The sequence below is a fragment of the Paraburkholderia sp. BCC1885 genome, assembly GCF_900996235.1.
In the GTDB taxonomy this organism is placed as follows: domain Bacteria; phylum Pseudomonadota; class Gammaproteobacteria; order Burkholderiales; family Burkholderiaceae; genus Paraburkholderia.
Genome location: NZ_CAAJGM010000219.1, coordinates 114,572 through 172,242 on the forward strand (window position 1 = coordinate 114,572; position 57,671 = coordinate 172,242).

The following is a 57,671-nucleotide window of genomic DNA, read 5'->3' on the forward strand; positions in this document are numbered from 1 at the left end:
CAGTCCTTGATCGACTCGGAAATCGCGCCAATATCGCTCTGCTGCATGATCAGCGATTCATAGCCCATCAGCCCGAAGCTCGGCGTGTAGGCGTTGCGCAGATCCGCGCCTTCGAGCAGCTTGCCCGCATTGAAACGGCCGTGCGGATCGACGCGCTGCTTGTACTTGCGGAATTCGCCAATCTCATCTTCCGTCAGGAATTCGAGTTTGGTAATGCCGATGCCGTGCTCGCCCGAAATCACACCGTCGAGCGAGCGCGCCAGCTTCATGATGCGCGCGACCGCCGTGTGGGCGTCCTGCAGCATCTCGTAGTTGTCGGAGTTGACGGGGATGTTCGTATGAACATTGCCGTCGCCCGCATGCATGTGCAGCGCCACGAACACGCGGCCGCGCAGCACCTGCTTGTGGATGGCCTGGGCTTCTTCGAGGATCGGCTTGAATTCGCCGCCGCTGAAAATCTGCCGCAATTCGGCGCGCACTTCCTGCTTCCACGACACCCGCACCGTGCGGTCCTGCGTCACGTCGAAGACCGTCACGCCAGGCTGCCCATCGACGCGGTCCGCGAACTTCTCCGCGAGTCCTTCGTAGCCGAGCTGAACCATATAGTGCTGCGCCTCGCGCAACGACAGGTCGAGCTTGTCGCGCAGGAATTCCCAGCGCGCGCGCACGCCCTTGAGCAGATCGAGCGCGTGCTGCACACGGTCTTCCAGCAGTTCGGCGCTGGGGATTTCGTTGGCGTCGTCGCTCTTGCCCAGCGGCAGCTTGCCGCCCTTGAAGAACGCTTCGAGCGCGTCGAGCAGTTGCAGCTTGTTCTTGATCGACAGTTCGATGTTGATGCGCTCGATGCCGTCGGTGTACTCGCCCATGCGGTTGAGCGGAATCACCACGTCTTCGTTGATCTTGAACGCGTTGGTGTGCTTCGCAATGGCGGCCGTGCGACTGCGGTCGAGCCAGAAGCGCTTGCGCGCCTCGGCGCTCACCGCGACGAAGCCTTCGCCGCTCTTGCCGTTGGCCATGCGCACGACTTCCGAGGTGGCTTGCGCCACCGCATCCGCATCGTTACCGACGATATCGCCGATCAGCACCATCTTCGGAAACGCGTTGCGCTTGCTCTTGGTCGCATAACCGACCGCGCGCAGATAGCGCTCGTCGAGATGTTCGAGGCCGGCGAGAATCGCCCCGCCCTGCTTCGACGTCTCGAACAGGTAGTCCTTGATTTCGACGATGCTCGGAATCGCGTCGCGCGCCTGGCCGAAGAATTCGAGGCAGACGGTGCGCGTATGGGCGGGCATCTTGTGCAGCACCCAGCGCGCCGACGTGATCAGACCGTCGCAGCCTTCCTTCTGGATGCCCGGCAGGCCGGCGAGGAATTTATCCGTGACGTCCTTGCCGAGGCCTTCCTTGCGGAACACGCGGCCCTTGATGTCGAGCGCTTCGGTGCGCAGCAGCTTTTCGCCGGGCGCGAATTCGCCGTCGAACCACTTCAGTTCGAAACGGGCCACCTCGATGTCATGGATCTTGCCCATGTTGTGGTCAAGCCGCGTGACTTCGAGCCAGTTGCCTTCCGGATCGACCATGCGCCACCAGGCGAGATTATCCAGCGCCGTGCCCCACAGCACGGCCTTCTTGCCGCCTGCGTTCATGGCGACATTGCCGCCGATGCAGGAAGCGTCGAGCGAGGTCGGATCCACCGCAAACACGAAACCCGCCTGCTCGGCAGCTTCCGTTACGCGACGCGTGACGACGCCCGCGCCCGAGAAAATGGTCGCGACCTTGTTCGGCACACCCGGCAGGTCGGTCATTTCGACCGCGCCGAGCTGTTCGAGCTTTTCGGTGTTGATGACGGCCGAGAACGGCGTGAGCGGCACCGCGCCGCCCGTATAACCCGTGCCGCCGCCACGCGGAATCACCGTCAGACCGAGTTCGAAGCAGGCCTTGATCATGCCGGCGATCTCGGCTTCGGTGTCCGGCGTCAGCACGACGAACGGATATTCGACGCGCCAGTCGGTGGCGTCGGTCACATGCGACACGCGCGACAGACCGTCGAACTTGATGTTGTCTTTCTGCGTGACGCGACCCAGCACCTTTGTAGCGCGACGGCGCAGTTCAGCGGTTTTGTCGAATTCGTTGGCGAAGTCGTCCACAGCGCGGCGCGCGGCCACCACCAGCGTCTCGACGCGGGCGGCGCGATCGACGCCGGCCTCGTCGCCGTGCGCGGTCAGGTCGGCGCGACGGCGTTTCTCAATCTCCGACAGACGATGATGCAGCGCCTCGATCAGCAGCGCGCGGCGCTTCGGATTGTCGAGCAGGTCGTCCTGCAGGTAAGGATTGCGGCGCACCACCCAGATGTCGCCGAGCACTTCGTACAGCATGCGTGCCGAGCGGCCGGTGCGGCGTTCGGCGCGCAATTCGGCCAAGGCATTCCACGCGTCGTTGCCCAGCAGGCGGATCACGATCTCGCGGTCGGAAAACGAGGTGTAGTTATAGGGAATTTCGCGCAGGCGCGCTTCAGGGTCGGCGGCCACCGCGACGGCGGCTCCGTGCGGGTCGAATACTTGAGGTGCGTTCATGTTTGGACGACTCGGTAGGTCAGTTAAGCGCGCTCACTAATCGACGAAGTTGCGTGACGATGAAGAGGCGCTGGCTGACGGTGCGCGTGGGGCGCAATTCTGGAAATCTTCTAGTGGGGCGAAGCACCTGCCGGCGGACAATCCACGCCGGCCGCTTCGCGGCGCTCAGATGCAGCTACACGATCGTGCGCAACACACGTGCCGCTGCGCCGCGGGGCGAGACTCACGCGGTGTGGGCATCAAATGGGCGATCTGAGGCTGCCAGTGCATCTTCCGATCCTTGTTCCAAAATCGGATTCTACCGCATGATCTGTGCACGCGTTGACGCCGGGAACGCCTCAAAACAGGCCTTTGTCGAGGCGAACGGCGAAAGATGTTTCATCTGGTGAGTCCAGAATTCTTCGACCGGCCGGTCGGGCGGGGCCCGTTACACACGCTGGCCGAACGGTAGAGTCCAGCGAGCGGGGCGTTGGCGCTATCATTGTCCTTTCCCGTCTCACATAGCGCACCGCGCCACCCGCATGGCTTCCCACGACTATTTGAAGAAAACCCTGACCGCGCGCGTCTACGACGTGGCCCGCGAGACCGAGCTCGAGCATGCGCCGAATCTGTCGGCACGGCTGCGCAATCCGATTTACCTGAAGCGCGAGGACAACCAGCCGGTGTTCTCGTTCAAGGTGCGTGGCGCGTACAACAAGATGGCGCATATTCCCGCCGAGGCGCTGCAACGCGGCGTGATTACGGCCTCGGCGGGCAATCACGCGCAGGGCGTGGCGCTGTCGGCCGCGCGCATGGGCGTGAAGGCGATCATCGTGGTGCCGGTGACGACGCCGCAGGTGAAAGTCGACGCGGTGCGCGCGCACGGCGGCCCGACGGTGCAGGTCGTGCAATCAGGCGAATCGTATAGCGACGCCTATGCGCACGCCCTCAAGCTGCAGGAAGAGCACAACCTGACCTTCGTGCATCCGTTCGACGATCCCTACGTGATTGCCGGCCAGGGCACGGTCGCCATGGAAATTCTGAGCCAGCATCAGGGGCCGATTCACGCGATCTTCGTGCCGATCGGCGGTGGCGGCCTCGCCGCCGGAGTTGCCGCTTACGTCAAGGCGGTGCGTCCGGAGATCAAGGTGATCGGGGTGCAGACCGACGATTCCTGCGCGATGGCGCAGTCCCTGAAGGCGGGCGAACGGGTCACGCTGAACGAAGTGGGCCTCTTCTCCGACGGCACGGCCGTCAAGCTGGTGGGCGAGGAAACCTTCCGCCTGTGCCGCGAATATCTCGACGACGTGCTGATCGTCAACACCGACGCCCTGTGCGCGGCGATCAAGGACGTGTTCCAGGACACCCGCAGCGTGCTGGAGCCGGCGGGCTCGCTGGCGGTGGCGGGCGCCAAGCAGTACGCCGAACGCGAGGGCATCGAGAACCAGACGCTGATCGCGGTCACCTCCGGCGCCAACATGAATTTCGACCGCATGCGTTTCGTGGCCGAGCGCGCCGAAGTGGGCGAATCGCGCGAGGCGGTGTTCGCGGTGACCATCCCCGAGGAGCGCGGCAGTTTCAAACGCTTTTGCGAACTGGTCGGCACTCGCAGCGTCACCGAGTTCAACTACCGGATCGCGGATGCGAACTCCGCGCATATCTTCGTGGGCGTGCAGATCCGCAATCGCAACGAATCGGCTGAAATTGCGGGGATTTTCGAGGCGCACGGCTTTGCCACCGTGGATCTGACCGGCGACGAACTCTCCAAGCAGCACATCCGTTACATGGTGGGCGGCCGCTCGCCGCTCGCGCGCGACGAACGCCTGTTTCGCTTCGAATTCCCGGAACGGCCGGGCGCGCTGATGAAGTTTTTGTCGTCGATGGCGCCAAACTGGAATATCAGCCTGTTCCATTACCGGAACCAGGGCGCGGATTACAGCTCGATCCTCGTGGGCATCCAGGTGCCCAGCACGGAGAACGACTCGTTCGTCCGCTTCCTTGCCACGCTCGGCTATCCGCATTGGGAAGAGACGGTGAACCCCGTGTACCGGCTGTTCCTCGCCTAAGCCCGCGGGACGCGCAGCCATGGCATTGACGCTTCAGGACAAACTGGTGGTGGCGATTTCGTCGCGCGCGCTGTTCGACTTCGAGGAAGAGAACCGCGTCTACGAGGAAGGCGACCTGCACGGCTACGAAATGCTGCAGCGCGAGCGTCTCGGTGTGCCCGCCAAACCCGGCGTGGCGTTTCCGCTGATTCGCAAGCTGCTGGCGCTGAACGCGGGCGCGCATCGTGTCGAAGTGGTGATCTTGTCGCGCAGCGATCCGATCAGCGGACTGCGCGCGTTCCATTCGTGCCGCGAGCACGGCCTCGCCATCGAGCGCGGCGTGTTCACGCGCGGACGTGCGCCGTTCGGCTATCTGAAGCCGCTGAATGCGTCGCTGTTTTTGTCGGCCAATCAGGAAGACGTGCGCGACGCGTTGTCCGCCGGCTTCCCGGCTGCACGCGTGTTGCCGGAATCGGCGAAAATGGCGAGTAAATATCCGGACGAGATCCGCATTGCTTTCGACGGCGACGCCGTGCTGTTCTCCGACGAAGCCGAACAGGTATTTCAGAAGGACGGATTGAAGGCTTTTGTGGGCCATGAAATCCACAACAAGGATCTGCCGCTGGCCGACGGCCCGCTCAAGCCGTTGCTGGAGGCGCTGCACCGGTTGCAGAACGCGGCGGACCAGGCCGCGCCAATGCACATTCGCACGGCACTGGTGACAGCGCGTTCGGCGCCGGCACACGAACGCGCGATCCGCACCTTGATGGCGTGGAACATCGAAATCGACGAAGCGATGTTCCTCGGTGGGCTCGACAAGAGCGCGTTTTTGCGCGAGTTCGAGCCGGACTTTTTCTTCGACGATCAAATTGGCCACTGCGAATCGGCCCGCGTCGTGACGGCGACGGGGCACGTGCTGAGTGGCATCGTGAACGCATCATGACACCTGAACAATCCCCGCTTGGCAAACCTGCCGCCTACACCGAACAGTACGACGCGACGCTGCTCTTCCCGATCGCGCGCAAGGCCGCGCGCGAGGCGATCGGCATTGGCGCGCAGTTGCCGTTTTTCGGCACGGACATCTGGAATGCTTACGAACTGTCCTGGCTGAACACGCGCGGCAAACCGCAAATCGCCGTAGCGACGTTTTACGTGCCGGCGGATGCGCCGAATATCGTCGAATCGAAGTCGTTCAAGCTGTATCTCGGGTCGTTTGCGCAGACTGCTTTTGAGTCTTTTGAGGCAGTGCGCGACACGATCAAAAAGGACGTTTCGGCGGCCTGCGGCGCTACGGTTTCAGTACATCTGACCGGACCGATGGATTTCGGCAAACTGGCGCTCGAGGAATTCGAAGGGACATCTTTGGACCGGCTCGATCTGGATACGGATGTTTATCATCCGGATTCGTCGTTGCTCAAGGCGGCGCTTGAGGAGTCTCCGGTTGAGGAAACGGTGTTTTCCAATCTGCTTAAATCGAATTGTCCGGTGACCGGACAGCCGGATTGGGGCAGCGTGCAGATTCACTACGTTGGGCCGCAGATCGATCATGCGGGGTTGTTGCGATATATCGTTTCTTATCGCAATCACACGGGGTTTCATGAGCAGTGCGTCGAGCGCATTTTTGTTGATATTTTGCGGGTTTGCAAGCCTCTCAAGCTGGCTGTTTATGCGCGTTATACGCGGCGCGGCGGACTGGATATCAATCCATTCCGGACGAATTTTAATTTGCCTATGCCGGATAATTTGAGGACTGCTCGGCAATAAGGGGGTTGTTTTTGGGTTTGTGTTTGCCTTGCGGCGGGGTTGGTGGTTGTTCTGGCTTTTGTTGGCCTTTCCTTGCAGTCTTAGTGGTCTATTAGCGATGCCCCTGTGCGGGGCGGCACTTACTTTCTTTGCCGCCGCAAAGAAAGTAAGCAAAGAAAGCGGGCTTTCAACCGCTAGCTTGTAGGTGTCCACCACTTACGCGATCCCGAAGTGGTCCGAGACGAGACCGCCCCTCGCATTTCCATCGTTTGTGACAAAGGACTCATCCACCCCACTCCGCACTGCGTGCGTCGCGGAGGGGGATGCTTGGGACGGCGGTGGGCGGTGGGCGGTGGACGGTGGGTTAGGCGCGCTATTGGGCAACCAGGACAGACTTCCCCAAAAACCTTAGTTATCCTTTAGAACGGATAGTAGGCGTTGTGCCTTCCGGCGGAGCGCGCAGCGCAACGCTGGAGCGGATGAGCCCTGTGTCATTAGGAGGTGGCTGTGCGAGAGAACACCTCGTCTTGGGCCGTTCCCGGTTGCAGACCGGGATGGCTCACTACGGGCTAGCGGTGTGAGCCCGCTTTCTTTGCTTACTTTCTTTGCGGCGGCAAAGAAAGTAAGTGCCGCCCCGCACAGGGGCATCGCTAATAGACCACTAACACGGCAAGGAAAGGCCAACAAAACCAGAACAACCACCAAAGCGCCGCGCAAGGCAAAAACCCCCAAAAAAACCTCACCCGACAGGCGCCTTATAAGCCACACAATCAACCTCAACCTTACAATCAATCACCATGCTAGAAACCACACACGCCCGCGCCGGCGGATTCTCGCCAAAATATTCCCGAAACACCTTGTTGAACGAAGCAAAATCCCGCGGATCATCGAGCCAAACTCCACACCGAACCACATGCTCGGCGCCATAGCCAGCCTCTTTGAGAATAGCGAACACATTCTGAATCGCCTTATGCGACTGCGCGACGATGCCGCCGTCGATTACTTCGCCATTCTCCATCGGCGTCTGTCCGGACACGAACAGCCAGCCATCCGCTTCAACCGCACGCGCGAACGGCATATGTTGTCCGCCAGTCCCTTTACCGCCTTCCACACCATATCGCTTCATCGCAAACACTCCTTATAAAATCCAGCGGCACGCAAAATCAAGGAACAACAGCGCATCGCCTTCAATAAATAAAAACTCAAAACCCGCCCTGCGCATCCACCTTCGAAGCCGCGCCTCGCGCCACGAAATGTCCTGCCCGCTCGCCGGTAAGTTGCCCATCCCGATACGACAACACACCGTTCACCCACACCGCGTCAATCCCGTCCGCCTGCTGCTGGGGCTTCTCAAATGTCGCCGCATCTCGCACGCGCGCCGGGTCGAACAGCACCAGATCCGCGTGATAGCCGACGCGCACTTCGCCGCGCTGCGTCAAGCCGAAGCGCCGCGCCGACAGGCTCGTCATCTTGCGCACCGCGTCCTCCAGCGGCAGCAAGCCCGCGTCGCGTGCGTAATGCCCCAGCACGCGCGGAAACGCGCCCCACAGACGCGGATGCGGCAACGGGTCGCCCGGCAAGCCGTCGGAGCCCACCATCGACGCCGGATGCGACAGGATGCGCCGCACGTCGTCCTCCGACATGTTATGATACACCGCGCCCGCCGGCTGCAGGCGCTTGCCGGCCTCCTGCTGCGTCACGCCCCACTCGGCGGCAATTTCCTTGACCAGCTTGCCGGCCATTTCCGGATGCGGCTCCGACCATGTAATCGTGATGTCAATGTCGCCCGTCACCTGCTTCACATCGAGCGTCGACGAACTGCGGTTATACGGATAGCAGTCGCAGCCGACCGGTTGCATGCGCCGCGCGCCGTCCAGCGACTTCAGCACCTCGGCGCTGCGTCCCCAGTTCGACGGCCCCGCGCACTTCAGATGCGAAATCACCACCGGCACCCGCGCGTGACGGCCGACCCGGTACGCCTCGTCCATCGCGTCGAGAATCGCGTCAAACTCGGTGCGCATGTGCGTCGTGTAGAGCGCGCCGGCTGCAGCCAGCGGTTCCGCAAGCGCCATGACCTCTTCCGTCGGCGCGGCAAACGCGGAACCATAGGCGAGACCCGAACTCAGTCCCAGTGCGCCGAGTTGCAGCGCCTCTTCGAGCTGCGCGCGCATGCCTTCGATTTCCTGCGCGCTCGCCGCGCGGTCGAGCCGGTCCATGTGATTGTTGCGCAGCGCCGTATGGCCGATCAGCGCACCGACGTTCACCGCCGGGCGCGCCGCGTTCACCGCGTCCACGTAGGCGGCGAAGGTCGGATAGCTGAACGCGTCGCGCTCGCCGAGCAGGTTCATCGGGTCCGGCGGATCGCCCTTCAACACCACCGGCGACGCACTGATGCCGCAGTTGCCGACGATCACCGTCGTCACCCCCTGGCTGATCTTCGGCAGCATCTGCGGCGCGCGGATCACGTGGGTGTCGTCGTGCGTGTGGACGTCGATAAAGCCCGGCGCCAGCGCCCGCCCGTTCGCCTCGATGATCTCCTCGGCCAGCCAGTTCGACAGATTGCCGATCGCCACGATCTTGCCGTCGCGCACGGCCACGTCGCGTTCGACCGGTGGCGCGCCTGTCCCGTCGTACAGTTGCGCGTCGATGATCAGCGTATCCGCGGCTTCGGGATGCGAATGCATGGGTCAGTCTCCTAGCGGTTGTCGGTCGCCGCCGCCACGGTGCGCATCCAGCGCGTGTTTCATGCGGCGCAGCAATTCGCGGCTCTCGTCGCCCTGGCTGACGGCCAGTTCGGTGACGAGAACGTCGAGCGCCATCATCATCGCGTAACGGGATGACGACGGCTTGTAAATGAAGTCGGTTTCGAAGGCGACGATCGGGATGACCCAATCGGCCAGCTTCGCCAGCGGCGACGCCGGCGCGGTGAGCGTGATCAGCGTCGCGCCGTAGCTGCGCGCGATGCGGCAGTTCTCCACCATCTCCGGCACCCGTCCGGTGGCCGACAACGCAATCACGACACATTCGCGCGATACCGTGCTTGCCACCATCCGTTGCAGCAAGCCGTCCTGATAGGTCGCGACCGGCCGGCCGAGGCGCACGAGGCGAAAGCGCATCTCGTCGGCGAGCGCGGTCGAACCGCCGCCCATGCCGAACACGTAGATCATGCGCGCCTCGCGCAGCGCCGCCGCAGCCTCGGCAAGCGGCGCCTGGCGCAGCAACTGGTGGTTATGGGTGAGCGCGGTCTGCACTTCGTCGAACACGCGGGTGGCGATCGGCTCGGGCGTATCGGGCGCGGCGCCGCTTGGCAGGAAGCGCTGTCCCACCGCCGCCGCTTGCGCGAGGCGCAGTTTCAGCTCGCGCACATCGCGGCAGCCCACGGCCTTGGCAAAACGCGTGACTGTGGCGACGCTGACGCCGGCCTGCTGCGCCAGCGCGCCGATGCTCGCGCGCGACGCGCCGGTCAGGTCGTCGAGAATCAGCGCGGCCACTTTGCGCTCGGCCGAGCGCAACTCCCGCGCGCATTCGGCAATGCGTGCGACGATGTCGAAACTGAGCGGCTCAGCGCTAGAGTTCATAAAGGACCGGAAAGATCGAGGGACCGTCGCAGCGCACGAAACGCCGCGCGCGGCAGTTTGGTACCAGGCAGCCGCGCCGTCGTGGTACTAAATAACATTTCAGGAAACATGCTACTTTCTGTAACATGTGAAAGTCAACTTCGCTGCAATTTATCTGGACGATGGAGCAGGGTTAGATGAAAGTTACAAACTATCAAGGCGCGACAATTGATCCTTATAGCAAGGGCTTGGGCATGGTTCCGGGCACCAGCATCCAGTTAATGGACGCGGGTCGTCTCGAGTGGAATCTGCTCAATGAGGACGTCAGCCTGCCGGCCGCCGTGCTCTACGCGGAGCGCATCGAACACAACCTCAAGTGGATGCAGGCGTTCGTCGCGCAATACGACGTCAAGCTCGCGCCGCACGGCAAGACCACCATGGCGCCGCAACTGTTTCGCCGCCAGCTCGAAACCGGCGCGTGGGGCATCACGCTCGCCACCGCGCACCAGGTGCGGGCGGCGTATCACGGCGGCGTGTCGCGCATCCTGATGGCCAATCAGCTGGTCGGCCGCCGCAACATGCTGATGATCGCCGAACTGCTGAGCGATCCCGAGTTCGAGTTCTTCTGCCTCGTGGATTCAGTGGACGGCGTCGAGCAACTCGGCAAATTTTTCGCGTCGGTGCGCAAGTCGCTGAACGTGCTGCTCGAAATCGGCGTGCCCGGCGGACGCACCGGCGTGCGCGACGACGCGCAGCGCAATGCGGTACTGGAGGCGATCGCCCGCTACCCGGATTCGCTGAAGCTCGCCGGTGTTGAACTGTACGAAGGCGTGCTGAAGGAAGAACACGAGGTGCGCGCGTTTCTGCAAAGCACCGTCGCCATCACCCGCAGCCTGGTCGATGAAGGACGTTTCGCGCGCACGCCGGCCATTTTGTCCGGCGCCGGTTCGGCCTGGTACGACGTGGTGGCGGAAGAATTCGTCAAGGCGTCGCAGGACGGCAAGGTGGAAATCGTGCTGCGGCCGGGCTGCTATCTGACGCACGACGTCGGCGTGTATCGTAAGGCGCAGACGGATATTTTCGCGCGCAATCCGGTGGCGAAGAAGATGGGCGAAGGCTTGCTGCCGGCGCTGCAACTATGGGCGTATGTGCAATCGATCCCCGAGCCGGACCGGGCCATCATCGGACTGGGCAAGCGCGATTCCGCCTTCGATGCCGGCATGCCGGAACCGGCGCGCCACTATCGTCCGGGCACGCAGGCGCCGCGCGAAATCGCCGCCAGCGAAGGTTGGGAGATTTTCGGCATGATGGATCAGCACGCCTATCTGCGGATTCCCGCAGGCGCGGATCTGAAAGTTGGCGACATGATTGCCTTCGACATCTCGCACCCTTGCTTGACGTTCGATAAGTGGCGTCAGTTGCTGGTGGTCGATTCGTCGTATGAGGTCACGGAAGTGATCGAGACTTTCTTCTGAAGCAGAAACGAAAAAGCGGCGGCCGCAGTCAAGGCCGCCGCTTCGCTTCGCCGCTTCGTTTTGTCGCTTCATTTCGCCGCTTCGTTTTTAAGCATCAACCCGCCGTCTGCCCCGCCGCGGCCACTTCCCCAATCCGCACTTCGAGCATGCCCAACGCGTTCGACAGCGCGGCCAGCGCGTCGTCCGGCAGCCCTGCCATCGTGTCGTGCAGAAAGGCATTGCGGCGCGGCATGCTCGCTTCCGTCGCGGCAATGCCCGCCTCCGTCAGGCGCACGTTGGTCACGCGGTTATCGCGCTCGTCCATGCTGCGCGAAATCCAGCCCAGCACTTCGAGCGCCTTCAATTGCCGCGTCAAGGCGCCGGGGTCGATCCGCAGACGTTCCACCAGCCGCTTCTGCGACGACTCGCCGCCCTGCTCGTGCAAGGCCAGCATCACGCGCCAGCGCGGCATGGGATGCCCGACCTGCGCCTCGAACGCCGACATGAACGCCCGGTAGGTGCGGCCGAATTGATGAACGATGGCGACGCGGTCCTGATCTTCCATGGTGTGCCGTTGATGCAGGTGTTCGAAATCAATCTGCGTGGATGACCGGTTCGACCTGACGCCGGATCTTGATGGGAGGCACGCGGCGGCTTTGCCAGACCGACACGACGGCGATCACCGCCGCCAGCGCGAGACCCAGATGGATGGCCGCGACCAGCGCCTCGCGCGCCGATTCGAGCAGCATCGCGCCGTTGTGGCCAGCCTGCGCCAACTGTCCGAGCAAGCTCGCCTGGGCATCGCGATTGATGAGGATCTGCGGGTCGCCGAGATCCGGGAACCAGTGCGTCGCCTGATCTCGCTCGAGCGCGCTGCGCACGCCGCTCGCGTACATATGCGTGACCAGCGTGCCGGTCAGCGCCGTGCCGATCATACCGCCGATCATCCGCAGCGACTGCAACAGCGCCGTCGCGATACCCAGATGCTCGCGGCCCGCGGTCTGCTGCGCGAAGATCGTCAGATTCGGCATGACGAAGCCGAGACCCAGGCCGCCCAGCACCATGAACGACATCAGCAGCCATTGCGGCATGGCGCGCGTGGCCACGACCACACCGAGGCACGACAACGCCACCAGCGCGAAACCGACATACAGCATCAGATTCGGATTGGGCACGCGCGAAACGATCCGCCCATTGGCGATACTGCCGATCGTAATGAATACGACCAGCGGCGTGATCACCAGGCCCGCTTCTTTCGGCGACATGCCGAAGCCGCCCTGGAACAGCAGCGGCGCGTAGAACAGCAGCGAAAACATGGTGAAGCCGCCGAGCACGGCGAGCGTGAACAACGCGGCGAGGCTGCGATTGCGGAACATGTCGACCGGCAGAATGGCCGTCGGGCAACGTTTCTCCCATTTCCACAGCGAGTAGGCCGAGGCCACGCTCGCCACCAGCAAAGCCACGGCCGTCAATGTCACGCCATGCTTGGGCAGCATTTCCACAAACAGTTGCAGCGAACCGAGCGAAATCGCGATCAGCAAGGCGCCGGGCCAGTCGAGCCGCATCTTGCCTTCGTGCTCGACGTGCCGCAAATGAGGCAGAAAGCGCCAGACGAAAAACAGCGACAGCAGGCCGACCGGCAGATTCACATAGAACACCGAGCGCCAGCCGTAGTACTGCGTGAGGAAACCGCCCAGCGACGGCCCGACCGCGTTGGCGATGCCGAACGCGGAACTCATCAGCACCTGCCAGCGCAGACGCACGACGGAATCGGGGAACAGATCGGGAATGCAGGCAAACGCGGTGCCGACCAGCATGCCGCCGCCGATCCCCTGCAGGCCACGCGCCAGCACGAGAAACAACATGCTGTTGGCCATGCCGCACAGCACCGATGCCGCCGTGAACACGATGATCGAGGCGATCACGAATGGCTTGCGCCCGTAGTAATCGCCGAGGCGGCCGAAAATCGGCACGGTGATGACGGAGGTCAGCAGATAGGATGTGGCGACCCACGCGTAAAGCTCGAAGCCTTTCAGCTCCGCGACGATAGTGGGCAGCGCGGTGCCGACGACTGTCTGGTCGAGCGCGACCAGCATGGTGACGAACGAGACGCCGAGCATCGCCATCAGCGACTCGCGGAATGGTAAAACTTGCCCACTCGAATGGTGAGCGGCGGTGTGGACGGCCATTTTTTGATTGCGCAACAGTTGACGCGTCAAAGAATTGGGAATGATACCATGTTATGACGCTCTAGACTGCGAGGGGCGGCGCACATTCCGGTTTGCCGTCAAACAGTTACCCCAAGAAATCCGATGCGCCAGGGAGGCCCATGGAGTCCACTTCGCTCGCCGAACAGAGCTTGTCCAATGAAGATCTGATTGCGCTGCGTCGCGCGAAACACGAGCTGGAAAGCCCGGCGCTGGCGATGAAACTCGCCAGCATCGTCGGCGCGCCGCTCGAAAAACTGCTGTCGCGCATGCCGGCCATCGCCAACGAAAAAGTGAACGACGCCACCCAGCTCGCGTTGCGCAAGTGCCTGCAGATCGCGCTGCGCACGCTCGGGCGGCAAGATGCCGGCGCCGCGCCGCTGCTCGTGCCCGACAAGCCGAGCAACCTGCTGCACAAATTCGCGGTGGCGACCACCGGCGCGGCGGGCGGCGCCTTCGGTCTGTTCGCGCTGCCGGTCGAGTTGCCGGTTACCACCACGCTGATGTTCCGCTCGATCTGCGACATCGCGCGCAGCGAGGGCGAGGACCTGTCGTCGATCGACACGCAACTGCAATGTCTGACGGTGCTGGGGATGGGCGGCACCTCGAAGGCCGATGACGACGCCGACTACGGCTACTTCATCATGCGCGGCGCGCTGGCGCAGGCGGTCTCGAAGGCAACCTCGGAAATCGCCACCAAAGGTTTTTCCGCGCACGGTTCGGCCGCGCTGCTGCGGCTGCTCAACACAATCGCGTCGCGCTTTTCCGTGCAAGTGAGCGAACAGATCGCGGCCAAGTCGATTCCGGCGATCGGCGCGGTGCTCGGCGCGATGGTCAACACAGTTTTCATGGACCACTTCCAGCTCGTCGCCCACGGCCACTTCACGGTGCGCCGGCTCGAGCGTCAATACGGAACGGAACTCGTCAAGGCCGCCTATCAGACCATCGACATCGCGCTCGACGGCTGAGCGCTGCGCGGCCCGGTCATTTCGCGCACGAAAGCCGCAGCGCCGTCGAGCGCCCGCCTGGCTTCGGGGATGAACGGCGTGAAGATCTGCCAGACGTGCGGCATATTCGGCCAGACCTGCAACTCGACCCATACGCCCGCGGTGCGCGCCGTCTCGGCCACCCGCCGCGAATCGTCGAGCAGCACTTCGGTGCTGCCGGCCTGAATGAACAGCGGCGGCAAGCCGTGCAGGTCCGCGTAGACCGGCGAGGCATACGGATGCGTGGCAGGTGTATCGCCCAGATAGAGCCTGGCCGCCCGGCCGATGGCGCGGCCGCTGAACATCGGATCGGCGCCGTCGTTGATACGGATCGACGCGCCGCTCGCGCCCAGATCGGTCCACGGAGAAAACAGCACGGCGCCCGCCGGCAACAAATCGCCGGCATCGCGCAGCGCGACGAGGGTGGCGAGCGCCAGCCCGCCGCCCGCCGAATCGCCTGCAAGCACGATCGATTGCGGCGGTGTGCCGTCCGCAAGCAGCTTGCGATAGGCCGCGAGCGCGTCGTCGAGTGCAGCGGGAAAGGGGGCTTCGGGCGCCAGCCGGTAATCGAGCGAAAAGGTGCTCGCACGCGCACGCGTCGCCAGACCAAACACGAGCGAACGATGCGACTGCGGCGAACAGAAGTAATAACCGCCGCCGTGAAAATACAGGATGGTGGGCGTGCCGTCGCCGGTCCCGGGCGGCTCCAGCCATTCGCCGCGCAGCGTCTCAGCCGCGCCGTACTGTTCCCGCAGACGCCAGCCACTCGGCACCTTGGGTGACCACGCGCGCTTCGCCGTCAGGGCGCGCGCCGCTTCGACATTGATCTCGGTCTTTTGCGTAGCCGGTCGAAACTGCCGGCGCAGATACCAGCATGCAAGCGCACTTTGCCAACTCATCGGCACGCACCTTTTAGTTAGACGGCAGCACCTGGCCGCGAATCTCCCCCATCGGGTTCTGCACGGTGTGGATGTTGAAATACCACTGCCCTGCCATCAGGTCGATCACCTGTTGTTCCGTCAACGTTGCGGAGCCCTTGATCGGGCTGGCGAGCGCGCTCTTTTCAATGGGAATCTGCACCTTCGCGTTTTGCCCGACCGGCGCGGGACCGTGGAAGTGCGCAGCCGCAGCCGCACTCGACAGACCTTCATACGTGACGGTCCACTGCAACGCCTTGGTCGACGTATCGAAGGTGGCGTTTAGCATGCCATGCGCGTGACTCACACGCGGCGGCACTTCACTCGATGGCTCCAGGTCCGCCTTGAGCGCCACCGTGTCCGCGAAGGCGATCCCCGCCGCCAGCGCCCACAACATGACACCCAGACTCAGTTTCCGAGTTGCAAGCATGTTTTTCTCCGGACTTGCTGCACCGCCGCACCCATGGATAGGCCGCGTGCGGAGCCATCACATGTTAGTGTAAATCGCTCGCAGACGTTCGGCTCAATGGAGCGGATAGGTCGCTTGTCCGGTCATGCCAATAAAAAAGGCACCGCGAACGGTGCCTTCATCAAGCTGCGGGGCCGATGCTTCGCTTAGAAGCGGTGACGGATACCCGTGCTCACCACGACCTGGCTGCGACCGGCCGACGGTGCGTCGGTACCGAACACTTGCGTGCTGAGCGCGTCACCCTTCGCGCCGACATGCGCAACGCCTTCAGCATAGATATCCGTGCGACGCGACAGCGCGTAGTCGGCCTGCAGGCCGAACTGATTCCAGTGGCTCGAGGCTTTCGACGCTTCCGGTGTGCGCAGAAGCGCCTGGGTGTACGTGTAAGCCGCGCCGAGCGAGAACGCCGGCGTCAGGTTGTAGCGCGCATTGACTTCGTAGTTGCTATAGCGCAGCGAGCCGTCGCCAATCGCAAACTGGTAGCGGCTTTGCGTATACACCGCGCCGACCACGGCAGGACCGAACGCGAAGCTGCCGCCGGCGCCGAAGGTACGCTGTTTCTGCGTGCCGCCGACGGAGCTGAAATCAGGCGCGCCGTCCTGGATGGCGCCGTTCGCGCTGCGGTCGAGGCCTTGCGCCTGCAGATAACCGGCACCCAGCTTCAGGCCGCCGTTTTCATAGCCTGCGCCGACGCTGTATGCGCGGTCGTTGGCGAAGCCGCCGGCCTGATTCGAGAAGCCGTACAGGCCGCTGAACGACAGGCCGCTGTAGTTCGCACTCTGAAACTTCACAGAGTTGTTGATGCGAATGGAGTCGTTCGCGTTGTCGTTGTCGCCAGGATGCGCGAAGTACGTGCCGCCCCAGCTGCCCGTTGCCGTCAGCGGGCCCAGATAGTCGACCACGGAGTCGTACTGACGGCCCAGCGTCAGCGTGCCATACGGGCTGGACAGACCAGCAAACGCCTGGCGGTTGAACATGCGTCCGTCTGCATCGGACTTGCCGTTGCCCAGATCGAAACCGCTTTCGAGCGTGAAGACCGCTGCGAGACCGCCGCCCAGATCTTCCTTGCCGCGCAGGCCCCAACGGCTACCGTCAACGTTACCGCTCTTCATTGCATAAAGCGGCTTTTGGCCCGAGCCGGTCACTTCATGGTTCACATAGGTAAAGCCGGCATCGACGATGCCATACAGCGTGACACTGCTTTGTGCGTAAGCCGCACTCGCGAAGCTCGCGGTCACTGCCGCAAGAATCAACGTCTTCTTCATGTTGCTCCCAAAATACCGTGTGATTGAGTCAGCGGACTCGTTCGATTAACCGCGCGACAGCAGTCCAGGCGCGGCGATCTCGGCGTCCCGGTTTTCACCGGATACCGCTTTGATCTGCACCGCGAAGTGTAGGTGCGTGACTTTCGAGACGACCGCGTGATTCACACAAAAGAGTTTTTGAATTATTCAAAAAAAGCCAGCCGATCTGGCTGCGAGCCTTGATCTTCAAGGCCTGTTTTCTATCTTGTTTTTATAGTTAGCTTTACTTATCTATTTAAAGCGTTGCCCACCCGCCACAGCGCCGAGATAGAACTATCCCAGGAAGGATTCGGACCCGTCCCATGCCTGCCCACGCCAACACTCCTTAACATGCAACATTCAGGTATTTTCAGTGCCATGGCCGTTTCACGCCGCGTGCGGCGACGGCCCCTTACCGTTTGAATCGAATTGACGATGAACCATTTGCAGGCCATGCGCGTCTTTCTGAAAGTCGCGGAAAATGGTTCGTTTGGACGTGCAGCAGCAAGTCTCGAGTTATCCAACGCCGTGGTGACGCGCTATGTCGCGTTGCTGGAGACGCATCTCAACACGCGCCTCGTCAATCGCACCACGCGCAGCGTGTCGTTGACCGAAGCCGGCCTCGCCTATGCAGAAGGTTGCAGACAGACGCTGGAGCAACTCGATGCGATGGAATCGAGCATTTCGCAAACCGCCACCGACCCCGCAGGAACACTGAAGCTCGTGGCTGTGGCGTCGTTCTCGCTATTCGGTCTCACGCCTTTGTTGCAGCAGTATCGCGCGCGTCATCCCAAGGTGAAGCTGGCGGTGACGCTTCTGCACCGGCCGGTCGACCTGATCGAGGAAGGGTTCGACGTTGGCATCGTGGGGCCGGGACAGGTCACGGGCGGTACGTTGATCAAACGCTCGCTGTTCACGGTCAGTGCGATCGCGGTCGCTTCACGCGCGTACATCGGCACGCATGGCATGCCGGCGACCCCAGCGAGTCTCGCCAGGCACACGTTCCTCGCCCCTTCCGCTAACCAGTCCATTTCCGACTGGATTTTCGTCACCGAAGACGGCCGCGAGGAGACGGTGAGTCTTGAGCCCGCGTATTCGGTCAACAATGCCGTGATGCTGCGCCAGGCCGCCCTCGCCGACATGGGCATCACGATCCTGCCGGAAAACCATGTCGCGGAGGACCTGTTGGAGGGAACGCTCGTGCAGGTGTTGAGCGGCTATCGGATCAAAGGGGCCGACAAGGAGGTGTCGCTCGTCTATCCCGGGCGTCGCCATGTGTCGGCCAAAACCCGTTCGTTTGTCGATTTCACAGTCGACTATTTTCGGGCAGCAGGCGTGCAGCCACTTTCACCAGCATTTCAAAATACATAATTGCGCGATTTGACGAGAATCTGGCCGTTTTGGAGCGCTATGCTTTCTTCAGCGAGAAGTGACTCCTTCATCGAAGGATGTCTCCAATCTTCAACGCGGCTTCGGCCGCGTTTTTTTTCGCCCGCTTAGCTTAGGCCAGCAACGCGGCCTGCTCTTCGATCCCATCGAGCATCGCATGGCACTTCCTGACGAGCGTGAGGCCGTCCGCACGGAGCGCGTCGGGCGTCTTGCGGGTCATGCCGGTGCGGTATTGCTCCAGCGCGGCAAGCAGCGGTGGATACTGCAACACCCCCGCCGCGCCGGCTACCCGGTGATGCCATTCGCGCAATTGCGCGACATTCGCGTCATCGAGCAAGGGCGGCAGCGCGCGGACGTCGTCCCGCACCGACGTCACGAACGAATCCAGCAAAGCCTTCACTGTCGATTCGCTGCCCCATAACTGCGTCATGTGGCCCAGATCTACCGGCACGAAGGGCTCGACGGCCACGTCCTGGCCATGCGCTTCCGGGGCAGGCAACGCGCCGGCCGCTTCGGCCGACGCCAGCGTGGCTTGACGCGCGCCGTCCGCGCCGAACCAGCGGCTCAGATGTTCGCGCAGCGTCGCCAGACGCGTCGGCTTGATGAGGCAATCGTCCATGCCGGCGTCTCGGCATTGCTTCAGATCCTCCGGCGCCGTGTTGGCGGTGATGCCGAGGATCGGCAAACGCTGGGCGCCATCTGGCCGGACCGCTTCGATTTCACGCACGCGACGCGCCAGTTCATAGCCGGACAGATTCGGCATATGACAATCGGTAATCAGGCATCCGTAGCTTGTCTGCTGCATCGCGGCAAGCGCCTCCACGCCGTCATTGACGACGTCGCAGGCGAAGCCGAGCAGCGTCAGTTGATGACGGATCAGCTCCTGATTGACCGGATGGTCCTCCGCCACCAGAATCAGGCGGCCGCTGGCAATGGCGCGCTCCCGGTCCGGCGGCGCCGAGCCCGCGTCGGCCAGACCGCGTGGCCGTGGCGCCGGGGTCGACAAGCCCGTCAACGCCGCCGCGCACGCAGCGCCGAGCCCGCGCCACGAAATGGGATTGATGCTCACGCGCACGGTGTTATCGAGAATGCGGTAACCGGTCGGCTTGGGCTTCTCCGTCAGGCAGACGACGCGCACGCCGAGACGTGCGGCGTCCGGCACCTCGATACCTTCGCTCACGAAAATCAGATCCGCGCCGGCCAGCACAGCCGGCTCGCGCAGCTCAGCGGCCGCCACCGTGCGCAACTCGATACCGAGCGCGTCGCCAAAATGCACCAGCGCCTGCGCGACGCGCGCATCGTCAACCGCGACGACACCCCGTTTGCCGCGCAGACCGCCCACCTTGTAGCGTCGCGCCTCGATGGGCATGACGAGCCGCACCGTCATGCGGGTTCCGACGCCAGGCACGCTCTGCAACTCCAGCGCGCCGTCCATCAGGGCGATCAGCTTGCGGCAGATGGTCAGGCCCAGCCCGGTACCGCCAAAGCGCCGCGTGGTCGACGATTCGGCCTGCACGAACGGCTCGAACAGGCGCGCCTGCACGTCGGGCGCAATACCGATGCCCGTATCCTCGACCGTCATCTCGAGCGTCTGCGCCGCATCCGTCTGTTCTGTGACGGCAACCCGCACGTCGACCTCGCCCGCCAGAGTGAACTTGATGGCGTTGCCTAGCAGGTTGAAAAGAATCTGCCGCAGCCGCACGCTGTCGCCGCGCAGGCTCGCCGCGACCTCGGGCGCAATGTCCACGCGTACTTTCAGGCCCTTTTCGTGGGCGCGCCCGGCAAGCAGGCCAACGGCGTTATCGACCAGCTCGCGCATGTCGATCGGCTCGGCTTCGATGGTGAGGCGCCCGGCTTCGATCTTCGAGTAGTCGAGCAGGTCGTCCAGAATCTGTAGCAAGGCCCCCGCGGACTCGTGGATCATGCCGAGCATTTCGCCCTGATCGGCGCTAAGACGGGTGCGTTCCAGCACTTCGACGAGCCCCAGCACGCCGTTCATCGGAGTGCGGATTTCGTGGCTCATCATCGCAAGGAAGTCGTCCTTGCCGCGCGAGGCGGCCTCGGCGAGATCGCGGGCGCGTGCCAGTTCCTCGGCGCGCGCGTGTTCGACGCTGGCATCCACCCAGTAATCGCTCCAGACGACGCTGCCGGCCGCTTCACGGCGGGGCACCAGTTCTGCCCGCACCCATCTGATACCGTCCGCCGCATTGGCGCGAAACTCCATGTGAATCGGCGTCTCCGTGCGCGCGGACCGCTCGAGTTCGGCCAGCACGCGGCGGCGGTCTTGTTCCCAGACGCGCGAAAAGTCGATCTTGCCGGGCTCCGCCAGCACGCCCATGTCGCTGCCTAACAGATGCTGCGTATCGCCACCGATATAGGGAAACGAATACTGGCCATGCGCGTCGCGCCGCAACTGGAACACGACCGCCGGCAGCGACCGCGTGACGTCGAACAGACGCCGCTCATTCTCACGAGCGAGCATCTCCGCACGCCGGAAGTCGGTGATGTCGACCATCGTGCCCAACACGCATGAAGGCTTGCCGTCGACGCCGTAGCAGACGCGCGTCCAGAACAGGCCACGCCGCAGCCGGCCGGCGGCATCCATAAATTCGAGTTCGAGCTGGGTGCGCTCGCCGGTTTTCAGCATCTCGCGCGTCGCGCGTTCGAGCTCGCCGGTGTTGGTCGCACCCCATGCCTGGACCTGTTCGCCGGTCAGCCCCAGCACGTCGTCGCGCCGCAAGCCCGAACTCTCTTCGTATGCGCGATTGATGGCGATGTACCGCCCTTCCAGATCCTTCGCGATTAGCGGGTACGGCACCATCTCCATCATGGTCTGCTGAAAATTCAGTTGCGCGGCCAGTTCCCGTTCGGTCTGCTTGCGCCGCCGCACCTCGCGCTGCAGCAGCAAATAGGCGCGCAGCGTGACGGCCAGCACCACGGCAATACCGATCAGCAACGGCAGCAAACGCACCGCCGTCACGCTCCAGACGCCGTGCTCATTGGCGTTCCCCGCCACCCACTTTTGGCGGATGCGCTGCTTCTCGGCGAGCGGCATGGCCAGGAGCGCGCGATCGATCAATCCGGCGAGCGGCGCCAGATCGGGACGCATGGCAAAGCCGAGCGAGTCGGACTCGCCCACCGTGCCAAGGATCTTCAACTCGCCCGCATAGTGCTGCTTCAGTTCGAGATCGACGGCGGCCACGTTGCCGACGAGTACGTCCGCCTCGCCGTGCGCGACCCGGTCGAGCGCTTCGCCGAGGCTCGGCGCGACGCTCACGTTTGCTGCCGGTATGTGGTATGCGGACAGCGGGACGGACCCCGCAATATGCGCCGACATCACGATGCGGCGTGCGGCGAAATCACTCAGACTGCGCGCCGCGGGTTCGTTTTCGCGCACCACGATCACGAGCGGGTAGCTTTCATAAGCGCGGCTTAGCGTGGCATTTTTCAACCGCTGGTCATTACGCGCAGTGGTGGCCAGCATGGCGAGATCGCCGCGCTGGAAGGCGCTGATCGTCTCGCTCCAGTTGGCGAGCGGCGCCCGGGTGAAGCGGATGCCGAGCACACGGCTCAGATAGTCGAGATAGTCGGCGGCGATGCCGCCTGGACGCCCCGCCTCGTCGAGGTAGCTGAACGGCGCCCAGTCGTTGTCGAAACCCACGCTAAGCGGCGGCAGCGAATGCAGCCACGCCTGCTCGGCGGGACTGAGCACGAGCCGCTTCGTGGCGACGACGGAGGGCAGGTCGAAGCTCTCGCCGAGCCAGCGCGAACGAATCGCCGACTCGTCGGCCGGCGCCAGCGTCGCAAGCGCGCGATCGAGTTGGTCGCGCAGGGCAATGCGGTCCCGCGCGACGGCGAAGCGCAGCTCGCTGGGCCTCGCGCTATCCTCGAACGCAATGCGCAAACCATGCGCCGCCTCGTTCGACAGCGCGTATTGAATGGCGGGCGTGAAGCCGAGATAGGCGTCCGCGCCGCCCTGTGCGACGGCCTGCAACGCTGAACCGGTATCGGCGAAGGTAATGATCTGCGCGCGTGGGTAGCGTTCGCGCAACGAACGTTCAAGCGCGAAACCCGTTTCGATCGCGAGGCGGGCGTTCGCCAGTTGCGCCGGGTCTTTGATGACCGTGTCGCCGGCCTTCACGACAACCGACGTGGACGCCCTGAAATACGGAGCAGTGAAGCTGAGGCTGTGCTCGCGCTCGGGAGTCCGGGCGACGCTCATCAGCAGGTCGACCTTGCCGGCGGCCATGGCCGCAAGAAGCCGCGGCATGTCGGGATAGACGGCGGGCTCGATCACCACCGACGGCCCGACGAGCGCGCGCAGGTAGTCGGCGCTCAGGCCGCTCAGGCGAGCGTCTTCGACCTTCTCGAAAGGCGGCCAGCCGCCCGCGAGCGTACCGACGACGAGTTTCGCCGGCACACCTGGGCTCGCCGCTGACGCGGCGGCATCCGCCGGCGCCGGCGTCAGGGCGAAAACGGATGAACCGACGAGCAACGCGAGCAGAACGATAACGCCCTGCGCAAAGCGCCGCGCGACGTCACGCAGGTTCCGGATGGCTGGAGTTTTCATGATTGGTACGCAAATCATGTCGGGATGGCGCTCAGGCGGCCTCGCCCTGTATTTCCACCGCGTTATCACGGTCGCGGCTTGTGCCGCGCTTGCCCCACACGAACGCGAATAGAACGCCCGCGGCGATACCGCCGGCCATCGGCGCTGCCCAGAACAGCCAGAGCTGGTCGAGCGCCCAGTCGCCGACGAACAGCGCCGGCCCCGTGGAACGCGCCGGATTGACCGCGCCATTGGTGACCGGCAGAGCAACCAGATAGATCAGCGCGAGGCAAGCGCCCTTGACCATCGGCGCGACCGCGCGCGAGACACCCTTGCGCGACATCAGCAGATACATCGTCACGAGGGCGAAGGACATCACCACTTCAATCGCCAGTGCCGAGTGGAGTTGATAGTCGGACGGCGAGTGGTCGCCAAAACCGTTCGCACCGAATTCGCTCGCGGCGAGGTCGAAGCCCGGGCGCCCGCTCGCCACGTAGGCGAGTAGCGCAGCGCCTGCAACCGCGCCGACGATTTGTGCGGCGATATACGGCACGAGGTCGCGAATCGGGAAGCGGTTGGCGACGGCAAAGCCGACCGTCACCACCGGGTTGAAATGGGCGCCGGACGAACGCTCAAGTGCATAGGTCGCCGTAGCGAGCGCAAGCCCGAAAGCAAGCGCCACTTCCAGCACGCCATAGCCTGGCGCCGGAGCCGCGCCATTTAGCACGAGGCTGCCGCAGCCCGCAAAAACGAGCCATGCCGTACCCGCTCCTTCGACCATCAGTCGCTTACTCAAGCTCATCGTTACGCCCTCTCACTGTCTGAGTCACACACGGTGAAAAGGCGCGCACGATGCGCCAGCCGCATGCCATTCAGAAGTATGGGACGGCGATTCGCCCCCACTAATCAGACGATTCCTAAATCCGAGATGCCGCCCGACAAGTTGGCGTCAGTTCCCTCACAACCACTCAGGTCAAGCCAAGTTGCTGCGCGTATTTGATCAATTCGGTATCCGAATCGAGCCCGAGTTTGCGCATTGCGCTGCGTCTTTGCGTGCTGATGGTTTTGCTACTGCGCTCAAGCTGCACGGCAATGTCGCCAATGGACAAACCTTGGACATAGAGGCAGAACACTTCCCATTCCCTGGCGCTCAGAACGCCGGCAAGAGGGAGTGGAAAAGAGCCCAGTTCATCGAACGCCGATTGCACGCTGGATGAGAGATAACGACGCCCTTCGACAGCCGCCTTAACTGCATCCGGCAGCGCATCGACGCAGTCGCGCTTGTCGACAATGGCCGACACGCCCAAATGCAACAGGCCCGAAAGTGTCGGCGGATGACAGATCATGGTGAGAATCACGACGCGCGGATGCGGCGGATGCCGAAGGATCCGCCGCAATATCGGCGTCGCGTTCTGGAGGCCGTCCGCATCGGGCATGCCGATATCGGATACGACGACTTCGCAAGGGCAGGTATCGACGAGTTCGGCCAGCGTTTGCACGTCGCACGCCTCGCCCACAATCGACAGGGACGGCTCGCGTTCCAGCAGATGCCGAACACCAAGACGTATGCTGCTATGGTCGTCCGCCACAATGACTCGGGTTATCGGGTTCATGTTCTTGTTGTGGTGCTCACCGGTGTTCCCTGCACCCACCGTGCCTCCCCGGGAACTGCCAGTCGTATTTTCTGACCGCCGCGCCGGCTCGCCGGACACGACGCCCTACCGGATCAGGGCCGCCACTGCGGCGCGTCATCCGGCAGCAAGCCGTGTTCGGCGGCAAATTTGAACAACTCGCTGTCGCTATTCAAAGCCAGCTTGCGCATGGCTTTGCATTTCTGTGCGCTGACCGTCTTGACGCTGCGGCCAAGGCGCCTGGCAATTTCAGTCACGCCGATGCCCGATGCGTATTGCCTGAGGACGTTCATTTCGCGCGGCGACAATAGCTCGCGCACGAATTCGAGCCGGCGCGCCACGGTTGCTTCGACGATCGATGCCCGCACCGTCGGCCCGACATACCGCTCATGCGCGAGCGCCGTCACGATCGCCACCGGAATCAGGTCGATCCTGTCGCGCTTGCTCATCACCGCCTCGACCCCAAGCGAAATCAGGCGCTCCAATACTTCCGGCTTGGTCTCCATGGTCAGCACCACCAACGGCACGTTCGGGCAGCATTTGCGGAATTCCCTGAGCGTGCCGAAGGCGTCGCCATCGAGATTGCCCGGCATGTGCAGGTCGATCACGGCGAGGTCGCACGCACCCCGCCCGGCCTCGGCCAGCAATTCGGTTGAATCGCTCGCCCGACCCACGATCTGGATGTTGGGAAAAGCCATCAGCAGATTTTCGATCGCCAGCAGGACAAGCGGATGGTCGTCCGCAATGATCGCCCGGATAGGCGTGCTGGCGTCAGCGCATTCATTCATTGTTGAGCCCACTTCTATATTGGATTCGTGCTGCTTTTTGCAGAGCACCTAGCCTATCTGTGAGCATCAAACATTTGCCGTAGTACAAATATAAGATTGCTCCGAAATAATCCACCGGGCACCGCCTTTGGATGAGAGTTACTTCGGCATTCGCCTCACTTGCCAGGAGGCTCCGTGGGCTCTGACATAGGCAAATAAACCGGGATCATTGGTGACGCCGAGCTTGGTCATCGCAAAGCGCTTTTGACGGCTGACCGTGCGGATGTCACGTCCAAGCGTGCTGGCGATTTCAGTTATCGAGCGGCCCTGTGCGAACAATCCGATGACCTCGGACTCTCGCGCCGACAGACCCCGTATCCGAAGCGGCTCGTGCGGCTTGCGGCTGAGTCTGGTCAAACTCTGCAGGATCGATTGGCTGATATAGGCGCGTCCGGCGCTTGCCGCACGGATTGCGGTGACCAGCTCGGACATGGGCTCGGTTTTGTTGAGCATCCCAAGGACGCCATCCACGATGACCGAACGCAGGATCGCAATATTCGTCAGGCTGGTGAGCACGACGATGTGCAGCGCCGGCCAGTCACGGCGAAGTCGGCGGATCAGCGGCAAGCCGTCTTCCGCCGGGCCGGTCTTGCTCGGCATGGTCAGATCGGTGACGAGCACGTCGCAGGGAACGCTTTGCAACAGCTCGATCAATGCGCCAGGACTTTTCGCCTCACCCACAATCATGATGTCGCGGTATGCCGACAGCGCGGAGCGGATTCCGAGCAGTACGAATGGATGGTCGTCTGCCAGAATGACTCTGGAGTTCTCCATGTTTATCTCTCATTTTTGTTTGTATATGCGCTTTAATTGTTCCGACGGTGCGCCGTGAGACGTGGCGCAAGCCCGGCCAGGCTCGCGGTACGTCTCACAGTCTCGAAACAACGCGACAGGTATCTCCATATGATCATTTTCTTTAAAAAGACAAAATCGGAGCTTTCCGAAATAGTCGTTTAAATTTGCATATTTTTTTGACCATAAGGAATGCCGAATTTATATGTGGGAATATCGGAAGTACGAGACCGGCGTGGCGCGCGCCTGATGCTGTCGGGCGTCGGCCTGCCAGAACTCCCTGCGGGGCAATTTCAGTTCTGGCTTGGGCATGCCGGTGAAGGCGGTCGCGAGCGCGCAAACGTCGGCCACCGCCGCCCGCCTTTGGTGCAATTGTTCAGTCGCGCTGCATAGCACATGCAAACGGCAATGCAACGTCCATTTTGCGACGCAGCGATGGCTGCCGTGAAAACTTGAAAAGGCGGGTTTGAAAGCGCACAGGATGCCGCCTATGATTAACCGGTGTCGCGGGAAATGGTCTGTTCTCCCGCGGCGGATGTCGCCGAATACCCAAAATCGTGAACATTCGGTCGCAACATTTTGCAATCCGCATCATATTGGCGCATCCGTTCCGTTTTCTGGGTTTCGCTGTCGCGTTTTAAAGCAGGTTTGAAGGGCCGTCATGCTGCGCCGTTTGCATGCATGAGAAATATGCGTCATCAACGCGTTGTCCCCGACGAGGCTTGGCGTGCATCGAAGAACTATCGGATCCTCCATTCTGTTTGTGCTTGGCAGCGCGTGGGCCTGCGCGAGCCTCGCGGCCACCGGCGACGCCGCCGCGCCCATGCCCTCGGCCATGGATGAGCGGGTGCGGGCCTGCACGTCCTGTCACGGCGCGCAGGGCCAGGGGCGCGACAACGACTACTTCCCGCGCATCGCCGGCAAGCCCGCCGACTACCTGTTCAACCAGTTGATCTCGTTTCGTGACGGCGGACGCACGTACCCGCCGATGGGCTATCTGATCGCGTTCCTGCCCGACGACTATCTGCGCAAGATCAGCCAGTACTTCGCGGCTCTGCAGCCGCCCTATCCGAACGCCGACAGCGGCAGCGTGCCGCCCGCCGTACTCAGCTACGGCGAAAAGCTCGTCACGCACGGCGACCCCACGCGCCAGTTGCCCGCCTGCGCGGCCTGCCACGGCGCCCGGCTGACCGGGACGCAGCCCGGCATTCCGGGCCTGCTCGGCCTGCACGCCAGCTACATCGCCGGCCAGATGGGGACCTGGCGCTCCGGGACCCGTCACGCGGTCGCGCCGGACTGCATGCACTCGATCGCCGTCAAGCTGACCGACAAGGACATCACGGCGGTGTCGAGCTGGCTCGCACGCCAGCCGCGCCCCGACGATCCACGGCCGGCGCCCGACAGTCATGCTGCGTTGCCATTGGCATGCGGGAGTCAACCGCAATGAGGCCGATCCTGTTTCGCGTGGTGCACCTGTTCGCGCTCATATTTGCGCTGACCGTCGCGCCCAGCTCGTCAATGCTATCGGCGTTCGCCGCGGACGCAGTCGCCGCTGCCGGAGCAGGCGCCGACACCCGCCCCGACATCGTCAAGCGCGGCGAATACCTCGCCCGCGCCGGCGACTGCATTGCCTGCCACACCGCGCCGCGCGGCAAGATGTTCGGCGGCGGCCTCGCCATGGACACGCCGTTCGGCACGCTCTACTCGCCCAATATCAGTCCGGACGCGCAATATGGCATCGGCGCATGGAGTCCGGACGCGTTCTTCCACATGATGCGCACCGGCATCACCCCGGACGGCAAGCTGCTTTATCCCGCCATGCCGATCGCGCAATACACCAAGGTCACGCGCGAGGATTCCGACGCCATCTTCGCCTACCTGCAGTCCGTGCCGCCGGTGCGCGAACCGAGCCATCCGCAGCAGCTGAAATTCCCCTTCAACCAGCGCAAGCTGCTGCTCGGCTGGCGCACGCTGTATTTTCGCGAAGGCGAATACAAGCCCGATCCGACGCGCTCGGTCGAATGGAATCGCGGCGCGTACCTTGTGGAAGGGCTCGGCCACTGCACGCTCTGCCACACGAAGATCAATCTGCTTGGCGGCTCGTCGCAGCGCGACCAGTTCGCCGGCGGTCTGATCCCGGTGCAGAACTGGTACGCGCCCTCGCTCACCTCCGACAAGGACGGCGGTCTCGGCGACTGGAGCGTGAAGGACATCGTCGACCTGCTGCAGGCCGGCATCTCCGATCGCGGCGCTGTCTACGGACCGATGGCCGAGGTCACATATCACAGCCTGCAGTACATGACCGACGACGACATCAAGGCCATGGCCGCCTATCTGAAGACACTGCCGGACCGCGACCCCGGCCGCAAGGCGGGACCGTCGGCGCCGACCAACACGCGGATCTTCCAGCTCGGCAGCCAGATCTACGCGGACAAATGCGCGCTGTGTCACGGCCAGAACGGCGAAGGGCACGTGCAGCATTACCCGCCGCTCGCGCACAACCAGTCGATTGAAATGAACTCGGCGGTCAATCCGATTCGCATCGTGCTGAACGGCGGCTTCCCGCCCGGCACGCAACGCAATGCCGAACCCTATGGCATGCCGCCGTTCGGCCAGGAACTGAACGACACCGACGCGGCCGCCGTGGTGACCTATATCCGCACGGCGTGGGGCAATCATGGCGCGCCGGTGACGGATCGCGAGGTGAACGAACTGCGCAAGGCGCCGCTGCATTGAGCCATGCGCGCGGCAGCGAGGCAGCGCCCTGGCCACGCGCGCGAGTGAACCGATCCACACGATGTTGCGGAGATCCTGCAGATGGACGACAAAGACTACCCGAGCGCCGCGCCGCCCACCGATGACGAGGTGGAACGCGTGGTGGCCGCCGGCCCGCACGGCGCGATCGCCGTGGCCGGCATCGCCACGCTGATCGTAATGGCGATCTGGGCCGGCTTCTATCTCTTTGTCTTCCTGCCACGCGGAGTCGTGCACTGATCATGGCGACACCCACTCCTGACCACTCTGGCGGCGGCCACTCGGTCGCCCTGCGCGCCGAACGGCGCTGGGCGATCTTCGCCTCGGCGCTGATCCTGCTGATGATGGTGATCATCGTGTTTTCGGGCCTGCACTGGGCCATGATGCCGCCGTCGCGCGTCGAGACCGTCGATCCGACGCGCCTGCAGTTATCCGGCGAATTCGTCGAAGACAACCTGGGCTCGGCGGTCGAAGCGGACGGCTCGGTGGTGGTGCGCTTCATCGCGCAGCAGTATTCGTTCACGCCGCAATGCCTGCTGGTTCCGGCCGGCACACCCATCACTTTTCGCACCACCAGCGCGGACGTCGTGCATGGCCTGCTGGTCACCGACACCAACATCAACACGATGGTCGTACCCGGCTATATCTCGACGCTGGCGACGAGCTTCGATCATCCGGGCGACCACCTGATGCCCTGCCACGAGTTCTGCGGCTTCGGCCATCAGACCATGTGGGCGCACGTGAAGGTAATCGACAAGGCCACGTTCTTCGAGCAGGCACGACAATCAAGGAGACTGAGCTGTGTTTCTCGCTAAGCGACTCGTTCTCGCGCATTTCTGGCTCGCCTTCATTGCGTTTTTGCTGGCGCTCTTTCTCGGCTCGTGGCAGATGCTGGTGCGAAGTCCGCTTCTGCCGTGGGTGGGCGACCCCGAGCTCTATTACCGCTCCGTCACCGCGCACGGCACGGTGATGGCCTACGTGCTGCCGACCCTCGTCGCGATGGGCTTCGGCTACGCAATCGTCGAACTCGCGCTGCGCCAGCCGCTGGTCGGACTCAGATGGGCGTGGGCTGCGTTCTTCGTTCTGGCGGTCGGCGCGGTGGTGGCGATGGTGCCGGTGTCGATGGGCCGGGCCTCGGTGCTGTTCACCTTCTATCCGCCGATGATCGGGAGTCCGTTGTATTACTTGGGCGTGGTGCTGGTGGTAGTGGGCTCATGGATCTGGGTCGCGCTGATGCACGTGAACCTGCGTGTCTGGAAGCGCGCCAATCCGGACCAGCCCGTGCCGCTCGCGATGTTCGCCAATGTGGCGGGCGCCTACCTGTGGGCGTGGACGGCGATCGGCGCGGCGCTGGAAATCCTGCTGCAGATTTTGCCGGTTGCGTTTGGCTGGAAGACCACCATCGATGCCGGCCTCTCGCGCGTGCTGTTCTCGTGGACCCTGCACGCCATCGTCTACTTCTGGCTGATTCCGGCGTATATCGCTTACTACACGATCGTGCCGGGCGCGATAGGCGGGCGTCTCTATAGCGATTCGATGGCGCGGGTGTCGTTCATCCTGTTTCTGATTTTCGCCATGCCGATCGGCATTCACCATCTGTTTGCCGATCCGCAGGTCGGCGCGGGCTTCAAGTTCCTGCACGCGGTCTTCACCGGCATGGTGACGGTGCCGACGCTGCTCACGGTGTTCACGATCTGCGCTTCGGTGGAAATCGCCGGACGCCTGCGCGGCGGCACCGGCGCGTTCGGCTGGCTCACCGCGCTGCCGTGGCGCAATCCGATGATGCTGGTGCTGGCGTTTTCGTTCGTCATGCTGGGGCTCGGCGGCGCGGGCGGCCTCATCAACATGAGCTATCAGATGAATTCCACGATCCACAACACGCAGTGGGTCACCGGCCATTTCCATCTGATTTTCGGCGGCGCGGTCGTCATCATGTACTTCGCCATCGCCTATGAACTCTGGCCGCAACTGACCGGACGCGCGCTCTGTTCCATGGCTCTTGTGCGCACCCAGTTGTGGCTGTGGTTTGTCGGCATGATGGTGGTGACGCTGCCGTGGCACTACGTGGGCCTGCTCGGCGCGCCGCGCCGGATGGCCTATTACGACTACAGCGCGCCCGGCCTCCAGGAGCAGGCCATCTGGGTGGCGATGTCGGCGCTTGGCGGCTTCGTGCTGGTGATCTCCGGCGTGCTGTTCATCTACATTCTGGCGAAGTCGCAATTCGGGCCGCTTGCGCAGCCTCGAGAATTCCGCTTCAGTCTCGCCACTCATCCGGTGGATCGCCTACCTGCCGCATTGAACAGCTTCGGGCTGTGGGTCTCGCTGATGGTCGCACTCACCGTCGTCAACTACAGCGTGCCGATCCTGCAGTTGCTGCGGCTGCAGCAAACCTCCGTGCCCGCGGTCGTCGTCGGAGCCCAGCGATGAACCAGGAACGCGTCTTCAGCCTGCGCAACCCATGGTTCGTGAGGAGCGTGGGCGGCACGCTCGCGCTGGTGGTGATATCGATTCTGGTCGGCTTCATCTGGCTGCCGTCGGCCAATGGCGATTTCAGCGGACGCGGCCTGTGGGCCACCATCTGCAGCGCGGCCGGGACACCGTCGAGCTGGTACGGCGGCGGCGCGAACGTCGCGGGCCCGGCGCCGAGCGACGTGGTCGTGCTGCCGCCGCAGCATGTGAGCGCCGATGCGGCAGCCATCGGCCGCGGCGCGACCCTCGCCACGCAGAACTGTTCGATGTGCCACGGCGTGCTCGGCACCGTGCAGGTGACGGCGCCGGCGCTGGCCGGTCAATATGCGGATGTGATCTACAAGGAATTGCGCGACTATCAGAGCGGGCTGCGCGCCAACGCCGTCATGCAGCCGATCATCCACAACCGCAGCGACGAAGACCTGCACGATCTGGCCGCGTACTACGCCTCGCTGCAGCGCGCGGCGCCGGCAGAGCCGGCTGCCGCCAGCACGGAACAGGATGCCAATGCGGTGAAGCTGGCGATGCAGGGCGACCCGATCCGCAACATCGCACCGTGCGCCGCGTGTCATGGCCAGCTCGACCGCAAGGGCGCGGCGCCGTGGCTTGGCGGTCAGTCGTCGGTGTATCTGGCTGCGCAAATGCAGCGCTTCGCCAGCGCCGAGCGCCACAACGACATCAACGAGCAAATGCGCAACGTGGCGCGGCACCTGACGCCGCAGGAGATCGACGGTCTCGCGAAATACTACGCGGCGCAGCCTTAACAACGAGAACGTTCAGACAGCTCTTCAGGACGCCGGTCAGGCCGCAACCGGCTCGACGCGCCGCGCCCCCGCGCGCGGATTGCCCGCCGGCCGCACCGCCCGCTGCGCCGCCGACGCATCGGTGCGGAACACCGCGACAGCGGCCGTCAGACGGCGCGCCTGATCTTCCAGCGAGCCGGCCGCAGCCGCCGCCTGTTCGACCAGCGCCGCGTTTTGCTGCGTGACTTCGTCCATCTGCGCGACGGCCAGGTTCACCTGATCGATGCCGCTGCTCTGCTCCGTCGCGGCAGCCGCAATCTCGCCCATGATGGCGCTGACGCGCGCAATGGCGTTGACGATCTCCGTCATCGTCGCACCGGACCGTTCGACCAGTTGCGCGCCGGTCTGCACGCGCGAATTCGAGTCGTCGATCAGCGTCTTGATCTCCTTGGCGGCGGCCGCGCTACGCTGCGCAAGCGAGCGCACTTCGCTCGCCACCACGGCAAAGCCGCGGCCCTGCTCGCCCGCGCGGGCCGCTTCGACCGCAGCATTGAGCGCGAGAATATTGGTCTGGAACGCGATGCCTTCGATCACCCCGACGATGTCCGCGATCCGCCGCGAGTCGTCGACCATGTGATTCATCGTGCCTACCACCTGCTGGGTCAGCTCACCGCCCTGCGCCGCAAGGCTCGAGGCGCCTTGCGCGAGCGAACTCGCCTGCTTTGCGTTCTCGGCGGTCTGCTTGACGGTAGAGGTGAGCTCTTCGATGCTGGCCGCGGTCTCTTCGAGCGAGGCGGCCTGCTCTTCGGTACGTTGCGACAGATCGGTATTGCCGGCGGCGATCTCGCTGACGCCCGTGTCGATCGATTCGGTACCCTGACGAACCGCGTTGACCGTCGTGATCAGAGAATCCTGCATTTTGCGCAGCGCGGTGGCAAGCTTGCCCATTTCGTTATTGCTCGTCACGTCGACATGGCCGGTCAGGTCGCCATTCGCGATGCGTTCGAACTGCCCGATGGTCGCATCCACCGGATGCACGATCGCCCGCACCAGCACCATGCGGCCAAGCCACGAGAACACCAGCGCCAGCACCATGCCCACCGCCACCGCCACGCTGATCGCGTAGAACCGGTCCTGCGCATCCTGATAGCGTTGCGCGCCATGGCTCATTTGCAGTTGCTCGAGCGTCAGCATGGCTTTTTCGTAGGCGCTATAAAGGGCGGGAAGTTTGTGCGCCTGCAGTTGCTGGAAGCCTGGCTTGTCGCCGGATTTCAACGCGGCCATCGCCGGCTCGACGCCTTCGTGCAGGAAGGTGTCGCGCTTGTCCTGCATGTCCTTGATGAGGCGCTGTTCTTCGTTGTCCGAACCAGCGCGGCTCATATAGTGGGCAAGGCGGTCGTTCGAGATCTTCAGATACTGGTCGAAGCGTTGCAGAACCGCGGCGGCGCCATCCTGATCGTTGAGGTCGACGAGCGACGCGTAAGTGGCAAGCGCGAGACGCAGGCGCAGCAACTGGCCGGCGCTGCCTTCGAGATCGGCGACCGCCGGCGTATCCACGGTGTACATCTGCTGTAGCGAGTCGTTACCGGCTCGCAACGAGAGCAGGCCGGCCGCCGCCCCGATCAGCAAGACGATGCCGAAGAAGGCGATCATCAGGGTTAGACAGGCGCGGATCGACAGCTTGTTCAACATGGGCAAGTCTCCATTGGGGCGGCTTGACCGGCGATCAGCGAGAAGGTCCGGTCAGGCATGCTGCGCCCAAGCCCTTTGGCCAGGTCCGCAACTTTGATTAAAATTTAAGCGAACGCCACACTGAATGGTCAACGGCCGATTTGCAAAAAACTTTATGGTTTGATCAGACAAATCGCCTTACATTGTTTTGCCGCAGACAACGTAAATGCGAATAAATTGGAGACCGGCCTCCTGCGGAGTCGCGCACCATGTACGAGATTGGATCGGCCTTGCTGGTGTTCGCACTGCTTTTGATTGGCACTGCGACGGGTGTGCTGGTCAAACCGTTGCTGCCTGAAGAACACAAGGCTCACGAAACGGTTCAGCTCATTCAGTTAGTGATCGGCATGCTCGTCACCTTCGCGGCCCTCGTGCTGGGGCTGATGACGGCGTCCGCCAAGTCCGGCTTCGACACGGTTGGCAACGACTTTCGCACCTATTCCGCCGACCTGATCCAGCTCAATGCCACCTTGCGCCAATACGGCGCGAATGCCGACGAAGTGCGTCAGTTGCTGCGCGCTTACACGGCGGCGGCGATTGCCAGCACCTGGCCCGGCGAGCCGCACCCCGGTGGCGACTACTATCCGCGCGACCTGCCGCCGGAGAACCACGCGGACAAACTGGAAGACAGCCGGCTCGGCGACATGCTCAATCTGGCCGGCGAGAAACTACGGCGGCTATCCGCGCCGGATACTTTTCACCAGCGGCTGCTGGATCAGGGCATGCAGCAATTCGAAACTGTCGTGGAGGCGCGCTGGAAGCTGATAGAAGAAGCGCACAGCACGATCTCCCAGCCGTTCTTCAAGACGCTGACGTTCTGGCTCTTCATCATCTTTCTGAGCTTCGGGCTGATCGCGCCGCGCAATGCGCTGGCGCTGGTGACGATCACGCTCGGGGCCTTGTCCATTGCCTCGGCCGTGTACGTGATCGTCGATCTGGATACGCCGTTCACCGGGCCGATCGTTATTTCGAGTCAGCCGATGCGCGATGCATTAGACCATCTGAACCGTTAAGCGCGCGCCGCCATCTTTTCGCGCGCCCAGGTCACCGCCGCACGCGCCGGCGCGATGCCGGTCGCCTTCACGCGCTCCGCGAGTTCGAAGACGCGCGGACCGATCTGCGCGACTTCCGCGAGCACCGCCTGCTCTTCGCCCGAGCCTTCGTATTCGCGCACGCAACTGATGATGCCGCCCGCGTTCACAAGAAAATCCGGCGCATAGAAAATGCCGCGCTGATGCAGGACGTCGCCTTCGGCCAGCGACAGCAACTGGTTGTTTGCGCCGCCCGCCACCACCTTGAAGCGGCACTGCGCCGCCACCGATTCCGTGATCGAGCCGCCCAGCGCGCACGGCGCAAAGACGTCGGCTTCGACGCCGGTGATCTCGCTGGTCGCCACCACGCGCGCATTGAAGCGCGCCTGCGCGAGCGCGGTTTTGGCGGCGTCGATGTCCGATACGATCAGTTGCGCACCCGCCTGATGCAGACGCTCGCTGAGATCCCAGCCAACCGAGCCAAGCCCCTGCACCGCGACCGACACGCCGTCGAGCGACTTACGTCCCAGCGCCGCTTCCACGGCGGCCAGCAGGCCGACGAATACGCCATAGGCCGTGCGTGGCGAAGGATTGCCGCCGTACACATCGTTGGCGCGCGGAATGCCGCTCACGTAGCCGGTTTCGCTTTGCACGGCGCGCATATCGTCGGCGGTCGTGCCGACGTCTTCAGCCGTGATGTAAATGCCTTCCAGCGACTGCACCAGCCGGCCGAACGCCTTGAACAGCGCGGCGCGGTCAGAGACGTCCGGGCGGCGCAGGATCACCGCCTTGCCGCCGCCGAACGGCAGGTCGGCGAGCGCGTTCTTGAATGCCATGCCTTGCGACAAACGCAGGGCGTCGTTATACGCCTCGTGGTCGGAGGCGTATTGCCAGAAGCGGCAGCCGCCGAACGCGGGGCCGCGCGCCGTGCTGTAGACGGCAACAATGGCCTGCAGGCCGGAAGCGGCGTCGGTGGCAAGCACGATGCGCTCGTGAGCGGGTTCGCCATGCAGCCCGAAAAGCGTGCCGGCGGCGGTGGTCGTCAGTCGGTCCATCAGTATTCCTTCCTTGTGGGCGGAGAGTTCAGCATCCGCGCGAAGCCATGGCCTCGCGCCTCGCCGCATGCGGGCCGGATCGCGGCCGCATGCGGAGTACGGGCGGGGCGTGCGGATTGCGGATTCGCGATGCCCCGGTCGCAAGAGTTTAGGCGGCCAATTCCGGGAATTTCTTCTGTTTATCTGGCATCATGCCAAGCGCAGCAGAAGCAATGACCATCAAATCTCACAATCGAAGACAATTCGTCTCCCCGCATGCCGTGCGCGGGGCGAGTCCATTGGAGGACGACATGAAGCTCGACGCCATCGACCAGCGAATCCTGCGCGAACTGCGCAGCGATGGCCGCCTGTCGAACGCGAAGCTGGCCGAACGCGTCGGCCTGTCGGCGACGCCTTGCTGGAACCGCGTGCGCGCGCTCGAAGAGGCCGGCGTGATCGAAGGCTATGCGGCGCTGCTCAACCAGAAAGCGCTCGGCCTGCCCGACACCGTGATCATCGAAGTGACGCTCGACAAGCACGACGAGCGCACGCTGGAGCGCTTCGGCGAGGCGCTCGCGGATCTGCCGGAAGTGGTCGAGGCGTTTCTCGTCTCGGGCGAGTACGACTATCTGATCAAGGTGGCGGTGGCGGGCACCGAAGGCTACGAGTCGTTCCTGCGCCGCAAGCTGTACCGGCTGCCGGGCTTTCAGAACAGCCGCTCGATCTTCGCGCTGCGTTGCCTGAAACGCTCTATTTCGGTTGAGCCCTGAATGTCCGAAGGCGCGCTGAAAGGTCCCAGGCACGCGGCTGCAACGGTTGCACCCGGACGCGCTAGACCATCGGCTCTAGTTTTGATGTTTCCAAAAACGCGAACAGTTTCGGCGTGTTATAAGCGCGATACCTTTTCGACCACGCGGCTTTCGATGCCCGCTGAATACGGTCGACGCGTCCCCTTGAACCTCTTCTTCCTAAACAGGCCATGAAACTGTCGCATTCCTTCACCGCGGTGCTCTCGGCGCTCTCGCTCACTTTTGCCGGCATCGCGTCGGCGGTCACGGTGCCGCCCGGCACGTCTCTCGCCGCCAGGCAGGAATTCACGCGGCAGGTGCCGACCGAAGTCGAATCGCTCGACCCCGCGCACATCGAATCGTGGACCGGCAACACCATCGGCCTCGATCTGTTCGAAGGGCTTACGCGCATCGGCCCGTCGGGCGCGGTGGTGCCGGGCGTCGCGCTGTCGTGGACGCGCACCGCACCCGACACCTGGCTGTTCAAGCTGCGTCACGATGCGAAGTGGAGCAACGGCGAGCCGGTAACGGCCGCCGACTTCATCTACTCGTGGCAACGCGTGCTCGATCCGAAGACGGGCTCGAAATACACGATCCTCGTGGAATTCGTGAAGAACGCGAAGGCGATTCTCGCGGGCAAGGCGCCGCTCACGTCGCTCGGCGCGCGGGCGATCGATCCGTATACGCTGGAGGTGAAGACCGAAGTGCCGGCCGCCTTCTTTCCCGAACTGACCGCCATGCCGACCATGGCGCCGGTGAACAAGGCGGTGGTGGCGAAATCCGGCGACAGCTGGACGCGTCCGGGCAACCTGGTGAGCAATGGCCCCTACATGCTGACCGTCTGGGAGCCGAACAACCGCATCGTGCTGGTCAAGAATCCGAAGTACTGGAACGCGCCGCAAGTGGTGATCACCCAGGTCACCTACGTGCCGGTGGAAAGCGACGAAACGGCCATGCGCATGTATCAGTCCGGCCAGATCGACTACACCTACTCGATCCCCTCGGGCATCTATGCCCAGGTGAGCAGGCAGTTCGGCAAGGAATTGCAGACCGGCGTGCAGATCGCCACCTACTTTTATAGCCTGAACGACACCGACCCAGCCTTCCGCGACCCGCGCGTGCGCCAGGCGCTCTCCATGGTGATCGACCGCGACCTGCTCACCTCGAAGCTCGCGCAAGCCGGCGAGCTGCCGATGTACGGCCTGATCTCCAAAGGCACCAAGGGCGCCGCCGTCTACACACCCGACTGGGCAAGCTGGCCGATGAACAAGCGGGTCGACTACGCGCGCGACCTGATGAAAGCAGCCGGTTATTCGGATGCGAAGCCGCTCACCTTCACGCTGACCTACAACACCAACGACCTGCACAAGAAGGTGGCGCTCTTCACCACCGCCCAATGGCGCACCAAGCTCGGCGTGAACGTGAAGCTGGAAAACGTCGAATACAAGGTGCTGCTGAGCGAGCGTCATGCCGGCAAGATCCAGGCATCGCGCGACGGCTGGTTCGTCGACTATAACGACGCCATGTCGTACTTCGACCAGTTGCGCTGCGGCAGCCTGCAGAACGATCAGCAGTTCTGCGACCCGAAGGTCGACGCGCTGGTCAACCAGGCCAACGCGCAACTCGACGACGCGAAACGCACCGCCCTGCTCACCCAGGCGCATGATCTGGCGATGAGCGAAACGCCCCTCATCCCCATGTTCCAATATTCGGCCGACCGGCTCGTGAAGCCCTATGTGGCCGGCTACGAGGCCACCAATTACGTCGATCAGCGCGCCTCGCAGGACATGTACCTGCTGGCCCACTGACGCGTGATTGAAGCGTCACCGAACCTCGACCACCGACTAACGAAGTAACGGGATCCGCCATGCTCGCCTACGCGCTGCGCCGCACCCTGTGGGTCATTCCGACTGTTCTTGCCGTGATCACGGTGTGCTACCTGATGCTGCACGCAACACCGGGCGGACCATTCGATACGGACAAGCATCTGTCCGCTGCCGCGCTTGCCAATCTGAACGCCAAGTATCACCTCGACCAGCCGCTGTGGAAGCAGTACCTGCTCTATCTGGACGCCTTGCTGCACGGCGATCTCGGACCGTCGATCCGCTACGTCGACTGGTCCGTCAACGATCTGGTCGGCAAGGCGCTGCCGGTGAGTCTCGGCGTAGGCGGCCTCTCGGTGCCGATCGCGCTGGTGCTCGGCGTGTTGCTCGGCATTGCAGCCGCCGTGAGACGCGACGGCATCACCGATCGCATCGTGATGCTGCTCGGCAATCTCGGCAACGTGATTCCGCCGTTCGTGCTCGGTCCGATTCTGGTGTGGGTCTTCGCGATTCTGCTGAAACGCTCCGACGGTCACGGCTGGCTGCCCGCCGGCGGTTGGGGCGACGGCGGCTGGCGTTATCGGGTGCTGCCGATGGCGCTGCTGGTGATCATCAACGTCTCGTCGATTGCGCGGGTCATGCGCGGCAGCATGATCGAAGTGCTGTCGGGCAACTTCATCCGCACGGCGCGCGCCAAGGGCATGCCCGGCCATGTGATCGTGCTGCGCCACGCCCTCAAACCCGCGTTGATGCCGGTGGTCTCGCTGCTCGGCTCGATCTGCATTTCGTCGATCACGGCCGCCGTGGTCACCGAATCGGTGTTCGCGCTGCCGGGCCTCGGCCAACTGGTGGTGGACGGCGCCATCAACCGCGATTACACGCTGGTGCTCGGACTCGTGGTGCTCACGACCGTCGTGGCCGTCCTGTTCAACCTGCTCGTCGATCTGGCTTACGCGTGGCTCGATCCGCGCATCCGCTACTGATCATCGAACCTCGCCAATCACGACACCGACATGAACACCTCACCTTCCGCCGCCAATGCGTCCGCTGTCAAAGCGGGCGCCGCGCCGCGCTCGCGCAGTCCGCTCTCGCTCGCGTTCCGGCACTTCTTGCGCAACCGCGCCGCGCTTGCGAGCCTTGTGATTCTCGGGCTCATCATCGTTGCCTGTTTCGCGGGGCCGCTGTTCTTATCCAACGACCCTGCCGCCAACGACTGGGAAGCCATCAGCATCCCGCCCACGCTGCTGGGCCAGCACTGGTTCGGCACCGACGAACTGGGCCGCGACCTGCTGGTGCGCACGCTCGCGGGCGGCCGCGTGTCGCTCGAGGTCGGGCTGCTGGGCACGCTGGTGTCCGGCTTGATCGGCGTCGCGTGGGGCGCCACGGCCGGCTACATGGGTGGACGCACCGACGCGGTGATGATGCGCATTGTCGACATGATGTATGCGATTCCCTACATGCTGATCGCCATTCTCATGATGACGCTGCTCGGCCGCGACTTCTACCTGGTGGTGCTGACGATCAGCGCGTTCTCGTGGCTCGACATGGCGCGCGTGGTGCGCGGCCAGACGCTGTCGCTGCGCACGCGCGAATTCATCGACGCGGCGCGCGCGACCGGTGTCAGCACGCCGGGGATCATCCTGCGTCACATCGTGCCGAACCTGCTCGGCGTGGTGGTGGTGTATGCGACGGTCACGGTGCCGGGCATCGTGCTGACCGAATCGGTGCTGTCGTTTCTCGGCCTGGGCGTGCAGGAACCCATGACGAGCTGGGGCGTGCTGATCAACGACGGCGCGCAAAAACTGGAGTCGATGCCGTGGCTGCTGCTGTGCCCGGCCATCATGCTTTGCGTCACGCTGTACTGCGTGAACTTTGTCGGCGACGGGCTGCGCGACGCGCTCGATACCAAGGAGCGGTGAGATGGCGTTGCTTGAAGTAAAAAACCTCGGCGTGCGCTTCAGCCGGCGCGACGCCTCGCCCGTGGATGCGGTGCAGCGCGTGTCGTTCACGCTGGAAAAGGGCAAGACGCTCGGCATCGTCGGCGAATCGGGCTCGGGTAAAAGTCAAACGGTGATGGCGCTGCTCGGCCTGCTGCCCGGCAACGGCAAGACCTCCGGCGAGGCGCTTTACGGCGGCCGCAATCTGCTGGCGCTGAGCCAGCGTGAACTGAACCAGATTCGCGGCGACCGCATCGGCATGGTGTTCCAGGATCCGATGACCTCGCTCAATCCGTTCCTGACGGTCGAGCGGCAAATGACCGAAGCCTTGCAGATGCACCGTGGCGTGTCGCGGCGCGAGGCGCGCCAGAAAGCCATCGAGGCATTGCAGCGGGTGTGGATTCCGGACGCCGCCCGGCGGATCGATCGGTATCCTCACGAATTCTCCGGCGGCATGCGTCAGCGGGTGACGATCGCCACGGCGCTCCTGACCCAACCCGAAATCCTGATTGCCGACGAACCGACCACCGCGCTCGATGTCACCGTGCAGGCGCAGATCATCGAACTGCTGCGCGAACTGAATCGCGACCTCGGCACGGCGATCATCCTGATCACTCACGACATGGGCGTGGTAGCCGGGCTCGCCGACGACGTGATGGTGATGTACGCGGGCCGCACCGTGGAGCGCGCGAGCGCCCAGGCGCTGTTCGAGAACCCGACTCATCCGTACACGCGCGGACTGCTCGACGCGCTGCCGCGCATCGACGACGGCGACGGCACGCATGACATCGACGCACCGCTGCGCACGATTGCGGGCAACCCGCCCGCGCCCGGCGAGGCGATCGAAGGCTGCGCGTTCGCGCCGCGCTGCGCGCTGGCGCAAGACCACTGCCGCAGCACGCGGCCGGAACTCGAAGCAATTGCCGGCGTGCCGGACGGCTGGCGCGCCTGCCTGCGGCCAGTCGGCGAGATGATGGAGGTGGTGCGGTGAGCGAGACGGTGACGCAAAGGGCTGCGAATATGGACGACACAACTGTTGAAAAACCGGCGAGCGGCGGCCCCGCAGCGGGCGAAGCCGTGCTGACGGTACGCGATCTCCAGGTGCACTTCCGGGTGCCGCGCGGCGCCTATCCGTGGTCGTCGAAAGCGACGCTGCGCGCCGTCGATGGCGTGTCGTTCGAAGTTCGACGCGGCGAGACCTTGGGTCTGGTGGGCGAATCGGGTTGCGGCAAATCGACCCTGGCTCGGGCCATCATCGGCCTCACGGCGGTGACCGGCGGCAGCGTGCGATGGCGCGACACCGAAACCGTCAGCGACGGCAAGCGCCCGGCCTCGGCCATGGCGCGTCTGCGCAAAGACGTGCAGATGGTGTTTCAGGACCCACTCGCCTCGCTCGACCCGCGCATGACGATCGAGCAGATCGTCACCGAGCCGCTGAAAGTGCAACGGCCCGGCATGGGCCGCGAGGAAACCCGCGCCCGCGTAGTGACGATGCTCGAACGCGTAGGGCTCGGCGCGCATCATCTGGCTCGCTATGCGCATGAGTTTTCCGGCGGGCAGTGTCAGCGGATCGGCATTGCGCGTGCTTTGGTGGGCGAGCCGCAACTGGTGATCTGCGATGAGCCGGTGTCGGCGCTGGATGTTTCCATTCAGGCGCAGATCGTCAATCTGCTGCGCGATCTGCAGCGTGAGTTGCAGCTTTCGTTGCTGTTCGTCGCGCATGACCTCGCGGTCGTCAAGGCGATCAGTCAGCGCGTGCTCGTGATGTATCTCGGGCGCGTGATGGAGCTAGGTACGCGGCAAGAGGTGTACGGATCGCCACGGCATCCTTATACGCGGGCGCTGCTGTCCGCCGTGCCGCGGCCCGATCCCGCGACGGAGCGCACGCGCACGCACGCGGTGCTGACCGGCGAGATGCCATCGCCGTTGAATCTGCCTTCGGGATGCGCGTTTCGCACGCGTTGCCCCGACGCGATCGAGGCGTGCGCGCAAGAAGTGCCGCAGTCGATCTCGCGCGGCACGGGGGATCGGCGAGTGGCGTGTATCCGGGTGGCGGCAAACCAGGCTGAACCGGCGTGAGGCCTGCGAAAAGACGTGGGCCTCGCTTGCCAGTCACACGTCACACGTAACTTTTACTGCACGAATGCGCCAATCGAAAGATACGGATTGACGACACGAGCTTGGAGGAACGGCAACGTGTGATACAGGGGATTTGCGGGGAATTGAAACGGGTGCATGAACGGGGGAGCAAGAGCAGGTAGCGCTGCGCGTATTGCCGCGCGAGCTGCGGCGGTCAGGTCTGCACACACAACACAGCGCAACCGGCCGCCCGCGGTCAGACTTTTATCTGCCTGCACACAAAAATTCAGACACTCTCCGGGTTCACGCTTCGCCGGAAAAACAAAGCCCGCAGTGGTAAGGTTGCGGGCTTTTTGCTTACGCTCTATCTACCGAGCGTTACCGTCAGAATTAGAACGGAATATCATCATCCATCTCATCAAACCCGCCACCAGCCGGCGCACTCGGACGGCTCGCGCCACCACCGCCGCTGCCACCGCGCGAACCACCACCGCCCGCAGCAACCCGGGAGCCGCCACCGCTACGCTCCGACGGCTCCCGGCTATATCCACCTTCATCGCCACCGCCGCCCATCGCGCCGCCACGGCCGCCTAGCATCTGCATCTGTTCCGCGACGATCTCGGTCGAGTAGCGATCCGTACCGTCCTGCGCCTGCCACTTGCGCGTGCGAATCCGGCCTTCGATGTATACCGACGAGCCCTTCTTCAGATACTCGTTGACGATCTCGGCCAGCCGGCCAAAGAAGGAGACGCGATGCCACTCGGTGGCTTCCTTCATCTCCCCGGACGTCTTGTCCTTGTACCGATCCGTCGTCGCAAGGCGGATGTTCGCCACTGCGTCGCCACTCGGAAGATAACGGACTTCCGGATCGGCTCCGAGGTTGCCGACGAGAATGACCTTGTTCACGGATGCCATGAGTTTCTCCTGTTGATTCCGTTGCAGGTGGCGCGGCAACGCACGTTTGACGTCTCTGAACCGGCCGGCCCGAGAGGAAAACTGCGCCTCAGCCGGCCACCGGTGAGTACCTGAATTTAAGCCTTCTTGCGCGGCGGCGCTTTCATATTTGCCGCGATTATAAGCCAGCAAAATACCAGCCCCGAGCAGGTGAAGAACACCGCGCTCGGGCCGTCCGCTTTCAGCAGCAGACCGCCCACTACGCCGCCAAGCGCGAGGCCGATCGACTGTGTGGTGTTGTACACGCCGGTCGCCGCGCCTTTGCGCGAGCCCGGCGCCAGTTTCGACACCAGCGAAGGCTGCGACGCCTCAAGAATATTGAAGCCGAGAAAGTAGATGAACAGGATCCCGGCCACACTCAGAATGGTATGGGGAGCGACGCCTAACAGCAACTGTCCGATCAGGATAAGCCCAATCGCACTGAGCAGCACCGTCTTCATCTGGCCGCGCTTTTCTGCCGCGATGATCGCCGGCACCATCATCACAAAAGACAGCCCCATCACCGGCAGGTAAATCTTCCAGTGTGACGCAACGGGAAGACCGCCGGCTTCGAGAATCCGCGGCACCACCAGGAACAGCGCGGTTTGCGTGGCATGCAGCACGAGCACGCCAAAGTTCAGGCGCAACAGTTCGACGTTATGCAGGACTTCCGAGAATGGCGCGCGCACGTGCACCGGCATCGGCGCATTGGGCACAATCCAGATCACCACGCCGATCGCCACGATCGAGAAAATGCCGACCAGCGCGAACAGCCCGCTCATGCCGACCCACTGGAACACGATCGGCGCGCCGACAATCGCCACCGCGAAGGAAATGCCGATGCTGCCGCCCACCATCGCCATCGCCTTGGTGCGATGCTCTTCGGAGGTAAGGTCGGCGATAAAGGCGAGCACCGCGGACGACACCGCGCCCATCCCCTGAATCACCCGGCCGACGATGATCCACGTCATGTCGTGCGCGCCCGCCGCCACAAAGCTGCCGAGCGCGAAGATCGCAAGACCGGTGGCGATCACCGGCTTGCGCCCCACCCGGTCTGAAATCCAGCCGTAGAAGATGTACAGCAGCGATTGCGTCACGCCGTAGGCGCCGAGCGCGATGCCCACCAGCACCACGTTGTCTCCGCCGGGGATGGTTTTCGCGTAGATCGAGAACACCGGCATGATCATGAAGAGACCGAGCATGCGCAGCGCGAAGATGCCTGCGAGCGACACGGTCGCGCGCAGCTCAGGCGCGCTCATGCGTGAAGATATTGCGGACGGATTGGACATCGGGAACGTGTTTTGAATAATCTGGACGGCCTTGGGGCCGGGCGACACACCGTCGGGCAGCATAACCCGGGCGGCCTGCCGTAAGCGGCCCGCGACCTGCGGCAAAGTCTCACAGGCGTCTTGCAGTCGCGCCGAAAGGCCCCATCTGCGAGCTTTCCGCACCGCGCTAACCGCTGTCTCACCGCTCGCCGCGCGCCTGCTGGGCGCGGTCAGGCAGTCGTAACAGCGGTCTTGAAAAGTCGTTATAGTAGCAGGTTTAGCCTCTTCCTCTTTCCGCCAGCCAATCGCCAGTTATTGGCCAGTCAATCGCCTGGTAATGGATCAACGCGTGGAACAAATCCGTATCCGTGGGGCCCGTACCCACAACCTGAAGAATGTCAGTCTCGACCTGCCGCGTCACAAGCTCATTGTGATTACCGGCCTGTCGGGCTCGGGCAAATCGTCGCTCGCCTTCGACACGCTTTACGCCGAAGGGCAGCGCCGCTACGTCGAAAGCCTCTCGGCGTATGCCCGGCAATTTCTGCAATTGATGGAAAAGCCGGACGTCGACCTGATCGAAGGTCTGTCGCCCGCCATTTCCATCGAACAGAAGGCGACCTCGCACAATCCGCGCTCCACGGTCGGCACGGTCACGGAGATTCACGACTACCTGCGCCTGCTGTTCGCGCGGGTCGGCACGCCCTATTGCCCGGATCACGAAATCCCGCTGGAAGCACAAAGCGTCTCGCAGATGGTGGACGCCGCGCTCGCCCTGCCGGAAGACACCAAGCTGATGATCCTCGCGCCGGCGGTAGCGAACCGTAAAGGCGAGCACGTCGAACTGTTCGAGGAAATGCAGGCGCAGGGCTTTATCCGCTTTCGCGTGCGCTCGGGCGGCGGCACGGCCAATGAAGAGGTCGCGAAGATCTACGACGTGGACTCGCTGCCGAAGCTGAAAAAGAACGACAAGCACTCGATCGACGTGGTGGTCGACCGTCTGAAAGTACGCCCCGACATGAAGCAGCGGCTGGCGGAATCGTTCGAAACCGCGCTGCGCCTCGCCGACGGCCGCGCCATCGCGCTCGAAATGGATACGGACAAGGAGCATCTGTTCAGTTCCAAGTTCGCCTGCCCGATCTGCTCGTATTCGCTGCAGGAACTCGAACCGCGCCTGTTCTCGTTCAACAACCCGATGGGCGCCTGCCCGGAGTGCGACGGCCTCGGCCAGATCACGTTCTTCGATCCGAAGCGGGTGGTGGCGCACCCGTCGCTGTCGCTCGCGGCGGGCGCGGTGAAGGGCTGGGACCGGCGCAACCAGTTCTACTTCCAGATGCTGCAAAGCCTCGCGGCCTTCTACGAGTTCGACATCGACGAGGCTTTCGAAGACCTGCCGGAAAAGGTCCGCAAAATTCTGCTGTACGGTTCGGGCAAGCAGACCATCCCGTTCTCGTACATCAACGAGCGTGGCCGCGCGTCGATTCGCGAGCATGTGTTCGAAGGGATCATCCCCAATCTCGAACGCCGTTATCGCGAGACCGACTCGGTCGCGGTGCGCGAAGAACTCGCCAAATACCAGAACAATCAGGCCTGCCCCGCCTGCGCCGGCACGCGCCTGCGCCGCGAAGCGCGCTTCGTGCGTATTGGCGCGAACAGTGACGCGCGCGGCATCTTCGAAATTAGCGGCTGGCCGTTGCGCGACGCGCTCGGCTATTTCCAGACGCTGCGTCTGGAAGGCTCGAAGCGCGAGATCGCCGACAAGGTGGTCAAGGAAATCGTCGCGCGGCTGATGTTCCTGAATAACGTCGGGCTGGACTATCTGTCGCTCGAACGCAGCGCGGAAACGCTTTCGGGCGGCGAAGCGCAGCGCATCCGGCTCGCCTCGCAGATCGGCTCGGGCCTCACCGGCGTGATGTACGTGCTGGACGAACCGTCGATCGGCCTGCACCAGCGCGACAACGACCGCCTGATCTCGACGCTCAAGCATCTGCGCGATCTCGGCAATTCGGTGATCGTGGTCGAGCACGACGAGGACATGATCCGCATGGCCGACTATGTGGTCGACATGGGACCGGGCGCCGGCGAGCACGGCGGCATGATCATCTCCGAAGGCACGCCCGACGAGGTGCAGGCCGACGCGGCTTCGATCACCGGCCAGTATCTGTCCGGCGCGCGCACCATCGAATACCCGGACGAGCGCAAGGAACCGGACGAGCGGCGGCTGCGCATCGTCGAGGCCTACGGCAACAATCTGCAGCACGTCACGCTCGATCTGCCGGTGGGCCTGCTTACCTGCATCACCGGCGTGTCGGGCTCGGGCAAGTCCACCCTCATCAACGACACGCTGTATCACGCGGTTTCGCATCACCTGTACGGCTCGTCGGCCGAACCGGCGCCATACGAAGCCATCGAAGGCCTCGAGCATTTCGACAAGGTCATCAACGTCGACCAATCGCCGATCGGCCGCACGCCGCGCTCGAATCCGGCCACCTATACGGGTCTGTTCACGCCGATCCGCGAACTGTTCGCGGGCGTGCCGGCCTCGAAAGAGCGCGGCTACGATCCGGGCCGCTTCTCGTTCAACGTCAAGGGCGGCCGCTGCGAATCCTGCCAGGGCGACGGCGTGCTGAAGGTGGAAATGCACTTTCTGCCCGACGTCTACGTGCCGTGCGACGTGTGTCACGGCAAGCGCTACAACCGCGAAACGCTCGACGTGCAGTACAAAGGCAAAAATATCAGCGAAGTACTGGAGCTGACGGTCGAGAACGCCTACGAGTTTTTCAAGCCCGTTCCGGTCGTGGCGCGCAAGCTGAAAACCTTGCTGGACGTGGGTCTGGGCTATATCCGCCTGGGGCAGTCGGCCACTACCTTGTCGGGGGGCGAGGCGCAGCGGGTCAAACTATCGTTGGAACTGAGTAAGCGTGACACCGGTCGCACTCTATACATCCTCGATGAGCCGACCACCGGTTTGCACTTCCACGACATCGCGCTGCTGCTCGAAGTGATCCACCGGCTGCGAGATCAGGGTAATACCGTGGTGATCATCGAGCATAATCTGGATGTAATCAAAACTGCGGACTGGGTGATCGATCTCGGCCCGGAAGGCGGCGCCGGCGGCGGGCAGATCATCGCCCAGGGCACGCCGGAGCAGGTGGCGAAGTCGAAGGCAAGTTTTACCGGTCGGTACCTGGCGCCGTTGCTGAAACGCGCCGCCGCACGAAAGTGATGTTGCAACCCGTGGGAGACGGAAAATAAGCCATGACCAAGCGTAACGAGGCGCCCGATGAAGGGCAGGTGCAGGATCTGCGCCCACGCCCGGTCAGGCTGACGAGCGACATGAGCCTGCCGAAGCTGTCCGCGGTCGAGATAGGCAGCTATCTGGTGATGCTGCTCGGCATGTGGGCGGTGCTCAATCTCCGCCTGCTCGGCGCGTTGCTGGCTGGGCTGCTGGTCTATCAGCTGATCCAGACCATCGCGCCGCGCATCGAAAAGCACATGTCCAGCCGGCGGGCGCGCTGGCTTTCCGTGGTGATACTTGCCGTGGTGATCGTCGGCGCGCTGACGGGGATCGTGATCGGCATCATCGATCACTTCGAAGGCGCCGTGCCGAACGTGCAGAAACTGCTCGACCAGGCCATGCAACTGATCGACGAGGCGCGCGGCCGGATTCCGCAGTTCGTCGCCAACTATCTGCCGGTCGACGCCGACCAGATGAAAAGCCGCGCCACCGAACTGATGCAGACCCACGCCAACATGCTGCAGCAAGGCGGCAAGAACGTGGCGCGGGTCTTCACGCATGTGCTGATCGGCATGATCATCGGCGCGATCATCGCGGTCGGCTCGCAGCGGCATATCCAGCGCCTGCCGCTGTCCACGGCGTTCGTCACCCGCGTGACGCGCTTTGCGGACGCGTTTCGCCGCATCGTGTTCGCCCAGGTGAAGATTTCGGCCATCAACGCGGCCTTCACCGGCATCTTCCTGCTGGTGCTGCTGCCGATCTTCCACGACCGTCTGCCGCTTTCCAAAACGCTGGTGCTGGTCACGTTCATCGTCGGGCTGCTGCCGGTGATCGGCAATCTGATCTCCAACACCATCATTGTCGCCGTGGCGCTCTCGGTGAGTTTTCCGGCCGCGATGATGTCGCTGGTGTTCCTGATCCTGATTCACAAGCTCGAATACTTCCTGAATGCGAAGATCGTCGGCGGCCAGATCGAGGCTCGCGCCTGGGAACTGCTGATTGCCATGCTGATCATGGAAGCCGCGTTCGGCATTCCCGGCGTGGTCGCCGCGCCGATCTTCTACGCGTATCTCAAGCGGGAACTGATTTATTTGCGGCTGGTTTGATGATTTAGCGGCGCGCGCCCTGCTTCGCTTCGCCAAAGCGCCGACGGGCCAAAGAGCCAAAGAAAAAGGCCGCCGGTCTCAAACCGGCGGCCTTCTTTTTTTTGCCCGCGGCGTCGGGCCGCTACGCGGGGTTGCCGCTGGGGGTTGCTGCATCGGGCCGCTGAATTCGCCCGCAGCTCAGCAACCTCCGCTCAGCGGAACACCACCGTCTTGCTGCCGTTCAGCACCACCCGATGCTCGACGTGCCACTTCACCGCCCGCGCCAGCGTCACGCATTCGACGTCGCGGCCAATCGCCGTCAGTTGATCCGGCGTCATGCTGTGGTCGACCCGCTCCACTTCCTGCTCGATGATCGGACCTTCGTCCAGGTCCGTCGTCACATAGTGCGCGGTCGCGCCGATCAGCTTCACGCCACGGTCGAATGCCTGGTAGTACGGTTTCGCGCCCTTGAAGCTCGGCAGGAATGAATGATGGATATTGATCGCGCGGCCGGCGAGGCGCTCGCACAACTGCGGCGAGAGAATCTGCATGTAGCGCGCGAGCACCACCAGATCGGCCTGATGCTCGTCGATTACTTCGATCACGCGGGCTTCCTGCGCCGCCTTGCCGGCAGGCGTCGACGCCATCAGCGGGAAGTGATGGAACGGCACGTCGTAGCTGGCGGCGAGTTGATAGAAGTCCTTGTGATTCGAGATGATGGCCGCGATCTCGATGTTCAGTTGTCCGGTGCGATAGCGGAACAGCAGGTCGTTCAGGCAGTGGCCGATCTTCGACACCATGATCACGACGCGCGGCTTCACCGTGGCGTCATGCAATTCCCAGCGCATACCGAACTCGTCCGCGAGCGTGCTGAAGCTCGTGCGCAGCGCATCCAGCCCCGGATCGCCCCCCACCTGCTGGAAATGCACGCGCATGAAGAACTCGCCGGTGTGGCTGTCGCCGAACTGCGCGGAGTCGAGAATGTTGCTGCCGCGCTCGAACAGGAAGCCGGACACCGCGTGGACAATGCCGGGCCGGTCGGCGCACGACAGTTTGAGAATAAAGCTGTGATCGGTCGACATGACCTGGATAACTCCCTTCTACAAGGCGTAATTCGTTGATGGCGTTATGCGCGCGCGGGCGGCACGAACAGTGCGTCGATCCCCGCGCAATCTTCAGCATCGATCCAGCGGCGGCGCAGCAGGCAATCGAGCGTGGCGAGGCTGGCGTCGACGGTCATCGCGTCTTCCTCGATCCAGCGCGCTACTTCATCAATGCGCGCGAGACGGTGCTCGCCGACTTCGCCGTCCTGATTGCGCGGCGCGAAATCCGCCGGCAGCGGCAACGCGAGGTCGTACACAAAAATCTGCTCGGCCTGGGTGCCTTCCGGTAAGGATTGCAGCACGTGCACGGTGCGTCCCGGCGTGGCGCGCGCGGCGATTTCTTCAGGAATGCCGGCTTCTTCCCAGCACTCCTTGATAATCGTCGCCTCGACGCCGAAGCCCCAGCCGATTCCGCCCGCCACCACGTTATCCAGCATGCCGGGGTCGGTGGCCTTGGTGTCGCTGCGGCGCGCAATCCACAATTGCGGTGCGCCATCCACGTATTCTACGACGCCGTTCAGATGCACCGCGTAGGTCATCGTGCCGAAGAAGCGCGACGCCGCACGTTCTATATAAGCGAGCGGCGGCGCGTCGAAGGCATTGCGGATCGCGTAGGTTTCGTCGCGCCAGCCGGGAATGCGGCCTTCCGCAGCGAGCGCGCCGATTACCGCGCCGAGCGCGGCGCTGCGCAGATCCACCGTGTTGAAGCCAGGCGACAGGCTCACGCGCGCGGCCTCGATCTCGAACACGTCGGGCCAGCGCGACAGCAGCGGCACGTCGGCGGCGCGGATCCAGCCGACCTGCTCGGCGTCGATCCAGAACGGCAGGTGCGCGCGCGCGTCGAAGCGGCGCGCTTTGGTGATACAGGGCAAAGTCATGAATGCTCCAGGTGCGCCGGCGCTTTAATCGCGCAGCGCCACGCGAATGCCGATGGCGATAAAGGTCGCGCCCGCCAGCCGGTCGAGCCACACGCCCACACGCGGACGACGCTTCAGCCAGCCGCCGATCATGCCGGCACACACGCCGAACAGCGAAAACACCACCACGGTCTGCAGCATGAATACGAGGCCCAGTTCGAGCATCTGCAGCGGCACGCTCTGCACGCCATGCGGCTCGATGAACTGCGGCAGGAACACGAGGAAAAACAGCGTCACTTTCGGATTCAGCATGTTGCCGAACACGCTCTGGCGGAACACCGACCACAAAGGCTGGGCTGCACGCTCATGGGCCGTGGCGAGCCCCTGGCTACGCAGCGCCTTGATGCCGATCCATACCAGATAAGCGGCGCCCGCATACTTGATGGCCTGGAACGCGACCGGCGACGAGCGCAGCAAGGCGGCGACGCCCAGCGTGGCGAGCGTCGTATGAAACGTGATGCCCGCCGCAAAACCGAGCGCCGCGACGAGCCCCGCCGCGCGGCCTTGCGAAATGCCGCGCGCCAGCACCTGGAGATTATCCGGGCCGGGGGCGAGCGTGATCGCCATCGAAGTGGCGAGGAACAGCAGGAAATTGGGCATCAGTGTTACCTCATCGCGATTGTGTTGCGGGGGATCCTCTGCGGCTAAAGCGTGAATAAACCCGCGCCGCAGATAGCCGTCGTCTCTAGTGGCCGCTAAACCCGGTCACGGTAAACAGCGGCAACCCTGACGAACGCAGCAGCGCCGATCCGCCCAGATCCGGCAGCTCGATAATCGCCGCGCCTTCGACCACCACCGCGCCCAGCCGCTCGAGCAACTGCTTGCCGGCCATCATGGTGCCGCCGGTCGCAATCAGGTCGTCGACGATCAGCACACGGTCGCCCGGCTTGCAGGCATCCGCGTGGATCTCGACGGTTGCCGTGCCGTATTCGAGTTCGTAGGACTGCGATTCGGTCTTGTAGGGCAGCTTGCCCTGCTTGCGGATCGGGATGAAACCGAGATTCAGCTCATAGGCCAGCACCGGGCCGATGATAAAGCCGCGCGCGTCGAGCCCGGCGATGTAGTCGAGCTTCGCGTCGATATAGCGCTGCACGAACAGGTCGATCAGCACCCGAAACGTCTTCGGATGCTGCAGCAGTGGCGTGATATCGCGAAACTGCACGCCGGCCTGCGGCCAGTCGGAAACAGTGCGAATCTGGCTTTTGACGAACGCAGCCGCGTCGAGCGGTGCGCTCGCAAGCGCGTTGGACATGATGACTCCAGACGGACCCGCGAGGGATCCAGGTAAAAGACTTAACAATCTCGCGCGGCGGTCCGCGCGACAGCTGAGCGGCGTCTACACGGCCGCGCCGCCGCGAATCCCACGTGCTCCGGACTGCGCGTTTTGTACGGCCAGCCGCGTCAGGCGGCCGTTGCCCCCGCGCGACGATGCCGCGACAGACGCTCTTCGGCTTCGGCAAGCGCCTCGGGCAAGCCGCGCAGCACGACGATGTCGCTCGCGCGCAGCTTGGTGGACGGGTCCGGCTCCACGCCGCGAATGCCGTGGCGGCGGATCGCCGTCACCTCGACGCCCAGTTCGAACAGGCCGAGCTCGGCGAGCGTGCGGCCCACGGCGTCGGCGTTCACGTCGACCGGCACCGATTGTAGACGCACCTGCTCGTGGCTGTCGTCGTCGCCCACGTCGTCGGCGCCGTGGAAGTAGCCGCGCAGCAGACTATACCGCTCGTCGCGCATCTCCTCGACGCGCCGCACGACCCGCCGCATCGGCACGCCCATCAGCACCAGGGTGTGCGAGGCCAGCATCAGGCTGCCTTCGACGATCTCCGGGATCACTTCGGTCGCGCCGGCGGCGAGCAGCTTTTCGAGGTCGGCGTCGTCCACCGTGCGCACGATCACCGGCAGCGTCGGCTCCAGTTCGTGGATGTTGTACAGCACGCGCAGCGCCGAGGGCGTGTTGGCGTAGGTGATCGCCACCACCGCCGCCCGGTGGATACCGGCTGCCAGCAGCGACTCGCGCCGGCCCGCGTCGCCGAACACCACCGATTCGCCCGCCGCCGCAGCCGCCGCGACGCGATCCGGGTCGAGGTCGAGCGCCACATATGAAAGCCCCTCGTGTTCGAGCATGCGCGCCAGGTTCTGCCCCGCCCGGCCGTAGCCGCAGATGATCGTGTGGCCGCTCTGCTTCAGGCTTTGGGTGGCGATGCGCGTCATCGTCAGCGACTGCATCATCCATTCAGTCGAGGACAGGCGCAGCACGATCCGGTCCGCGTTCTGGATCATGAACGGCGCGGCCAGCATGGACAGCAGCATCGCGGCGAGAATCGCCTGCAGCAGCGTGGCGTCGACCAGATGCTTGTCGAGGATCAGATTCAGCAGCACGAAACCGAATTCGCCCGCTTGCGCGAGCCCGATGCCGGTGCGCATCGCCACGCCCGGCGTCGCCCCGAACAGCCGCGAGAGCGCCGTGATCATCACCAGCTTCAGCACCAGCGGCCCGAGCAGGAAAGCCAGCACGATCAGCGGGTGCGTCCAGATCACCAGCGGATTGAGCAGCATGCCGGTGGTGACGAAGAAAAGCCCGAGCAGCACGTCGCGAAACGGCTTGATGTCTTCTTCCACCTGATGCCGGTAGGGCGTTTCGGCGATCAGCATGCCGGCGATGAACGCGCCCAGCGCCAGCGAAAGTCCGAATTTATCGGTGATGAACGCGGCCCCGAGCGTAACCAGCAGCAGGTTCAGGATGAACAGTTCCTGCGAGCGGCGCCGCGCCACCACGTTGAACCAGCGCGTCATGAACTTCTGTCCGACGATCAGCAGCAGGGACAGCGCAACGACGATCTTCACCGCCGCCAGCCCGAGCGCCGTCATCAAGGTGCGCGAATCGCCGCCCAGCGCCGAGATGATGATCAGCAGCGGCACCACCGCCAGATCCTGGAACAGCAGCACGCCGAAGATATTGCGGCCATGCTCGGTTTCGATTTCGAGCCGCTCCGCCAGCATCTTGCTGACGATGGCCGTGGACGACATGGCGAGCGCCCCGCCCAGCGCGACGCTGCCCTGCCACGTGATGTGCACCCAGCGCTCCAGCACGAAGCCGAGCGCGACGGCCACCGCCACCGTGCCGATCACCTGCAGCAGGCCGAGGCCGAACACCAGCCGGCGCATCGAACGCAGCTTGGCAAGCGAAAACTCCAGGCCGATCGAGAACATCAGGAACACCACGCCGAATTCGGCGAGGTTCTGCGCGCCCTGCGAATCCGGCACGATGCCGAACGCATGCGGCCCGACGACGATGCCCACCGTCAGGTAGCCGAGCATGGGCGGCAGGTTCAGGAAACGGAAAACGACGACGCCCGCCACCGATGCCAGCAGCAGGAACAGCGTCATTTCGAGCGGGGAAATCATGGGGAAAAGCGCATCGGAAAGCGTCCAGGTTCGTCGACGTAACCATCGCACGCAAACCGCCGTGCGACAAGGTTGAGGGGCCGGTGAGGGCAGCGGCCGGGGACAGCCGGCCCGGCGCGGCGAACAAACGCCTTTGCTATACTCCGCGAATGATAGCGAAAATCAATGGCGACAGGGCACTCGCGCTCGCTCGCAACGTACTGGACATCGAAGCGGACGCCGTGCGCGCGGTTCGCGATCAACTCGACGATGGTTTCGTCGAGGCGATCGATTTCATCCTGAGCTGCCGTGGGCGCGTGGTCGTCTCCGGCATCGGCAAATCCGGCCATGTGGCCCGCAAGCTGGCGGCGACCTTCGCCAGCACCGGCACGCCCGCCTTCTTCGTGCATCCGGCCGAAGCCAGCCACGGCGACCTCGGCATGGTCACGGCAGACGACGTGTTCGTCGCCATGTCGAATTCCGGCGAATCCGAAGAATTGATGGCGATCCTGCCCATCATCAAGCGGCTCGGCGCCAAGCTGATTGCGATTACCGGCAAGCCGGGCTCGAGCCTCGCCAAACTGGCGGACGTGCATCTGAACGCCGGCGTCGCCAAGGAAGCCTGTCCGATGAATCTCGCCCCCACCGCCAGCACCACCGCCGCGCTCGCGCTCGGCGACGCGCTCGCGGTCGCGGTGCTGGAAGAACGCGGTTTCGGCCCGGACGACTTCGCCCGCTCGCATCCCGGCGGCGCGCTCGGCCGGCGCCTGCTCACTTTTGTGCGCGACGTCATGCGCACCGGCGACCAGGTGCCTAAAGTGATGCCTGAATCGAACGTGCGCGACGCCCTGTTCCAGTTGACCGCCAAGCGTATGGGCATGACGGCGATCGTCGACGAACACGAGCACGTCAAAGGCATTTTCACCGACGGCGACCTGCGCCGCGTGCTCGAACGCAGCGGCGACTTCCGCGAGCTGCCGATCGCTTCGGTGATGACAGCCGGTCCGCGCACCATCGGCCCGGATCAACTGGCGGTCGAAGCGGTGGAACTGATGGAGCGCCACCGGATCAACCAGATGCTGGTAGTCGACGAAACCGGCAAGCTGATCGGCGCACTCAACATGCACGACCTGTTCTCCAAGAAGGTGATCTGATGGCTGCCGCGACCCTCACCGCCACCGAACGCGCCCGCCGCGTCAAGCTGATGATTTTCGACGTCGACGGCGTGCTGACCGACGGCGGCCTGCTGTTTACCGCCGAGGGCGACACGATGAAGGCGTTTCACTCGATGGACGGCCACGGCGCGAAGCTGCTGCGCGAAGCCGGCATCGACACGGCCATCATCACCGGGCGCAAGTCGGGCATCGTCGCGGTGCGCGCCAAAGAACTGAAGATCAAGCATCTGTATCAGGGCATCGAAAACAAGCCGGAAGCATTTGCCGAGCTGCTCAAGGAAACCGGCCTGAGCGCCGACGAATGCGGCTATATGGGCGACGACTGGGTGGATCTCGGCGTGATGCTGCAGGTCGGCTTCGCCGCGGCGCCCGCCAATTCGCATCCTGAAGTGATCGCGCGGGCCCATTGGGTCAGCGAAGCACGCGGCGGCCACGGCGCGGTGCGCGAAGTGTGCGACACCTTGCTGCGCGCCCAGAACAAGTACGACGAACTGCTCGCCAAGGCATGCGCCGGCGGCGAACAGCAGGGCCTCGTCGGATGAACCAGTTTCGCTTCACGTCGCTGATTCCGCTCGTCGCGATGGCGGTGCTTGCCGGTATCACGTGGTGGCTGCTGCAGGCCACCGCGCCGCCGCCGCACGAAGGCGAGATCAAGCCGAAGGAACACACACCCGATTACTTCGCCGACAACTTCTCGGTGTCGGAACTGGATCAATCGGGCGCCACGCAGTACCGGCTGACGGCGGTTCACCTCGTCCATTACGAAGACGACGAGCTAAGCGATCTCGTCAAGCCGGCCATCCGCGCCTTCCAGCCGGGCAAGCCCATCGTCACGGCCACCGGCGACACTGGCACCGTCAATGGCGACGCCTCGATCGTCGATCTCTACCAGAACGCCCGCATCCTGCGCGCCGCCGGCTACGGCGACCCGGCGATGCAGGCCGATTCGTACCATTTTCGGGTCCTGGTGAACGACGATGTGATCGAGACCGAAAAGCCGGTTAAACTTCAGCGCGGCCTGTCTGTCATGACGGCCAGCGGCATGAATTACAACAACGTCACCCGGGTCATGCAGCTATTCGGCAACGTCCGTGGCGCGATCGCCGCGTCCGACGCCTCCGGCAGCTCTCCAAAACAACCCGGGTAATCATTCCAGCGTGACTGCATGAACGAATCGTTCCCCCGTTTTACAACCGGCCGCGCGCGGATCTTGTCCGCGTGCCGCGCTGGACTTGCCGCGCTGCTGGTCGCTTTGCCGTTCGCGGGCTTTGCGCCGCTCGCGCACGCCGAACGCGCCGACAAGGACAAGCCGCTCAATATCGAAGCGGACAACATGACCTATGACGACCTGAAGCAGATCAACATCTTCACCGGCCACGTCGTGGCCACCAAAGGCACGATCGTCATCAAGGCCGATCGCGTCGAGGTGACGCAGGATCCGCAGGGTTATCAGTACGCCACCGGCACGTCGAGCGGCGGCAACCTGTCGTATTTCCGCCAGAAGCGCGAAGGGCTGGACGAATACGTGGAAGGCACCGCGATCCGCATCGATTACAACGGCAAGCTGGATTTCACCACCTTGACGACCAACGCCACGGTGAACCGCCTGCAAGGCCTCGCCACGGTAATGGACACGGTCCACGGCAGCGTCATCACCTATGACGGCCAGAACGACTTCTACACCGCGAAGGCGGGTCCGGACGTCGCGGGCCCCGGCAACCCGAGCGGCCGCGTGCGCGCCATGCTGGCGCCGCGTAACGGCGGCGCCGCGCCGCTGACCGGCG

General features: G+C 63.7%; 48 protein-coding genes (2 of these 48 running past the window's edge). 25 read left to right on the forward strand and 23 right to left on the reverse strand.

Annotation, left to right across the window (positions count from 1 at the left end; translation table 11 throughout):
* Positions 1-2,570, reverse strand: the 5' portion of a protein-coding gene (locus FQ755_RS25125; RefSeq protein WP_144157715.1) for a DUF3683 domain-containing protein. It extends 1,525 nt beyond the left edge of the window; the window shows 2,570 of its 4,095 coding nt (coding positions 1-2,570); its start codon is at positions 2,568-2,570; its stop codon lies beyond the left edge, outside the window.
* 521 nt (positions 2,571-3,091) lie between these two features.
* Here FQ755_RS25125 and ilvA point away from each other — a divergent pair.
* The 3 genes from ilvA to queF are packed head-to-tail and all read left to right on the forward strand — an operon-like array spanning position 3,092 to position 6,358.
* On the forward strand, positions 3,092-4,615 hold the full coding sequence (gene ilvA, locus FQ755_RS25130) for a threonine ammonia-lyase, biosynthetic (protein WP_144157716.1): 1,524 nt from the start codon (positions 3,092-3,094) through the stop codon (positions 4,613-4,615).
* 19 nt (positions 4,616-4,634) lie between these two features.
* Positions 4,635-5,537, forward strand: a complete 903-nt coding sequence (locus tag FQ755_RS25135) for a 5'-nucleotidase (protein WP_144157717.1) — start codon at positions 4,635-4,637, stop codon at positions 5,535-5,537.
* The gene (gene queF / locus FQ755_RS25140; protein ID WP_144157919.1) at positions 5,534-6,358 is read left to right on the forward strand and encodes an NADPH-dependent 7-cyano-7-deazaguanine reductase QueF; all 825 of its coding nucleotides are present in this window, start codon (positions 5,534-5,536) and stop codon (positions 6,356-6,358) included. The genes FQ755_RS25135 and queF overlap by 4 nt, the downstream gene beginning before the upstream one ends.
* Before the next feature lie 718 nt (positions 6,359-7,076).
* Here the strand turns inward: queF and FQ755_RS25145 are convergent.
* The 3 genes from FQ755_RS25145 to FQ755_RS25155 form a co-directional block, all read right to left on the reverse strand.
* Entirely contained in the window at positions 7,077-7,463 is a 387-nt protein-coding gene (locus tag FQ755_RS25145; protein WP_144157718.1) for a RidA family protein, read from the reverse strand.
* Positions 7,464-7,539: 76 nt separating this feature from the next.
* Positions 7,540-9,021 (reverse strand): N-acyl-D-amino-acid deacylase family protein, encoded by a 1,482-nt coding sequence (locus tag FQ755_RS25150; protein ID WP_144157719.1) that lies wholly within the window; start codon positions 9,019-9,021, stop codon positions 7,540-7,542.
* A 3-nt stretch (positions 9,022-9,024) separates the two neighbouring features.
* The gene (locus FQ755_RS25155) at positions 9,025-9,915 is read right to left on the reverse strand and encodes a MurR/RpiR family transcriptional regulator (RefSeq protein ID WP_144157720.1); all 891 of its coding nucleotides are present in this window, start codon (positions 9,913-9,915) and stop codon (positions 9,025-9,027) included.
* Between the two features lie 176 nt (positions 9,916-10,091).
* On the opposite strand from FQ755_RS25155, the gene FQ755_RS25160 reads away from it, so the two are divergent.
* Positions 10,092-11,369: an amino acid deaminase gene (locus FQ755_RS25160; RefSeq protein WP_144157721.1), complete on the forward strand. Its 1,278-nt coding sequence runs from the start codon at positions 10,092-10,094 to the stop codon at positions 11,367-11,369.
* 94 nt (positions 11,370-11,463) lie between these two features.
* On the opposite strand, the gene FQ755_RS25165 is transcribed toward FQ755_RS25160, so the two are convergent.
* Both FQ755_RS25165 and FQ755_RS25170 read right to left on the reverse strand, forming a co-directional pair.
* Positions 11,464-11,913: a MarR family winged helix-turn-helix transcriptional regulator gene (locus FQ755_RS25165; protein ID WP_144157722.1), complete on the reverse strand. Its 450-nt coding sequence runs from the start codon at positions 11,911-11,913 to the stop codon at positions 11,464-11,466.
* 28 nt (positions 11,914-11,941) lie between these two features.
* A complete protein-coding gene (locus tag FQ755_RS25170; protein WP_144157723.1) occupies positions 11,942-13,537 on the reverse strand; it encodes an MDR family MFS transporter in 1,596 nt (531 codons plus the stop codon).
* A gap of 140 nt (positions 13,538-13,677) precedes the next feature.
* Between FQ755_RS25170 and FQ755_RS25175 the strand changes: the two genes are divergently transcribed.
* Positions 13,678-14,523 carry an EcsC family protein gene (locus FQ755_RS25175; RefSeq protein WP_144157724.1) on the forward strand — a complete coding sequence of 282 codons (846 nt, stop codon included), beginning with the start codon at positions 13,678-13,680 and terminating at the stop codon, positions 14,521-14,523.
* On the opposite strand, the gene FQ755_RS25180 is transcribed toward FQ755_RS25175, so the two are convergent.
* The 3 genes from FQ755_RS25180 to FQ755_RS25190 all read right to left on the reverse strand — a co-directional run bounded on the left by FQ755_RS25180 (position 14,493) and on the right by FQ755_RS25190 (position 17,192).
* Positions 14,493-15,440, reverse strand: a complete 948-nt coding sequence (locus FQ755_RS25180; protein WP_144157725.1) for an alpha/beta hydrolase — start codon at positions 15,438-15,440, stop codon at positions 14,493-14,495. The genes FQ755_RS25175 and FQ755_RS25180 overlap by 31 nt on opposite strands.
* A 13-nt stretch (positions 15,441-15,453) precedes the next feature.
* Positions 15,454-15,888, reverse strand: coding sequence for a CHRD domain-containing protein (locus FQ755_RS25185; RefSeq protein WP_144157726.1), 435 nt, complete (start codon positions 15,886-15,888; stop codon positions 15,454-15,456).
* Positions 15,889-16,073: 185 nt separating this feature from the next.
* Entirely contained in the window at positions 16,074-17,192 is a 1,119-nt protein-coding gene (locus FQ755_RS25190) for a porin (protein ID WP_144157727.1), read from the reverse strand.
* Positions 17,193-17,645: 453 nt separating this feature from the next.
* Between FQ755_RS25190 and FQ755_RS25195 the strand changes: the two genes are divergently transcribed.
* Complete coding sequence (locus FQ755_RS25195) at positions 17,646-18,581, forward strand: LysR family transcriptional regulator (RefSeq protein ID WP_144157728.1); 936 nt, start codon at positions 17,646-17,648, stop codon at positions 18,579-18,581.
* A 130-nt stretch (positions 18,582-18,711) separates the two neighbouring features.
* Here FQ755_RS25195 and FQ755_RS25200 read toward each other — a convergent pair whose 3' ends face one another.
* From FQ755_RS25200 to FQ755_RS25220, 5 genes are all read right to left on the reverse strand, one after another.
* The gene (locus FQ755_RS25200) at positions 18,712-23,169 is read right to left on the reverse strand and encodes a transporter substrate-binding domain-containing protein (RefSeq protein WP_144157729.1); all 4,458 of its coding nucleotides are present in this window, start codon (positions 23,167-23,169) and stop codon (positions 18,712-18,714) included.
* A gap of 31 nt (positions 23,170-23,200) precedes the next feature.
* The gene (gene aqpZ, locus FQ755_RS25205; RefSeq protein ID WP_144157730.1) at positions 23,201-23,950 is read right to left on the reverse strand and encodes an aquaporin Z; all 750 of its coding nucleotides are present in this window, start codon (positions 23,948-23,950) and stop codon (positions 23,201-23,203) included.
* A 166-nt stretch (positions 23,951-24,116) separates the two neighbouring features.
* Positions 24,117-24,761 carry a response regulator transcription factor gene (locus FQ755_RS25210; RefSeq protein ID WP_144157920.1) on the reverse strand — a complete coding sequence of 215 codons (645 nt, stop codon included), beginning with the start codon at positions 24,759-24,761 and terminating at the stop codon, positions 24,117-24,119.
* Positions 24,762-24,874: 113 nt separating this feature from the next.
* Positions 24,875-25,567 carry a response regulator transcription factor gene (locus tag FQ755_RS25215; RefSeq protein WP_144157731.1) on the reverse strand — a complete coding sequence of 231 codons (693 nt, stop codon included), beginning with the start codon at positions 25,565-25,567 and terminating at the stop codon, positions 24,875-24,877.
* Positions 25,568-25,705: 138 nt separating this feature from the next.
* Complete coding sequence (locus FQ755_RS25220; RefSeq protein ID WP_260858853.1) at positions 25,706-26,380, reverse strand: response regulator transcription factor; 675 nt, start codon at positions 26,378-26,380, stop codon at positions 25,706-25,708.
* Between the two features lie 745 nt (positions 26,381-27,125).
* Here FQ755_RS25220 and FQ755_RS25225 point away from each other — a divergent pair.
* The 6 genes from FQ755_RS25225 to FQ755_RS25245 all read left to right on the forward strand — a co-directional run bounded on the left by FQ755_RS25225 (position 27,126) and on the right by FQ755_RS25245 (position 32,385).
* The gene (locus tag FQ755_RS25225) at positions 27,126-27,845 is read left to right on the forward strand and encodes a c-type cytochrome (protein WP_144157732.1); all 720 of its coding nucleotides are present in this window, start codon (positions 27,126-27,128) and stop codon (positions 27,843-27,845) included.
* Positions 27,842-29,134 (forward strand): c-type cytochrome, encoded by a 1,293-nt coding sequence (locus tag FQ755_RS25230; RefSeq protein WP_260858854.1) that lies wholly within the window; start codon positions 27,842-27,844, stop codon positions 29,132-29,134. The genes FQ755_RS25225 and FQ755_RS25230 overlap by 4 nt, the downstream gene beginning before the upstream one ends.
* A gap of 81 nt (positions 29,135-29,215) precedes the next feature.
* A complete protein-coding gene (locus tag FQ755_RS37595; RefSeq protein WP_186308654.1) occupies positions 29,216-29,392 on the forward strand; it encodes a hypothetical protein in 177 nt (58 codons plus the stop codon).
* Between the two features lie 2 nt (positions 29,393-29,394).
* Positions 29,395-29,967, forward strand: coding sequence for a cytochrome C oxidase subunit II (locus FQ755_RS25235; RefSeq protein WP_144157734.1), 573 nt, complete (start codon positions 29,395-29,397; stop codon positions 29,965-29,967).
* Positions 29,954-31,579, forward strand: coding sequence for a b(o/a)3-type cytochrome-c oxidase subunit 1 (locus FQ755_RS25240; protein WP_144157735.1), 1,626 nt, complete (start codon positions 29,954-29,956; stop codon positions 31,577-31,579). The genes FQ755_RS25235 and FQ755_RS25240 overlap by 14 nt, the downstream gene beginning before the upstream one ends.
* Entirely contained in the window at positions 31,576-32,385 is an 810-nt protein-coding gene (locus FQ755_RS25245; RefSeq protein WP_144157736.1) for a c-type cytochrome, read from the forward strand. The genes FQ755_RS25240 and FQ755_RS25245 overlap by 4 nt, the downstream gene beginning before the upstream one ends.
* A 36-nt stretch (positions 32,386-32,421) precedes the next feature.
* On the opposite strand, the gene FQ755_RS25250 is transcribed toward FQ755_RS25245, so the two are convergent.
* Positions 32,422-34,056: a methyl-accepting chemotaxis protein gene (locus FQ755_RS25250; RefSeq protein ID WP_144157737.1), complete on the reverse strand. Its 1,635-nt coding sequence runs from the start codon at positions 34,054-34,056 to the stop codon at positions 32,422-32,424.
* 248 nt (positions 34,057-34,304) lie between these two features.
* Here FQ755_RS25250 and FQ755_RS25255 point away from each other — a divergent pair, with 248 nt between their 5' ends.
* Positions 34,305-35,108 carry a DUF4239 domain-containing protein gene (locus FQ755_RS25255; protein WP_144157738.1) on the forward strand — a complete coding sequence of 268 codons (804 nt, stop codon included), beginning with the start codon at positions 34,305-34,307 and terminating at the stop codon, positions 35,106-35,108.
* Here FQ755_RS25255 and FQ755_RS25260 read toward each other — a convergent pair.
* On the reverse strand, positions 35,105-36,181 hold the full coding sequence (locus tag FQ755_RS25260; protein ID WP_144157739.1) for a Leu/Phe/Val dehydrogenase: 1,077 nt from the start codon (positions 36,179-36,181) through the stop codon (positions 35,105-35,107). The two genes, FQ755_RS25255 and FQ755_RS25260, sit on opposite strands and share 4 nt — an antisense overlap.
* A 290-nt stretch (positions 36,182-36,471) precedes the next feature.
* On the opposite strand from FQ755_RS25260, the gene FQ755_RS25265 reads away from it, so the two are divergent.
* The 6 genes from FQ755_RS25265 to FQ755_RS25290 all read left to right on the forward strand — a co-directional run bounded on the left by FQ755_RS25265 (position 36,472) and on the right by FQ755_RS25290 (position 42,787).
* Complete coding sequence (locus tag FQ755_RS25265; protein ID WP_144157922.1) at positions 36,472-36,930, forward strand: Lrp/AsnC family transcriptional regulator; 459 nt, start codon at positions 36,472-36,474, stop codon at positions 36,928-36,930.
* Between the two features lie 209 nt (positions 36,931-37,139).
* Positions 37,140-38,756, forward strand: a complete 1,617-nt coding sequence (locus tag FQ755_RS25270) for an ABC transporter substrate-binding protein (protein ID WP_144157740.1) — start codon at positions 37,140-37,142, stop codon at positions 38,754-38,756.
* A gap of 59 nt (positions 38,757-38,815) precedes the next feature.
* Entirely contained in the window at positions 38,816-39,754 is a 939-nt protein-coding gene (locus FQ755_RS25275) for an ABC transporter permease subunit (protein ID WP_144157741.1), read from the forward strand.
* Positions 39,755-39,784: 30 nt separating this feature from the next.
* Positions 39,785-40,690, forward strand: coding sequence for an ABC transporter permease (locus FQ755_RS25280; RefSeq protein WP_144157742.1), 906 nt, complete (start codon positions 39,785-39,787; stop codon positions 40,688-40,690).
* 1 nt (position 40,691) lies between these two features.
* Positions 40,692-41,699, forward strand: a complete 1,008-nt coding sequence (locus FQ755_RS25285) for an ABC transporter ATP-binding protein (protein ID WP_144157743.1) — start codon at positions 40,692-40,694, stop codon at positions 41,697-41,699.
* 29 nt (positions 41,700-41,728) lie between these two features.
* Positions 41,729-42,787, forward strand: a complete 1,059-nt coding sequence (locus tag FQ755_RS25290) for an ABC transporter ATP-binding protein (protein ID WP_144157744.1) — start codon at positions 41,729-41,731, stop codon at positions 42,785-42,787.
* 390 nt (positions 42,788-43,177) lie between these two features.
* Here FQ755_RS25290 and FQ755_RS25295 read toward each other — a convergent pair whose 3' ends face one another.
* Positions 43,178-43,702, reverse strand: a complete 525-nt coding sequence (locus tag FQ755_RS25295) for a single-stranded DNA-binding protein (RefSeq protein WP_144157745.1) — start codon at positions 43,700-43,702, stop codon at positions 43,178-43,180.
* 116 nt (positions 43,703-43,818) lie between these two features.
* A complete protein-coding gene (locus FQ755_RS25300) occupies positions 43,819-45,009 on the reverse strand; it encodes an MFS transporter (RefSeq protein WP_144157746.1) in 1,191 nt (396 codons plus the stop codon).
* A 328-nt stretch (positions 45,010-45,337) separates the two neighbouring features.
* Here FQ755_RS25300 and uvrA point away from each other — a divergent pair, with 328 nt between their 5' ends.
* A complete protein-coding gene (gene uvrA, locus FQ755_RS25305; RefSeq protein WP_144157747.1) occupies positions 45,338-48,211 on the forward strand; it encodes an excinuclease ABC subunit UvrA in 2,874 nt (957 codons plus the stop codon).
* Between the two features lie 32 nt (positions 48,212-48,243).
* Positions 48,244-49,329, forward strand: coding sequence for an AI-2E family transporter (locus tag FQ755_RS25310; RefSeq protein WP_144157748.1), 1,086 nt, complete (start codon positions 48,244-48,246; stop codon positions 49,327-49,329).
* A 191-nt stretch (positions 49,330-49,520) separates the two neighbouring features.
* Here the strand turns inward: FQ755_RS25310 and purU are convergent, their stop codons facing one another.
* The 5 genes from purU to FQ755_RS25335 form a co-directional block, all read right to left on the reverse strand.
* Positions 49,521-50,390, reverse strand: a complete 870-nt coding sequence (gene purU / locus FQ755_RS25315; protein WP_144157749.1) for a formyltetrahydrofolate deformylase — start codon at positions 50,388-50,390, stop codon at positions 49,521-49,523.
* Between the two features lie 44 nt (positions 50,391-50,434).
* Positions 50,435-51,289 (reverse strand): NUDIX hydrolase, encoded by an 855-nt coding sequence (locus FQ755_RS25320; RefSeq protein WP_144157750.1) that lies wholly within the window; start codon positions 51,287-51,289, stop codon positions 50,435-50,437.
* A 24-nt stretch (positions 51,290-51,313) separates the two neighbouring features.
* On the reverse strand, positions 51,314-51,928 hold the full coding sequence (locus FQ755_RS25325) for a LysE family translocator (protein ID WP_144157751.1): 615 nt from the start codon (positions 51,926-51,928) through the stop codon (positions 51,314-51,316).
* Positions 51,929-52,013: 85 nt separating this feature from the next.
* Positions 52,014-52,580 (reverse strand): adenine phosphoribosyltransferase, encoded by a 567-nt coding sequence (locus tag FQ755_RS25330; RefSeq protein WP_144157752.1) that lies wholly within the window; start codon positions 52,578-52,580, stop codon positions 52,014-52,016.
* 149 nt (positions 52,581-52,729) lie between these two features.
* Positions 52,730-54,733 carry a monovalent cation:proton antiporter family protein gene (locus tag FQ755_RS25335; RefSeq protein ID WP_144157753.1) on the reverse strand — a complete coding sequence of 668 codons (2,004 nt, stop codon included), beginning with the start codon at positions 54,731-54,733 and terminating at the stop codon, positions 52,730-52,732.
* A gap of 149 nt (positions 54,734-54,882) precedes the next feature.
* Between FQ755_RS25335 and kdsD the strand changes: the two genes are divergently transcribed.
* The 4 genes in view from kdsD to lptA are tightly spaced (at most 18 nt apart) and all read left to right on the forward strand, a layout consistent with a single transcriptional unit that may run on beyond the window.
* Entirely contained in the window at positions 54,883-55,866 is a 984-nt protein-coding gene (gene kdsD / locus FQ755_RS25340; RefSeq protein ID WP_144157754.1) for an arabinose 5-phosphate isomerase KdsD, read from the forward strand.
* The gene (locus FQ755_RS25345) at positions 55,866-56,429 is read left to right on the forward strand and encodes a KdsC family phosphatase (protein ID WP_144157755.1); all 564 of its coding nucleotides are present in this window, start codon (positions 55,866-55,868) and stop codon (positions 56,427-56,429) included. Before kdsD ends, FQ755_RS25345 begins: the two co-directional genes overlap by 1 nt.
* Positions 56,426-57,034: an LPS export ABC transporter periplasmic protein LptC gene (gene lptC / locus FQ755_RS25350; protein ID WP_144157756.1), complete on the forward strand. Its 609-nt coding sequence runs from the start codon at positions 56,426-56,428 to the stop codon at positions 57,032-57,034. The genes FQ755_RS25345 and lptC overlap by 4 nt, the downstream gene beginning before the upstream one ends.
* Before the next feature lie 18 nt (positions 57,035-57,052).
* Positions 57,053-57,671: the 5' portion of a lipopolysaccharide transport periplasmic protein LptA gene (gene lptA, locus FQ755_RS25355; RefSeq protein WP_144157757.1), read on the forward strand. Its footprint extends 53 nt past the window's final position; the window shows 619 of its 672 coding nt (coding positions 1-619); it begins with the start codon at positions 57,053-57,055; its stop codon lies beyond the right edge, outside the window.

What these genes read in the sequence shown, in the direction of transcription:
- FQ755_RS25185 (WP_144157726.1), bottom strand. Translation starts at nt 15,888, where the DNA reads ATGCTTGCAACTCGGAAACTGAGTCTGGGTGTCATGTTGTGGGCGCTG.
- FQ755_RS25235 (WP_144157734.1), top strand. Translation starts at nt 29,395, where the DNA reads ATGGCGACACCCACTCCTGACCACTCTGGCGGCGGCCACTCGGTCGCC.
- ilvA (WP_144157716.1), top strand. Translation starts at nt 3,092, where the DNA reads ATGGCTTCCCACGACTATTTGAAGAAAACCCTGACCGCGCGCGTCTAC.
- FQ755_RS25245 (WP_144157736.1), top strand. Translation starts at nt 31,576, where the DNA reads ATGAACCAGGAACGCGTCTTCAGCCTGCGCAACCCATGGTTCGTGAGG.
- FQ755_RS25320 (WP_144157750.1), bottom strand. Translation starts at nt 51,289, where the DNA reads ATGACTTTGCCCTGTATCACCAAAGCGCGCCGCTTCGACGCGCGCGCG.
- FQ755_RS25230 (WP_260858854.1), top strand. Translation starts at nt 27,842, where the DNA reads ATGAGGCCGATCCTGTTTCGCGTGGTGCACCTGTTCGCGCTCATATTT.
- FQ755_RS25220 (WP_260858853.1), bottom strand. Translation starts at nt 26,380, where the DNA reads ATGGAGAACTCCAGAGTCATTCTGGCAGACGACCATCCATTCGTACTG.
- FQ755_RS25215 (WP_144157731.1), bottom strand. Translation starts at nt 25,567, where the DNA reads ATGAATGAATGCGCTGACGCCAGCACGCCTATCCGGGCGATCATTGCG.
- FQ755_RS25335 (WP_144157753.1), bottom strand. Translation starts at nt 54,733, where the DNA reads ATGATTTCCCCGCTCGAAATGACGCTGTTCCTGCTGCTGGCATCGGTG.
- FQ755_RS25295 (WP_144157745.1), bottom strand. Translation starts at nt 43,702, where the DNA reads ATGGCATCCGTGAACAAGGTCATTCTCGTCGGCAACCTCGGAGCCGAT.
- FQ755_RS25145 (WP_144157718.1), bottom strand. Translation starts at nt 7,463, where the DNA reads ATGAAGCGATATGGTGTGGAAGGCGGTAAAGGGACTGGCGGACAACAT.
- FQ755_RS25330 (WP_144157752.1), bottom strand. Translation starts at nt 52,580, where the DNA reads ATGTCCAACGCGCTTGCGAGCGCACCGCTCGACGCGGCTGCGTTCGTC.
- FQ755_RS25155 (WP_144157720.1), bottom strand. Translation starts at nt 9,915, where the DNA reads ATGAACTCTAGCGCTGAGCCGCTCAGTTTCGACATCGTCGCACGCATT.
- kdsD (WP_144157754.1), top strand. Translation starts at nt 54,883, where the DNA reads ATGATAGCGAAAATCAATGGCGACAGGGCACTCGCGCTCGCTCGCAAC.
- FQ755_RS25345 (WP_144157755.1), top strand. Translation starts at nt 55,866, where the DNA reads ATGGCTGCCGCGACCCTCACCGCCACCGAACGCGCCCGCCGCGTCAAG.
- FQ755_RS25300 (WP_144157746.1), bottom strand. Translation starts at nt 45,009, where the DNA reads ATGTCCAATCCGTCCGCAATATCTTCACGCATGAGCGCGCCTGAGCTG.
- FQ755_RS25325 (WP_144157751.1), bottom strand. Translation starts at nt 51,928, where the DNA reads ATGCCCAATTTCCTGCTGTTCCTCGCCACTTCGATGGCGATCACGCTC.
- FQ755_RS25250 (WP_144157737.1), bottom strand. Translation starts at nt 34,056, where the DNA reads ATGTTGAACAAGCTGTCGATCCGCGCCTGTCTAACCCTGATGATCGCC.
- FQ755_RS25265 (WP_144157922.1), top strand. Translation starts at nt 36,472, where the DNA reads ATGAAGCTCGACGCCATCGACCAGCGAATCCTGCGCGAACTGCGCAGC.
- queF (WP_144157919.1), top strand. Translation starts at nt 5,534, where the DNA reads ATGACACCTGAACAATCCCCGCTTGGCAAACCTGCCGCCTACACCGAA.
- purU (WP_144157749.1), bottom strand. Translation starts at nt 50,390, where the DNA reads ATGTCGACCGATCACAGCTTTATTCTCAAACTGTCGTGCGCCGACCGG.
- FQ755_RS25290 (WP_144157744.1), top strand. Translation starts at nt 41,729, where the DNA reads ATGGACGACACAACTGTTGAAAAACCGGCGAGCGGCGGCCCCGCAGCG.
- FQ755_RS25255 (WP_144157738.1), top strand. Translation starts at nt 34,305, where the DNA reads ATGTACGAGATTGGATCGGCCTTGCTGGTGTTCGCACTGCTTTTGATT.
- aqpZ (WP_144157730.1), bottom strand. Translation starts at nt 23,950, where the DNA reads ATGAGCTTGAGTAAGCGACTGATGGTCGAAGGAGCGGGTACGGCATGG.
- FQ755_RS25285 (WP_144157743.1), top strand. Translation starts at nt 40,692, where the DNA reads ATGGCGTTGCTTGAAGTAAAAAACCTCGGCGTGCGCTTCAGCCGGCGC.
- FQ755_RS25270 (WP_144157740.1), top strand. Translation starts at nt 37,140, where the DNA reads ATGAAACTGTCGCATTCCTTCACCGCGGTGCTCTCGGCGCTCTCGCTC.
- FQ755_RS25310 (WP_144157748.1), top strand. Translation starts at nt 48,244, where the DNA reads ATGACCAAGCGTAACGAGGCGCCCGATGAAGGGCAGGTGCAGGATCTG.
- FQ755_RS25195 (WP_144157728.1), top strand. Translation starts at nt 17,646, where the DNA reads ATGAACCATTTGCAGGCCATGCGCGTCTTTCTGAAAGTCGCGGAAAAT.
- FQ755_RS25280 (WP_144157742.1), top strand. Translation starts at nt 39,785, where the DNA reads ATGAACACCTCACCTTCCGCCGCCAATGCGTCCGCTGTCAAAGCGGGC.
- FQ755_RS25200 (WP_144157729.1), bottom strand. Translation starts at nt 23,169, where the DNA reads ATGAAAACTCCAGCCATCCGGAACCTGCGTGACGTCGCGCGGCGCTTT.
- FQ755_RS25275 (WP_144157741.1), top strand. Translation starts at nt 38,816, where the DNA reads ATGCTCGCCTACGCGCTGCGCCGCACCCTGTGGGTCATTCCGACTGTT.
- FQ755_RS25210 (WP_144157920.1), bottom strand. Translation starts at nt 24,761, where the DNA reads ATGAACCCGATAACCCGAGTCATTGTGGCGGACGACCATAGCAGCATA.
- FQ755_RS25190 (WP_144157727.1), bottom strand. Translation starts at nt 17,192, where the DNA reads ATGAAGAAGACGTTGATTCTTGCGGCAGTGACCGCGAGCTTCGCGAGT.
- FQ755_RS25175 (WP_144157724.1), top strand. Translation starts at nt 13,678, where the DNA reads ATGGAGTCCACTTCGCTCGCCGAACAGAGCTTGTCCAATGAAGATCTG.
- FQ755_RS25260 (WP_144157739.1), bottom strand. Translation starts at nt 36,181, where the DNA reads ATGGACCGACTGACGACCACCGCCGCCGGCACGCTTTTCGGGCTGCAT.
- FQ755_RS37595 (WP_186308654.1), top strand. Translation starts at nt 29,216, where the DNA reads ATGGACGACAAAGACTACCCGAGCGCCGCGCCGCCCACCGATGACGAG.
- FQ755_RS25170 (WP_144157723.1), bottom strand. Translation starts at nt 13,537, where the DNA reads ATGGCCGTCCACACCGCCGCTCACCATTCGAGTGGGCAAGTTTTACCA.
- FQ755_RS25160 (WP_144157721.1), top strand. Translation starts at nt 10,092, where the DNA reads ATGAAAGTTACAAACTATCAAGGCGCGACAATTGATCCTTATAGCAAG.
- FQ755_RS25165 (WP_144157722.1), bottom strand. Translation starts at nt 11,913, where the DNA reads ATGGAAGATCAGGACCGCGTCGCCATCGTTCATCAATTCGGCCGCACC.
- FQ755_RS25150 (WP_144157719.1), bottom strand. Translation starts at nt 9,021, where the DNA reads ATGCATTCGCATCCCGAAGCCGCGGATACGCTGATCATCGACGCGCAA.
- lptC (WP_144157756.1), top strand. Translation starts at nt 56,426, where the DNA reads ATGAACCAGTTTCGCTTCACGTCGCTGATTCCGCTCGTCGCGATGGCG.
- FQ755_RS25135 (WP_144157717.1), top strand. Translation starts at nt 4,635, where the DNA reads ATGGCATTGACGCTTCAGGACAAACTGGTGGTGGCGATTTCGTCGCGC.
- FQ755_RS25180 (WP_144157725.1), bottom strand. Translation starts at nt 15,440, where the DNA reads ATGAGTTGGCAAAGTGCGCTTGCATGCTGGTATCTGCGCCGGCAGTTT.